The 55,879-nt window shown below is 68.6% G+C and carries 60 protein-coding genes (2 of these 60 only partly in view); 25 read left to right on the top strand and 35 right to left on the bottom strand.

Annotated elements, in window-relative coordinates:
• Positions 1-721, bottom strand: partial view of a heme o synthase gene (locus IEY84_RS15995; RefSeq protein WP_183545515.1) — the 5' portion only. The gene continues 218 nt to the left of window position 1, outside the view; the window shows 721 of its 939 coding nt (coding positions 1-721); the start codon lies at positions 719-721; its stop codon lies beyond the left edge, outside the window.
• 183 nt (positions 722-904) lie between these two features.
• Between IEY84_RS15995 and tkt the strand changes: the two genes are divergently transcribed.
• The 5 genes from tkt to IEY84_RS15970 all read left to right on the top strand — a co-directional run bounded on the left by tkt (position 905) and on the right by IEY84_RS15970 (position 7,681).
• Positions 905-3,031, top strand: a complete 2,127-nt coding sequence (gene tkt / locus IEY84_RS15990) for a transketolase (RefSeq protein ID WP_183545516.1) — start codon at positions 905-907, stop codon at positions 3,029-3,031.
• Between the two features lie 3 nt (positions 3,032-3,034).
• Positions 3,035-4,141, top strand: a complete 1,107-nt coding sequence (gene tal / locus IEY84_RS15985; protein WP_183545517.1) for a transaldolase — start codon at positions 3,035-3,037, stop codon at positions 4,139-4,141.
• Complete coding sequence (pgi, locus tag IEY84_RS15980; protein ID WP_183545518.1) at positions 4,138-5,805, top strand: glucose-6-phosphate isomerase; 1,668 nt, start codon at positions 4,138-4,140, stop codon at positions 5,803-5,805. The genes tal and pgi overlap by 4 nt, the downstream gene beginning before the upstream one ends.
• Positions 5,802-6,545 carry a 6-phosphogluconolactonase gene (gene pgl, locus IEY84_RS15975; RefSeq protein ID WP_183545519.1) on the top strand — a complete coding sequence of 248 codons (744 nt, stop codon included), beginning with the start codon at positions 5,802-5,804 and terminating at the stop codon, positions 6,543-6,545. Before pgi ends, pgl begins: the two co-directional genes overlap by 4 nt.
• 167 nt (positions 6,546-6,712) lie before the next feature.
• Positions 6,713-7,681: a type IV toxin-antitoxin system AbiEi family antitoxin domain-containing protein gene (locus tag IEY84_RS15970; RefSeq protein ID WP_183545520.1), complete on the top strand. Its 969-nt coding sequence runs from the start codon at positions 6,713-6,715 to the stop codon at positions 7,679-7,681.
• A 98-nt stretch (positions 7,682-7,779) separates the two neighbouring features.
• Here IEY84_RS15970 and IEY84_RS15965 read toward each other — a convergent pair whose 3' ends face one another.
• The 6 genes from IEY84_RS15965 to whiA all read right to left on the bottom strand — a co-directional run bounded on the left by IEY84_RS15965 (position 7,780) and on the right by whiA (position 12,788).
• The gene (locus tag IEY84_RS15965) at positions 7,780-8,139 is read right to left on the bottom strand and encodes an RNA polymerase-binding protein RbpA (RefSeq protein WP_183545521.1); all 360 of its coding nucleotides are present in this window, start codon (positions 8,137-8,139) and stop codon (positions 7,780-7,782) included.
• Positions 8,140-8,272: 133 nt separating this feature from the next.
• Positions 8,273-8,503 (bottom strand): preprotein translocase subunit SecG, encoded by a 231-nt coding sequence (secG, locus tag IEY84_RS15960; protein ID WP_008357155.1) that lies wholly within the window; start codon positions 8,501-8,503, stop codon positions 8,273-8,275.
• A 42-nt stretch (positions 8,504-8,545) separates the two neighbouring features.
• A complete protein-coding gene (gene tpiA, locus IEY84_RS15955) occupies positions 8,546-9,358 on the bottom strand; it encodes a triose-phosphate isomerase (RefSeq protein ID WP_183545522.1) in 813 nt (270 codons plus the stop codon).
• On the bottom strand, positions 9,358-10,581 hold the full coding sequence (locus tag IEY84_RS15950) for a phosphoglycerate kinase (protein ID WP_183545523.1): 1,224 nt from the start codon (positions 10,579-10,581) through the stop codon (positions 9,358-9,360). Before IEY84_RS15950 ends, tpiA begins: the two co-directional genes overlap by 1 nt.
• Positions 10,582-10,619: 38 nt before the next feature.
• Entirely contained in the window at positions 10,620-11,618 is a 999-nt protein-coding gene (gene gap, locus IEY84_RS15945; protein ID WP_183545524.1) for a type I glyceraldehyde-3-phosphate dehydrogenase, read from the bottom strand.
• Positions 11,619-11,801: 183 nt separating this feature from the next.
• Positions 11,802-12,788, bottom strand: a complete 987-nt coding sequence (gene whiA, locus IEY84_RS15940) for a DNA-binding protein WhiA (RefSeq protein WP_183545525.1) — start codon at positions 12,786-12,788, stop codon at positions 11,802-11,804.
• A gap of 299 nt (positions 12,789-13,087) precedes the next feature.
• Between whiA and IEY84_RS15935 the strand changes: the two genes are divergently transcribed.
• Positions 13,088-13,423: a hypothetical protein gene (locus IEY84_RS15935; RefSeq protein ID WP_183545526.1), complete on the top strand. Its 336-nt coding sequence runs from the start codon at positions 13,088-13,090 to the stop codon at positions 13,421-13,423.
• Here the strand turns inward: IEY84_RS15935 and IEY84_RS15930 are convergent.
• Genes IEY84_RS15930 through uvrC form a run of 3 tightly spaced genes read right to left on the bottom strand, consistent with a single transcriptional unit; the run spans position 13,420 to position 17,249 of the window.
• The gene (locus tag IEY84_RS15930) at positions 13,420-14,400 is read right to left on the bottom strand and encodes a gluconeogenesis factor YvcK family protein (protein ID WP_183545527.1); all 981 of its coding nucleotides are present in this window, start codon (positions 14,398-14,400) and stop codon (positions 13,420-13,422) included. The two genes, IEY84_RS15935 and IEY84_RS15930, sit on opposite strands and share 4 nt — an antisense overlap.
• A 2-nt stretch (positions 14,401-14,402) precedes the next feature.
• Positions 14,403-15,269 carry an RNase adapter RapZ gene (rapZ, locus tag IEY84_RS15925; RefSeq protein WP_183545528.1) on the bottom strand — a complete coding sequence of 289 codons (867 nt, stop codon included), beginning with the start codon at positions 15,267-15,269 and terminating at the stop codon, positions 14,403-14,405.
• A gap of 3 nt (positions 15,270-15,272) precedes the next feature.
• Positions 15,273-17,249, bottom strand: a complete 1,977-nt coding sequence (gene uvrC, locus IEY84_RS15920; RefSeq protein WP_183545529.1) for an excinuclease ABC subunit UvrC — start codon at positions 17,247-17,249, stop codon at positions 15,273-15,275.
• A 174-nt stretch (positions 17,250-17,423) separates the two neighbouring features.
• Between uvrC and IEY84_RS15915 the strand changes: the two genes are divergently transcribed.
• The gene (locus IEY84_RS15915) at positions 17,424-18,707 is read left to right on the top strand and encodes a tetratricopeptide repeat protein (RefSeq protein ID WP_183545530.1); all 1,284 of its coding nucleotides are present in this window, start codon (positions 17,424-17,426) and stop codon (positions 18,705-18,707) included.
• 44 nt (positions 18,708-18,751) lie between these two features.
• Here the strand turns inward: IEY84_RS15915 and IEY84_RS15910 are convergent, their stop codons facing one another.
• Both IEY84_RS15910 and uvrA read right to left on the bottom strand, forming a co-directional pair.
• Positions 18,752-19,186 carry a Rieske (2Fe-2S) protein gene (locus IEY84_RS15910; protein WP_183545531.1) on the bottom strand — a complete coding sequence of 145 codons (435 nt, stop codon included), beginning with the start codon at positions 19,184-19,186 and terminating at the stop codon, positions 18,752-18,754.
• 75 nt (positions 19,187-19,261) lie between these two features.
• Positions 19,262-22,231: an excinuclease ABC subunit UvrA gene (gene uvrA, locus IEY84_RS15905; protein ID WP_183545532.1), complete on the bottom strand. Its 2,970-nt coding sequence runs from the start codon at positions 22,229-22,231 to the stop codon at positions 19,262-19,264.
• A 149-nt stretch (positions 22,232-22,380) separates the two neighbouring features.
• Here uvrA and IEY84_RS15900 point away from each other — a divergent pair, with 149 nt between their 5' ends.
• Positions 22,381-23,064, top strand: coding sequence for an MBL fold metallo-hydrolase (locus IEY84_RS15900; protein ID WP_183545533.1), 684 nt, complete (start codon positions 22,381-22,383; stop codon positions 23,062-23,064).
• A 9-nt stretch (positions 23,065-23,073) separates the two neighbouring features.
• On the opposite strand, the gene IEY84_RS15895 is transcribed toward IEY84_RS15900, so the two are convergent.
• Positions 23,074-23,583: a hypothetical protein gene (locus tag IEY84_RS15895; protein WP_183545534.1), complete on the bottom strand. Its 510-nt coding sequence runs from the start codon at positions 23,581-23,583 to the stop codon at positions 23,074-23,076.
• A 123-nt stretch (positions 23,584-23,706) separates the two neighbouring features.
• Here IEY84_RS15895 and IEY84_RS15890 point away from each other — a divergent pair, with 123 nt between their 5' ends.
• Positions 23,707-24,120 (top strand): hypothetical protein, encoded by a 414-nt coding sequence (locus IEY84_RS15890; RefSeq protein WP_183545535.1) that lies wholly within the window; start codon positions 23,707-23,709, stop codon positions 24,118-24,120.
• A gap of 328 nt (positions 24,121-24,448) precedes the next feature.
• Positions 24,449-24,769 carry a helix-turn-helix domain-containing protein gene (locus tag IEY84_RS15885; RefSeq protein WP_183545536.1) on the top strand — a complete coding sequence of 107 codons (321 nt, stop codon included), beginning with the start codon at positions 24,449-24,451 and terminating at the stop codon, positions 24,767-24,769.
• A gap of 12 nt (positions 24,770-24,781) precedes the next feature.
• On the opposite strand, the gene IEY84_RS15880 is transcribed toward IEY84_RS15885, so the two are convergent.
• Together IEY84_RS15880 and IEY84_RS15875 are read right to left on the bottom strand one after the other, a co-directional pair.
• Positions 24,782-25,387, bottom strand: coding sequence for a ClpP family protease (locus IEY84_RS15880; RefSeq protein ID WP_183545537.1), 606 nt, complete (start codon positions 25,385-25,387; stop codon positions 24,782-24,784).
• Positions 25,384-26,016: a ClpP family protease gene (locus IEY84_RS15875; protein ID WP_183545538.1), complete on the bottom strand. Its 633-nt coding sequence runs from the start codon at positions 26,014-26,016 to the stop codon at positions 25,384-25,386. The genes IEY84_RS15880 and IEY84_RS15875 overlap by 4 nt, the downstream gene beginning before the upstream one ends.
• 124 nt (positions 26,017-26,140) lie before the next feature.
• Here IEY84_RS15875 and IEY84_RS15870 point away from each other — a divergent pair, with 124 nt between their 5' ends.
• From IEY84_RS15870 to IEY84_RS15860, 3 genes are all read left to right on the top strand, one after another.
• Positions 26,141-26,833 (top strand): hypothetical protein, encoded by a 693-nt coding sequence (locus IEY84_RS15870; RefSeq protein ID WP_183545539.1) that lies wholly within the window; start codon positions 26,141-26,143, stop codon positions 26,831-26,833.
• 72 nt (positions 26,834-26,905) lie between these two features.
• On the top strand, positions 26,906-27,856 hold the full coding sequence (locus IEY84_RS15865; RefSeq protein WP_183545540.1) for a D-2-hydroxyacid dehydrogenase family protein: 951 nt from the start codon (positions 26,906-26,908) through the stop codon (positions 27,854-27,856).
• Positions 27,849-28,559: a transporter substrate-binding domain-containing protein gene (locus tag IEY84_RS15860; protein WP_183545541.1), complete on the top strand. Its 711-nt coding sequence runs from the start codon at positions 27,849-27,851 to the stop codon at positions 28,557-28,559. Before IEY84_RS15865 ends, IEY84_RS15860 begins: the two co-directional genes overlap by 8 nt.
• On the opposite strand, the gene IEY84_RS15855 is transcribed toward IEY84_RS15860, so the two are convergent.
• The gene (locus IEY84_RS15855; RefSeq protein WP_183545542.1) at positions 28,560-29,333 is read right to left on the bottom strand and encodes a GNAT family N-acetyltransferase; all 774 of its coding nucleotides are present in this window, start codon (positions 29,331-29,333) and stop codon (positions 28,560-28,562) included. It lies immediately after the preceding gene.
• A 114-nt stretch (positions 29,334-29,447) separates the two neighbouring features.
• On the opposite strand from IEY84_RS15855, the gene IEY84_RS15850 reads away from it, so the two are divergent.
• From IEY84_RS15850 to map, 3 genes are all read left to right on the top strand, one after another.
• The gene (locus tag IEY84_RS15850) at positions 29,448-29,891 is read left to right on the top strand and encodes a YciI family protein (RefSeq protein WP_221208837.1); all 444 of its coding nucleotides are present in this window, start codon (positions 29,448-29,450) and stop codon (positions 29,889-29,891) included.
• Positions 29,888-31,138: an RNA polymerase sigma factor gene (locus IEY84_RS15845; protein WP_229788733.1), complete on the top strand. Its 1,251-nt coding sequence runs from the start codon at positions 29,888-29,890 to the stop codon at positions 31,136-31,138. The genes IEY84_RS15850 and IEY84_RS15845 overlap by 4 nt, the downstream gene beginning before the upstream one ends.
• 67 nt (positions 31,139-31,205) lie before the next feature.
• A complete protein-coding gene (gene map / locus IEY84_RS15840) occupies positions 31,206-31,973 on the top strand; it encodes a type I methionyl aminopeptidase (RefSeq protein WP_183546287.1) in 768 nt (255 codons plus the stop codon).
• Between the two features lie 287 nt (positions 31,974-32,260).
• Here map and IEY84_RS15835 read toward each other — a convergent pair whose 3' ends face one another.
• From IEY84_RS15835 to IEY84_RS15815, 5 genes are all read right to left on the bottom strand, one after another.
• The gene (locus IEY84_RS15835; RefSeq protein ID WP_183545544.1) at positions 32,261-32,545 is read right to left on the bottom strand and encodes a DUF3263 domain-containing protein; all 285 of its coding nucleotides are present in this window, start codon (positions 32,543-32,545) and stop codon (positions 32,261-32,263) included.
• 195 nt (positions 32,546-32,740) lie between these two features.
• Entirely contained in the window at positions 32,741-33,844 is a 1,104-nt protein-coding gene (locus IEY84_RS15830; protein ID WP_183545545.1) for a potassium channel family protein, read from the bottom strand.
• A 149-nt stretch (positions 33,845-33,993) separates the two neighbouring features.
• Entirely contained in the window at positions 33,994-34,854 is an 861-nt protein-coding gene (locus IEY84_RS15825) for a carbohydrate ABC transporter permease (RefSeq protein WP_183545546.1), read from the bottom strand.
• Positions 34,854-35,849: a carbohydrate ABC transporter permease gene (locus IEY84_RS15820; protein ID WP_183545547.1), complete on the bottom strand. Its 996-nt coding sequence runs from the start codon at positions 35,847-35,849 to the stop codon at positions 34,854-34,856. The genes IEY84_RS15825 and IEY84_RS15820 overlap by 1 nt, the downstream gene beginning before the upstream one ends.
• Positions 35,846-37,147: an ABC transporter substrate-binding protein gene (locus tag IEY84_RS15815; protein ID WP_183545548.1), complete on the bottom strand. Its 1,302-nt coding sequence runs from the start codon at positions 37,145-37,147 to the stop codon at positions 35,846-35,848. The genes IEY84_RS15820 and IEY84_RS15815 overlap by 4 nt, the downstream gene beginning before the upstream one ends.
• Positions 37,148-37,403: 256 nt before the next feature.
• On the opposite strand from IEY84_RS15815, the gene IEY84_RS15810 reads away from it, so the two are divergent.
• Positions 37,404-37,739, top strand: a complete 336-nt coding sequence (locus IEY84_RS15810) for a hypothetical protein (RefSeq protein ID WP_183545549.1) — start codon at positions 37,404-37,406, stop codon at positions 37,737-37,739.
• 52 nt (positions 37,740-37,791) lie between these two features.
• Here the strand turns inward: IEY84_RS15810 and IEY84_RS15805 are convergent, their stop codons facing one another.
• Positions 37,792-39,144, bottom strand: coding sequence for a cation:dicarboxylate symporter family transporter (locus IEY84_RS15805; protein ID WP_183545550.1), 1,353 nt, complete (start codon positions 39,142-39,144; stop codon positions 37,792-37,794).
• A 144-nt stretch (positions 39,145-39,288) separates the two neighbouring features.
• On the opposite strand from IEY84_RS15805, the gene IEY84_RS15800 reads away from it, so the two are divergent.
• The 4 genes from IEY84_RS15800 (at position 39,289) to IEY84_RS15785 (ending at position 42,998) form a co-directional block, all read left to right on the top strand.
• Positions 39,289-40,893, top strand: a complete 1,605-nt coding sequence (locus IEY84_RS15800; RefSeq protein ID WP_183545551.1) for a sensor histidine kinase — start codon at positions 39,289-39,291, stop codon at positions 40,891-40,893.
• The gene (locus IEY84_RS15795; RefSeq protein ID WP_183545552.1) at positions 40,890-41,582 is read left to right on the top strand and encodes a response regulator; all 693 of its coding nucleotides are present in this window, start codon (positions 40,890-40,892) and stop codon (positions 41,580-41,582) included. The genes IEY84_RS15800 and IEY84_RS15795 overlap by 4 nt, the downstream gene beginning before the upstream one ends.
• Positions 41,583-41,625: 43 nt before the next feature.
• Positions 41,626-42,369, top strand: coding sequence for a class I SAM-dependent DNA methyltransferase (locus tag IEY84_RS15790; protein ID WP_183545553.1), 744 nt, complete (start codon positions 41,626-41,628; stop codon positions 42,367-42,369).
• A gap of 86 nt (positions 42,370-42,455) precedes the next feature.
• Complete coding sequence (locus tag IEY84_RS15785; RefSeq protein WP_183545554.1) at positions 42,456-42,998, top strand: Uma2 family endonuclease; 543 nt, start codon at positions 42,456-42,458, stop codon at positions 42,996-42,998.
• A 4-nt stretch (positions 42,999-43,002) separates the two neighbouring features.
• Here the strand turns inward: IEY84_RS15785 and IEY84_RS15780 are convergent, their stop codons facing one another.
• Genes IEY84_RS15780 through IEY84_RS15760 form a run of 5 tightly spaced genes read right to left on the bottom strand, consistent with a single transcriptional unit; the run spans position 43,003 to position 46,070 of the window.
• Complete coding sequence (locus IEY84_RS15780) at positions 43,003-43,290, bottom strand: hypothetical protein (RefSeq protein WP_183545556.1); 288 nt, start codon at positions 43,288-43,290, stop codon at positions 43,003-43,005.
• A 4-nt stretch (positions 43,291-43,294) separates the two neighbouring features.
• Entirely contained in the window at positions 43,295-43,783 is a 489-nt protein-coding gene (locus IEY84_RS15775) for a hypothetical protein (protein WP_183545558.1), read from the bottom strand.
• Positions 43,780-44,070 carry a nucleotidyltransferase domain-containing protein gene (locus IEY84_RS15770; RefSeq protein WP_183545560.1) on the bottom strand — a complete coding sequence of 97 codons (291 nt, stop codon included), beginning with the start codon at positions 44,068-44,070 and terminating at the stop codon, positions 43,780-43,782. The genes IEY84_RS15775 and IEY84_RS15770 overlap by 4 nt, the downstream gene beginning before the upstream one ends.
• Position 44,071: 1 nt before the next feature.
• A complete protein-coding gene (locus IEY84_RS15765; protein WP_183545562.1) occupies positions 44,072-44,608 on the bottom strand; it encodes a GNAT family N-acetyltransferase in 537 nt (178 codons plus the stop codon).
• A 4-nt stretch (positions 44,609-44,612) separates the two neighbouring features.
• On the bottom strand, positions 44,613-46,070 hold the full coding sequence (locus tag IEY84_RS15760; protein WP_183545564.1) for a glycine hydroxymethyltransferase: 1,458 nt from the start codon (positions 46,068-46,070) through the stop codon (positions 44,613-44,615).
• 468 nt (positions 46,071-46,538) lie between these two features.
• Here IEY84_RS15760 and IEY84_RS15755 point away from each other — a divergent pair, with 468 nt between their 5' ends.
• Genes IEY84_RS15755 through IEY84_RS15740 form a run of 4 tightly spaced genes read left to right on the top strand, consistent with a single transcriptional unit; the run spans position 46,539 to position 49,974 of the window.
• A complete protein-coding gene (locus IEY84_RS15755; RefSeq protein WP_183545566.1) occupies positions 46,539-48,263 on the top strand; it encodes a nitrite/sulfite reductase in 1,725 nt (574 codons plus the stop codon).
• Positions 48,260-48,442 carry an eL43 family ribosomal protein gene (locus tag IEY84_RS15750; protein ID WP_183545568.1) on the top strand — a complete coding sequence of 61 codons (183 nt, stop codon included), beginning with the start codon at positions 48,260-48,262 and terminating at the stop codon, positions 48,440-48,442. Before IEY84_RS15755 ends, IEY84_RS15750 begins: the two co-directional genes overlap by 4 nt.
• Positions 48,439-49,182 carry a phosphoadenylyl-sulfate reductase gene (locus tag IEY84_RS15745; protein ID WP_141792939.1) on the top strand — a complete coding sequence of 248 codons (744 nt, stop codon included), beginning with the start codon at positions 48,439-48,441 and terminating at the stop codon, positions 49,180-49,182. The genes IEY84_RS15750 and IEY84_RS15745 overlap by 4 nt, the downstream gene beginning before the upstream one ends.
• Before the next feature lie 48 nt (positions 49,183-49,230).
• Positions 49,231-49,974: a sirohydrochlorin chelatase gene (locus tag IEY84_RS15740; RefSeq protein ID WP_179658395.1), complete on the top strand. Its 744-nt coding sequence runs from the start codon at positions 49,231-49,233 to the stop codon at positions 49,972-49,974.
• 87 nt (positions 49,975-50,061) lie between these two features.
• Here the strand turns inward: IEY84_RS15740 and IEY84_RS15735 are convergent, their stop codons facing one another.
• From IEY84_RS15735 to IEY84_RS15700, 8 genes are all read right to left on the bottom strand, one after another.
• Positions 50,062-50,472 carry a DUF3037 domain-containing protein gene (locus IEY84_RS15735; protein ID WP_183545570.1) on the bottom strand — a complete coding sequence of 137 codons (411 nt, stop codon included), beginning with the start codon at positions 50,470-50,472 and terminating at the stop codon, positions 50,062-50,064.
• Positions 50,472-51,254: a HipA family kinase gene (locus IEY84_RS15730; RefSeq protein WP_183545572.1), complete on the bottom strand. Its 783-nt coding sequence runs from the start codon at positions 51,252-51,254 to the stop codon at positions 50,472-50,474. The genes IEY84_RS15735 and IEY84_RS15730 overlap by 1 nt, the downstream gene beginning before the upstream one ends.
• Positions 51,251-52,093 carry a PPK2 family polyphosphate kinase gene (locus IEY84_RS15725; protein WP_183545574.1) on the bottom strand — a complete coding sequence of 281 codons (843 nt, stop codon included), beginning with the start codon at positions 52,091-52,093 and terminating at the stop codon, positions 51,251-51,253. Before IEY84_RS15725 ends, IEY84_RS15730 begins: the two co-directional genes overlap by 4 nt.
• Positions 52,094-52,206: 113 nt before the next feature.
• Positions 52,207-52,902: a GNAT family N-acetyltransferase gene (locus IEY84_RS15720; protein WP_183545576.1), complete on the bottom strand. Its 696-nt coding sequence runs from the start codon at positions 52,900-52,902 to the stop codon at positions 52,207-52,209.
• A gap of 23 nt (positions 52,903-52,925) precedes the next feature.
• Entirely contained in the window at positions 52,926-53,426 is a 501-nt protein-coding gene (locus tag IEY84_RS15715) for a phosphoribosyltransferase (protein WP_183545578.1), read from the bottom strand.
• Positions 53,423-54,160: a regulatory protein RecX gene (locus tag IEY84_RS15710; protein ID WP_183545580.1), complete on the bottom strand. Its 738-nt coding sequence runs from the start codon at positions 54,158-54,160 to the stop codon at positions 53,423-53,425. The genes IEY84_RS15715 and IEY84_RS15710 overlap by 4 nt, the downstream gene beginning before the upstream one ends.
• A 67-nt stretch (positions 54,161-54,227) precedes the next feature.
• Positions 54,228-55,286: a recombinase RecA gene (recA, locus tag IEY84_RS15705; RefSeq protein WP_183545582.1), complete on the bottom strand. Its 1,059-nt coding sequence runs from the start codon at positions 55,284-55,286 to the stop codon at positions 54,228-54,230.
• Positions 55,287-55,534: 248 nt separating this feature from the next.
• Positions 55,535-55,879, bottom strand: partial view of a DUF4396 domain-containing protein gene (locus tag IEY84_RS15700; RefSeq protein ID WP_229788731.1) — the end only. Its footprint extends 366 nt past the window's final position; 345 of the gene's 711 nt are visible here — the last part of the coding sequence; the start codon falls outside the window, past its right edge; the stop codon is at positions 55,535-55,537.

Here is a 55,879-nt window from a genome sequence, read left to right as displayed (position 1 = left end):
AGGTGGCGACCATGACCCAGGAGTACGCCACGATCTGGCCACCCACGTGGCGGGCGGAGCGGACCACCGGCAGCATCGGCACGTCGACCTGCGCGTAGTCCTCGCGGTAGCGCAGCGCCAGCGCCCAGGTGTGCGGCGGGGTCCAGAAGAAGACGACCATGAACAGGATCAGCGGCTCCCAGCTCACCGAGCCCGTGACCGCGGTCCAGCCGATCAGGGTCGGGAAGCAGCCCGCGATGCCGCCCCAGACGATGTTCTGCGTGGTGCGCCGCTTGAGCAGCATCGTGTAGACGAAGACGTAGAACGCGTTGGCGGCCAGCGAGAGACCCGCGGAGAGCCAGTTGACGAAGAACCCGAGCACGACGACCGACAGGACGGCGAGCACCGACCCGAAGATCAGTGCCGCGGCCGGAGTGACCACGTGCCGCGGCAGGGCGCGGCGCCGCGTACGCCTCATCTGCTCGTCGATGTCGCGGTCGTAGACGCAGTTGAAGACCGAGGCCGAACCGGCCGAGAAGATCCCGCCGACGACAGTGGCCGCGACCAGGCCGACGCCCGGGACACCCTGGGCGGCGAAGAACATCACCGGCACGGTGGTGAGCAGCAGCAGCTCGATCACGCGGGGCTTCGTCAAGGAGACGTACGCCGAGATGACATCGCGCATTGACGCGCGGTCGCTACGCTGGTCGAGGTCGGGGACCGGCTGTTCGACGTGCGTCACTGAGAAGATCCTTCTCGATCGGGTTGAGGCTTCACACGCGGCTCACAGCAACAGTTCGCAGCATGCGGCTCGCAGTCTAACCCGGAGCGTGAGTAGGCTCGGATTCGGCAGCCCCCACGGCCAGCCCAAGCAGTCCCACGTGGACTCTACGAATTTGGCTCTACTACCTTGAAAAGGCACCTCGTGAGCACCAAACCTGTACTCGAGTGGACCGATCTGGACAGCAAGGCCGTGGACACCGTCCGCGTCTTGGCCATGGACTCCGTGCAGAAGGTCGGCAACGGCCACCCTGGCACCGCGATGAGCCTGGCCCCGGCGGCGTACCTGCTCTTCCAGAAGGTGATGAAGCACAACCCTGCCGACACCGACTGGCTCGGCCGTGACCGGTTCGTGCTCTCCGTCGGCCACTCCAGCGTCACCCTCTACATCCAGCTCTACCTCGGCGGCTTCGGCCTCGAGCTCGGCGACCTGGAGAGCCTGCGCACCTGGGGCTCGCTGACCCCGGGTCACCCCGAGCGCGGCCACACCCGCGGCGTGGAGGTGACCACCGGCCCGCTCGGCCAGGGTGTCGCCAACGCCGTCGGCATCGCGATGGCCCAGCGCCGGCTGCGCGGCCTGCTCGACCCGGACACCCCGGTCGACCAGCCGAGCCCGTTCGACCACAAGACGTACGTCCTGGCCGGCGACGGCGACCTGCAGGAAGGCGTCAGCAGCGAGGCCAGCTCGATCGCCGGCACGCAGAAGCTCGGCAACCTGACGATGATCTACGACGCCAACCGGATCTCGATCGAGGGTGACACCAACGTCGCGTTCACCGAGGACGTCGCCGCTCGCTACCGGGCCTACGGCTGGCACGTCCAGGAGGTCGACTGGACCAACGACGGCACCGACTACACCGAGGACGTGCCGGCGCTGTTCGACGCGATCAACGCCGCCGGCGAGGTCACCGACCAGCCGTCGCTGATCGTGCTCCGGACCGTCATCGCCTGGCCTGCCCCCAACGCCCAGAACACCGAGGCCGCCCACGGCTCCGCGCTCGGCGTCGAGGAGGTCGCCGCGACCAAGGAGATCCTGGGCTTCGACCCGGCCAAGTCCTTCGACGTCGACCCCGAGGTGCTTGCTCACACCCGCAAGCTCATCGAGCGCGGCGAGCAGGCCGAAGAGGCCTGGCGTGCCGAGGAGGCCGCCTGGGCCAAGGCCAATCCGGAGGGCGCCAAGCTGCTCGAGCGGATGCAGGCCGGCGAGCTCCCCGACGGCATCGCCGACGCGCTGCCGTCCTTCGAGGCCGACGCCAAGGGCATCGCGACCCGCGCCGCCTCCGGCAAGGTGATCAACGCCCTCGCGCCCGTCCTGCCCGAGCTGTGGGGCGGCTCGGCCGACCTCGCCGGCTCCAACAACACCACCATCTCCGGTGCGCCCAGCTTCGTCCCCGAGGACCGCTCCACCCACGAGTGGAAGGGCGACCCCTACGCCGGCCGCGTGCTCCACTTCGGTATCCGCGAGCACGCCATGGGCGCGATCCTCAACGGCATCGTGGCCCACTCGCCGACCAAGGCCTTCGGTGGCACGTTCTTCCAGTTCTCCGACTACATGCGAGGCGCCGTACGCGTCGGGGCGCTGTCCAAGCTGCCGGTGATCCACGTCTGGACCCACGACTCCGTCGGTCTGGGCGAGGACGGCCCGACCCACCAGCCGGTCGAGCACCTCGCCGCGGTCCGGGCCATCCCGGGCCTCGACGTGGTCCGTCCCGCCGACGCCAACGAGACCGCCGCCGCATGGCTCGAGGTGCTCAAGCACCACGACCGCCCCTCGGCGCTCATCCTGACCCGTCAGGCGCTGCCGACCTTCCCGCGCGGGAAGGACGCCGAAACTGGCGAGCACTGGGCCGACACCAGCGGCGTCGCGAAGGGTGGCTACGTACTCCTCGACTCCCCCACCGGCACCGTCGACGTCGTGCTGCTCGGCACCGGCTCCGAGGTGCAGTACGCAGTGGCCGCCCGCGAGGAGCTGGCGAAGGAGGGCATCGGCGCCCGCGTCGTCTCGCTGCCGTGCCTGGAGTGGTTCGAGGCTCAGGAGCAGGACTACCGTGACTCGGTGATCCCGCCCAACGTCAAGGCGCGCGTCAGCGTCGAGGCCGGTGTGAAGCAGGGCTGGCGGGAGTACGTCGGCGACGCCGGCCGGATCGTCTCGCTCGAGCACTTCGGTGCCTCGGCGTCCGGCGCGCTGCTGTTCAAGGAGTACGGCTTCACTCCTGAGGCGGTCGTCACGGCCGCCAAGGAGAGCCTCGCCGCTATCAACAAGGGAGCATGAAATATGTCTGACCGTCTCAAGGCGCTGGCCGACGCCGGCGTGTCCATCTGGCTCGACGACCTCTCCCGGGAGCGGATCGAGACCGGCAACCTCGCCGACCTCGTCAAGGAGAAGTCCGTCGTCGGGGTGACCACCAACCCGACCATCTTCGCCGCCGCGATCGCCAACGGCGAGCGCTACGACGAGCAGGTCCGCTCGCTGGTTGCCGAGGGCAAGGACGTCGACGAGGTCATCTTCGGCCTCACCACCGAGGACGTACGCAACGCCTGCGACATCCTCGCGCCGGTCGCCGAGGCCACCAAGGACGACGGCCGGGTCTCGATCGAGGTCGAGCCCACCCTGGCCAACGACACCGACGCCACCATCGCCTCCGCGAAGGCGCTGTGGGCTGCCGTCGACCGCCCCAACGCGCTGATCAAGATCCCGGCGACCCTCGAGGGCCTCCCGGCGATCACCGCCGCGATCGCCGAGGGCATCTCGGTCAACGTGACCCTGATCTTCTCGGTCGAGCGCTACCGCGCGGTGATGGACGCCTACCTGACCGGTCTGGAGCAGGCCAAGGCGGCCGGCAAGGACCTGTCCACGATCCGCAGCGTGGCGTCGTTCTTCGTCTCCCGGGTCGACACCGAGATCGACAAGCGGCTCGAGGCGATCGGCACCCCCGAGGCCACTGCGCTGCTCGGGAAGGCCGCGGTCGCCAACGCGATCGCCGCCTACGCCGCGTTCGAGGAGGTCCACGCCAGCGAGCGCTGGACCGCGCTGGCCGGCGCGGGCGCCAACGCCCAGCGGCCGCTGTGGGCCTCGACCGGGGTCAAGAACCCGGCCTACCCCGACACCCTCTACGTCACCGATCTGGTCGTCGCCGACACGGTCAACACCATGCCGGAGAAGACGATGGACGCCTTCGCCGACCACGGTGAGGTTCGCGGCGACGTGGTGACCGGCAAGGGCGCCGAGGCCGCGACGGTCTTCGAGTCGCTCCGCTCGGTCGGGGTCGACCTCGACGACGTCTTCCTGGCGCTGGAGACCGAGGGCGTGGACAAGTTCAAGTCATCCTGGACGGAGCTCGTCGACACCGTCGTCGCCCAGATCGAGGCGGTCAAGAAGTGACTCGAGGCCCGGTCGACGCGACGACGACGGACGCATGGAAGGCACTCACCGAGCTGCGGGGCGGCTTCGAGCCCGACCTGCGCTCGTGGTTCGCCGATGATCCCGGCCGGGCCTCACGCTTCACCTTCGAGGCGGCCGACCTCTTCGTCGACCTCTCCAAGGACCTCATCACCGACGACCTCCTGGCCGCCCTGCTCGCTCTCGCCGAGCAGGTCGGCTTGGAGTCGCGGCGGGACGCGATGCTCGCCGGCGAGCACATCAACGTGACCGAGGACCGCGCGGTGCTCCACACCGCCCTGCGCCTTCCTGCCTCGGCCTCGCTGGTCGTCGACGGCACCGATGTCGTGCCCGCCGTCCACGAGACCCTGGCGAAGATGTACGCCTTCGCCGACCGGGTCCGCTCCGGTGAGTGGAAGGGCGTCACCGGCGAGCGGATCCGGACGGTCGTCAACATCGGCATCGGCGGCTCCGACCTCGGTCCGGTGATGGCGTACGAGGCGCTCGAGCCGTTCCGTCACCCCGAGATCGAGTGCCGGTTCATCTCCAACATCGACCCCACCGACGCCGGTCAAAAGCTGAAGGGGCTCGACCCGGCGACGACCCTGTTCGTCGTCTCGTCGAAGAGCTTCTCCACGCTGGAGACGCTGACCAACGCCCGGCTCGCGCGCACCTGGCTGCTCGATGCGCTCGGTGACGACGTCGACTCCGCCGAGGCTGTGAAGAAGCACTTCGTCGCGGTCTCCACCGCGCTCGACAAGGTGGCCGACTTCGGGATCGACCCGGAGAACGCCTTCGGCTTCTGGGACTGGGTCGGCGGCCGCTACTCCGTCGACTCCGCGATCGGCACCGCCTTGGCGATCGCCATCGGCCCGGAGCGGTTCGCCGAGTTCCTCGGTGGGTTCCACGCGATCGACGAGCACTTCGCGAAGACGCCGCTCGCGCAGAACGTGCCGGCCCTGATGGGTCTCCTGAATGTCTGGTACGTCAACTTCCTCGACGCTCAGACCCACGCCGTGCTGCCCTACTCCCAGCTGCTGCACCGGTTCCCCGCGTACCTCCAGCAGCTCACCATGGAGTCCAACGGCAAGTCCGTGCGCTGGGACGGGACCGCGGTCACGACCGACACCGGCGAGGTGTTCTGGGGCGAGCCCGGCACCAACGGGCAGCACGCGTTCTACCAGCTGATCCACCAGGGAACCAGGGTGATCCCGGCTGACTTCATCGCCTTCGCCAACCCCGCCTATCCGCTCGCGGACGCCAGTGATGGGCAGAGCATCGACGTCCACGAGCTGTTCCTCGCCAACTTCTTCGCCCAGACCCAGGCGCTGGCGTTCGGCAAGACCGACGAGCAAGTACGCGCCGAGGGCACGCCAGAACACATCGTCGACGCCCGAGTCTTCTCCGGCAACCGGCCGACCACGTCGATCATGGCGCCGGCGCTGACGCCCAGTGTGCTGGGCCAGCTGATCGCGCTCTACGAGCACATCACGTTCACCCAGGGTGTGGTGTGGGGCATCGACTCCTTCGACCAGTGGGGTGTCGAGCTCGGCAAGCAGCTCGCCGTGCAGATCAGCCCCGCCGTCTCCGGCGACATGAGCACCGCCCGCCAACAGGACACTTCCACCCAGTCCCTCATCGCCTACTACAGAGAGAAGCGTCAGTGACGACCAGCGACGGTCACCCCGAGTCACTCATCGAGGTCCACGACACCGCGGAAGCGCTCGCCTCCGCGGTCGCCGGAGAGTTCCTCAGCCGCGTCGCCGACCTGCAGGCCGCCGGCGACGTACCCACCATCGGCCTCACCGGCGGCACCATCGCCGAGGCCATCCACCGCGAGATCGCGCGGCTCGCGCCCGAGTCGGGCGTCGACTGGGGCGCAGTCGAGTTCTTCTTCGGCGACGAGCGCTACGTCGCCGCTGACTCCCCGGACCGCAACGCCGGCCAGGCCCGCGCCGCCTTCCTCACCGAGGTCGGCGTACCGGACCACCGCATCCACGAGATGCCGGCCACCGACTCCGGCCTGAGCGTCGAGGAGGCCGCAGCACAGTTCTCCGAGGACGTACGCAGCCACGCCTCCGGCGGCTTCGACATCCTCATGCTCGGCGTCGGCCCCGACGGCCACATCGCCTCCCTCTTCCCCGGCTTCCCACAGCTCGAGGCGAAGGACGCGATCGCCGTCGGCGTCACCGACTCCCCCAAGCCTCCGCCCGAGCGCATCACCTTCACCTTCGAGGCCCTACGCCGGTCCACGACCGTCTGGTTCCTGGTCAGCGGCGAAGGCAAGGCTGACGCCGTGGCGAAGGCCCACGCCGGCGCACAGATCACCGAGATCCCCGCCACCGGCGTCATCGGCACCACCGAGACCACCTGGTTCCTGGACCGCGCCGCCGCCTCCAAGCTCTGACCCCGCGCCGACTCGGCGCAAACGTCCCAGATCCTGCTGCCGAGTCGGCGCGTCAGTCCCGCTCGAACGGCCCGAGTCGGCGCGTCAGTCCCAACTTCTCCACATGGTTTTCCACAGCCTCACGGTGTGCACTGGCGCCATCTGGCGCCGAATCCGAGACTCTCGGCATGGACATGGAAGAAATGCTGTTCAGCGGACGCCTCGGTAGCACCTTCCCGTTGCCGGTGACCGAACCATTCACCTTCAAGATGGCACGTGACGCCGGGATCTCGCGCAGGCGGCTCGGCAGACTCCTCGGGTCTGGTCTCGTACGCCGCCCCATCAAGGGTGTGTACCTGGCCACCGAGGCCGGCGACTCTCTCGCGCTTCGCGCCGCAGCGTTGAGACTGGTCGCACCGCCCGACTGCATCATCGTCGACCGACATGCCGGCTGGCTCCTCGGAGCCGAGATGATCCTTGCACCCGGTGAGCACCTCAGTCTTCGACCGCTCTCACTCTTCCGCCCCGCCGGTCGTGGGCGGCTCCGTAACGACATCGCCGCCAGCGGGGAGCGGAGCGTGAAGGACAGTGAGACGGACGAGATCGGTGGGCTGCGAGTCACCACCGCGCTGCGCACCGCCTGGGACCTCGGACGCGTCCGCTGGCGTGATGAGGCCATCGCCGGAGTCTCGATGATGCATCGGCTCGGTGCGTACGATCCGAAGGAGTTCGTCGAGGGGATCAAGCAGTTCCGTGGGCAGCGATGGGTCAGCACCCTCCGTGAGATCGGTCCTATCGCTGACGGCCGGTTCGAGTCACCGCCCGAAGCAGTGCTGGCCCTGCGCTGCCATCAAGCCCGGTTCCGCATGACGCCCCAGGTCGAGGTCTTCACCGAGACCGGGGAGTTCATCGCCCGCCTCGACCTCGCGAACGAGGACCTGCTCGCCGCGGTCGAGTACGACGGGGCCGAGTGGCACTCCTCCCCTGCGCAGCAGGAGCGCGACCGGGAGCGGCGTCTGGACGTACGTGATGAGGGGTGGTTGGTCGAGGCGATCACGAAGGGCGAGCTATTCACACGCACTGGAGACGCGGACGTACGCATCCGCCGGCTGCACCATCAGGCTCTCCGGAGGCGAGGCCGAAGGTTGGCAAGCTGACGCCGGGACAGACGCGCCGACTCGCCTCCCTCGCGCGGGACAGACGCGCCGAGTCGGCGCCTCTGCGCGGGGCAGATGCGCCGACTCGGCGGATGAGTTCAGAAGATGATCTCGCCGGACTTGCGGCGAGAGCGGAGGAGAGCGATTGCCTCCTCCAGGATGTCCTCGGCCTCGGCGTCGGAGCGGCGCTCCTTCACGTAGGCGAGGTGGGTCTTGTACGGCTCGATCTTCGGCGCCGGGGGCGCGTTCTCCTCGTCCAGACCGGCGGGGAGCCCACACTTGGGGCAGTCCCACGAGTCTGGCGGCGTCGCCTCGACGGCGAAGGTGATGACCGAATGATGTGCGTTGGCGCAGAAGTAGGTGACGGCCTTCCGTGGCGCAGCTTCGCCGCGCTCCGCCTCACCCATCGGCCCAGCACCGACTCGGGAGCCCCGAATCGCGTTCCCTCCACCTGCCATGGTGCTGCGGTGTCCTCTCTCAACTTAAAGTTCGCAGCCCCGAGAGGCCACTTTGGGGGAATTGGACGGCAAAATCTCCGTCCAGCGTCGAATGAGTTTAGACGCTATCGCGCGTGCGTTGAAGGGAAATGGTTCAGTAAGCCATCAGCAGGCCGAGCGCGATCACACAGGCGAACCAGATCACTCCGATGCCGATGGTGAGTCGGTCGAGGTTGCGCTCGACGACCGAAGATCCACCCAGGGAGCTCGATACGCCGCCGCCGAACATGTCGGAGAGTCCGCCCCCGCGGCCCTTGTGAAGCAGCACGAGCAGGATCATCAGCGCGCTCGCGATGACCAGGATGATGGTGAAGAGAAGTTCCACGTTTGAATCCTATCTGGAGAGCGCCAAGAGTAGAGCACTGCCCTACAGCACCGGTAGGTCGTAGTAGCGAGAGATCGCCGCGAAGTCCTCGACCGAGAGACTCGCCCCACCCACCAGCGCACCGTCGACGTCGGCCTCCTGCATCAGTGCGGCCACGTTGTTGGGCTTCACAGAGCCGCCGTAGAGGATGCGTACGCCGCCTGCGACCTCGGCTCCGTAGAGCTTCTCCAGCCGCTCGCGGATGCCGGCGCAGACCTCCTGGGCGTCCTGCGCCGTGGCAGTCTCGCCCGTGCCGATCGCCCAGACCGGCTCGTAGGCGATCACGACCTTGCCGACCTCGGCATCGGTGAGGCCGGCCAGCGAGGCCTCGGTCTGATCGGTGCAGTGGTCCACGTGGTTGCCGGCCTGGCGGACATCGAGGCCCTCGCCGACGCAGACGATCGGGACGATGTCGTGCTTGAGCGCGATCTTGGCCTTCTGCGCGACGACCTGGTCGGTCTCGCCGTAGTGCTCGCGACGCTCGGAGTGGCCCACGATCACGTAGGAGCAACCGAGCTTGGCCAGCATCGAGGCCGAGACCTCGCCGGTGTAGGCGCCCGACTCCTCGGTAGAGACGTTCTGCGCACCGTAGGTGATCCGCATCTTGTCGCCGTCGACCAGCGTCTGCACCGAACGGATGTCGGTGAACGGCGGGAAGACCGCCACCTCGACGGCAGCGAAGTCGTGACGCTTGTCGGAGAGCGTCCAGGCGAGCTTCTGGACCAGGACCACCGCTTCTTGGTGGTTCAGGTTCATCTTCCAGTTGCCAGCAATGAGCGGGGTACGCCCGTCGCTCTTGGGCTTCTTCGCGGCCATCAGCCGAGTCCTCCGACCACGTTGGCCTCCTCGAGCACGGCGACGCCCGGGAGGGTCTTGCCCTCCAGGTATTCGAGCGAGGCACCGCCGCCAGTCGAGATGTGCCCGAACTGGTCGTCGGTGAACCCGAGCTGGCGGATCGCGGCCGCCGAGTCACCACCGCCGACGACCGAGAGGCCGTCGATCGTGGTCAGCGCCTGGGCGACCGCGCGGGTGCCCTCGGCGAAGGCAGCCTGTTCGAAGACACCCATCGGGCCGTTCCAGAACACCGTCTTGGCGCCCTCGAGCGCGGCGGCGTAGGTCTGGGCCGACTCCGGGCCGATGTCGAGCCCGAGCGTCTCGGCCGGGATGGCATTGGCCGCGACCACGCGGGCAGAGGCCTCGTCGCCGAAGGAGTCGGCGACCACGACGTCGGTCGGCAGCAGGATCTCGACACCGATCTCCTCGGCTCGCTCGAGGTAGCCGAGCACGGTGAGGATCTGGTCCTCCTCGAGCAGCGACTCGCCGACCTCGAAGCCCTGGGCCTTGAGGAAGGTGAAGACCATGCCCCCGCCGATGAGCAGCTTGTCGGCCTTGCCGAGCAGGTTGTCGATCACGCCGAGCTTGTCGGAGACCTTCGAGCCTCCGAGAACGACCACATAAGGCCGCTCGGGGGTCTCGGTGAGCCGCTTGAGCACGTCGATCTCGGTGGCCACCAGGTCACCCTGCGCGCTCGGGAGCAGCTTGGCGACGTCGTAGACCGAGGCCTGCTTGCGGTGGACCACACCGAAGCCGTCCGAGACGAAGGCGTCGGCCAGGGCGGCGAGCTGGGTGGCGAAGGTCGCCCGCTCGATGTCTTCCTTGCTGGTCTCACCGGCGTTGAATCGTACGTTCTCCAGGAGGGCGACCTGGCCGTCGCCGAGGCCGCCGACGACCGCGCTGGCGGAGTCGCCGACGGTGTCGGTCGCGAAGGCGACCTCGGCCCCGAGCAGCTCACCGAGGCGGGTCGCCACGGGAGCCAGCGAGTAGGCCGGGTCCGGCTCCCCCTTCGGCCGACCGAGGTGGGCGACCACCACGACCCGGGCGCCGGCATCCGCCAGCGTCTTGATCGTGGGCACCGAGGCACGGATGCGACCGTCGTCGGTGATCGTCGTGCCTTCCAACGGGACGTTGAGGTCGGAGCGCACGAGAACTCGCTTGCCCGCGACACCCTGCTCGATGAGCTGCGTGAGATTCAGAGACATAACGGGCTAGACCCTAACCTGTGAGACAGGTCGCTGGGTCATAGGCTCGCGCCAACATATGCCACCAGGTCACCGAGCCGGTTGGAGTAGCCCCACTCGTTGTCGTACCAGGCCGCGACCTTGACCTGGTTGCCGATCACCTTGGTCAGCGGTGCGTCGAAGATCGAGGACGCCGGGTTGGTGACGATGTCGGAGGAGACGATCGGGTCGGTCGAGTAGACGAGGTATTTCCCGTCGGCGGCCTTCTCCATGATCTCGTTGATCTCCTCGACCGACGTCTCGCGCGAGGCCTCGAAGGAGAGGTCGACGATCGAGCCGGTCGGCACCGGCACCCGCAGCGCGTAGCCGTCGAGCTTGCCCTTCAGCTCCGGCAGCACCAGGCCGATCGCCTTGGCGGCACCGGTCGAGGTCGGCACCACGTTGAGCGCGGCGGCGCGGGCGCGACGCAGATCCTTGTGGATGTTGTCCTGGAGGTTCTGGTCGGCGGTGTAGGCGTGGACGGTCGTCATCAGGCCCTTGTTGATGCCGATGCCGTCGTTGAGCGCCTTGGCCAGCGGCGCCAGGCAGTTGGTCGTGCACGACGCGTTGGAGATGACCGTGTGGTTCTCGGGGTCGTAGTCCTTCTCGTTGACGCCCATCACGATGGTGGCGTCGTCGTTCTTCGCCGGAGCGGAGATGATCACCTTCTTCGCGCCGCCGGAGTCGACGTGGGCGCGGGCCTTGGTCGCGTCGGTGAAGAAGCCGGTGGACTCGATCACGACGTCGACGCCGAGGTCGGACCAGCGGAGGTTGGCCGGGTCACGCTCTGCGTACGCCTTGATCTCCTTGCCGTCGACGACGATCGCGTCCTCGGTGGCGGAGACGTCGGCATCGAGCGGACCGAGGATGGTGTCGTACTTCAGCAGCGTCGCGAGGGTCGCGTTGTCGCTCAGGTCGTTGACCCCGACGATCTCGATGTCGAGGTCGGAGGCGCGCACCGCGCGGAAGAAGTTGCGGCCGATCCGGCCGAAGCCGTTGATACCTACTCGAACTGTCACGTGGACTCCTGGTTCGCGTCGAAAGATTGTGTGCGGGATCACCCGCTGACGCCGACACTACCCAGCACCTCTGAACTGCGGGAGACTGGGTTGGATCGTTCCAATAGACGGACGAGTAGCAAATGGCCCGAGCCCCGCGATCTCTCGAGGGGCTCGGGCCGGATACGTGGTGTGAAACTGCTTCTAGGCGTCCTCGGCGAGCATCTCCGCGGTCAGCGACGCCTCGGTGTCGGGGATGCCGAGCTCCTCGGCCCGCTTGTCGGCCATCGCGAGGAGGCGGCGGATGCGGCCGGCGATGGCGTCCTTGGTCAGCACCGGGTCGTGGAGCTGACCGAGCTCCTCGAGCGAGGCCTGCTTGTGCTCCAGACGAAGCTTGCCGGCCTGGCGCAGGTGGTCGGGGATCTCCTCGCCGAGGATCTCCAGGGCGCGCTCGACCCGGGCCCCGGCAGCGACGGCCGCACGGGCCGACCGGCGCAGGTTGGCGTCGTCGAAGTTCGCCAGCCGGTTGGCGGTGGCGCGGACCTCGCGGCGCATCCGGCGCTCTTCCCAGGCCATCAGCGACTCGTGGGCACCCAGGCGGGTCAGCAGCTGGCCGATCGCGTCGCCGTCGCGGATGACGACACGGTCCACGCCGCGTACCTCCCTCGGCTTCGCCGAGATGCCGATCCGACGGGCGACGCCGACCAGGGCGAGAGCCGACTCCGAGCCCGGGCAGGTCACCTCCATCGAAGAGGAGCGGCCCGGCTCGGTGAGCGAGCCGTGGGCCAGGAAGGCACCGCGCCAGGCGGCCACGGCGTCGCAGGCCCCGCCCGAGACGACGGCAGGCGGAAGACCCCGCACCGGCCGGCCGCGCTGGTCGAGAAGGCCGGTCTGACGCGCCAGCGCCTCACCGTCCTTGACCACGCGCACGATGTAACGGCTGCCCTTACGAAGCCCGCTCGCCTGGATGAGAGCCACCTCTGCCTCGTGACCGAAGACGTCGGCGATATCTCGCTTCAGCCTTCGGGCAGCCAGACCGGTGTCGAGCTCAGCCTCGACCACGATCCTGCCGGCCACGATGTGGATCCCCCCAGCGAACCTCAACGTCGAGGCAACCTCTGCCTTTCGGCAGCATGTCTTGGTGATCTGAGTGGAGGCCAGCTCTGCCTTCACCTGTCCCGTCATCGCCATGTCGGAGAGTCTTTCATTGTTGTCAACGACCCTCGAATCGGTTCCACGTCGGAGCACTCCGTGTGGGGCCGGAGCGAGGCTTACACAGGGCGGGACACGGCTCGCCTCGCCTTATGACGCGTTCTCGGACATAGGAGGGTGGGTATGGGCTAGCGTCCGCGGCTGTGCCGACTCCACCAGAACAGCCTCCGTCGACGATCTCCGTCCTCGGACCGGCATTTCTTCTCTTCTTCTGCTGCAGCCCCAGTCCCTTCGGGACGTTGACATCAGGGGATTTCAGGAACGCGTCGTAGCCGCTCGTGCTTCTCGTCGTAGGGATCGAGCTCGCTCGTCTCGGTGCCATCGTCTGGCTGTTCGCCCGCCTGGTCCGGCAATCCGCACCCGCCCCGACCTGGTCGAATGCCATCGCCCTTCTCGTCCTCGGCCTTCTGCAGGGAACGAACGGCATGACGAGGCTCGTGGGCGGCGCCCCGCTGCTCGAAGAACGTCAGGGGACTCCTGATTGGGGCTACCGAGTCGACGGCGCCGCCTTCGTCGTCCTCGGCCTGGTCGCCGCCGGCCTCTTCATCCGTGAGGTCATACACCTTCGGGAGCGTCGGACGGACCCGGCCGACCCAGCCGGCACCGCCTCCTAGCCCGCCCCGATCACCCGCGCGTACGCAGCAGCCAGCCGCTCCGGGTCATGGCGAGGGGTCCCGTCGCCGACGGCGACGTCGGCGACCTCGACCTGCGCACCGCACTTCTCGGCCACCCGCGACAGCTCGTCGAGACCGTCGAGAGACGAGTCGACGAGGACGGTGTGGATCCGGAGATCCGGGGCGTGCTCGAGGAGGACCTCGAGGTGCTCGGCAGGGCCGAAGCCGGTGGTCTCCCCCGGCTGCTCGCCGAGGTTGAGCACGACGACGATCTTGGCGGTGGTCGCGACCAGGGCCTCGCGCAGCGCGCGGACCATCAGGTGCGGAAGGACGGAGGTGAACCAGGAGCCGGGCCCCAGGAACACCCACTCGGCGTCACAGATCGCCTTGACGGCGTCGGGCGCAGCCGGCGGGTTGTCCGGGACCAGCTGGATCGACTCGATCCGGCCATCGGTGGTGGCGACCTCGACCTGCCCGCTGATCTCCACCCTGGCCGCCGAGTCACCCGGGACGAGCCCGCTCACCTCGGCGACGATGTCCATCGGCACCAGCGCCATCGGCAGGACCCGGCCCTTGGCGCCCAGCAGGCGACCGACCCAGTCGAGGGCCTCGACGTGGTCGCCGAGCTGCTCCCACAGGCCGACGATCAGCAGGTTGCCGAGGTTGTGGCCGCGCATCTCGCCCTCGCCCGCGAAGCGGTGCTGCAGCACCTGCGCCCAAGTGTCGTCCCAGCGGTCCGCGCCGCACAGCGCGGCGAGCGCCATCCGCAGGTCACCCGGCGGGAGCACGCCGAACTCACGTCGGAGCCGGCCGCTGGAGCCACCGTTGTCGGCGACCGTGACGATCGCGGTGAGCTGGTCGACGGTCAGGTCATCGACGAGCAGCCGCAGCGCACTCAAGGACGCATGCAGTCCGTGCCCTCCCCCCAGGGCGACGACGGCCTGGGCATCTGCCCCGGGTCGGTCGGCCCCGGCCACGCTCACTCCCGCCCGAGGTCTCGGTGGATCGCCTTCGCATCCAGGCCGGCATCTCGCAGCCGCCTGGAGATCTCCTCCGCCATCGCCACGCTGCGGTGCTTACCGCCTGTGCACCCGATTGCCACGCGCATGAACCTCTTCCCTTCGTGGAGATAGCCCTTGGTCACTCCGACGAGCACCGGAACAAACCCGCTCAGGAACTCCTCCGCGCCAGGGCGGGTGTAGACGTACTCGGCGACGTCAGGGTTGTCGCGTCCGTTGCCGCCCTTCAGCTCCGGCACCCAGTGGGGGTTGGGCAGGAAGCGCATGTCGGCCATGAAGTCCGCATCGACCGGGATCCCGTACTTGAACCCGAAGCTCACCACGGACACCTTCAGGGTCGTCCGCTCCGGGGTGCCGAAGGCCTCCGCGATCCTGGCGGTGAGCTGGTGCACGTTGAGCTGGGTCGTGTCGATGACCAGATCGGCGGCGCCACGCAGACTGGCCAGCACCACCCGCTCACGCTCGAGCGCGTCCAGCAGCCGCTCGTTGCCCCGCTGCATCGGGTGGGGCCGGCGGGCGGCCTCCTGGCGGCGGACGAGCGTGTCGTCGGCGGCGTCGAGGAACACCAGCGTCGTACGCCGCCCGGTGGCCTTCTTCGCGAGGATCTCCTCGAGCTCGGCGAAGAAGGAGCCGGAGCGTACGTCGGTCACGACCGCCACCGGCTGCTCCGGCCCGCGGGCGGCATCGACCCGCTCGACCACCTGCGAGAGCAGGCTCGGCGGCAGGTTGTCGACGACGTAGTAGCCGAGATCCTCCAGCTCCTTGGCCGCAGTGCTTCGCCCAGCACCGGTCATGCCGGTGATGACGACGACCTCCCCCTTGTGCATGACCTACTCCTCGATGATCTCGCCGGTGGTGACGTTGATGGCGCTAACCTTGCCACCCTTCGATGACTGCTCCACAGCGGTCTTGATCGCGGTCGCGGTGCCGGGGCCGATGCCGGGCACCTGGGCGATCTCCTCGACCGTCGCCGCCCGGAGCTTCTTCAGCGAGCCGAAGTGCTTCATCAGCGTCTTGCGACGCACCTCGCCGAGGCCGGGTACGTCGTCGAGCAGGCTCTCCACCATCGACTTGCTGCGCCGACCGCGGTGATGGCCGATCGCGAACCGGTGCGCCTCGTCGCGGAGCCGCTGCAGCAGGTAGAGCCCCTCCGAGCTGCGCGGCAGGATGACCGGGTCCTCCTCGCCGGGGACCCAGACCTCCTCGAGACGCTTGGCCAGACCGACGACCGGGATGTCGTTGATGCCCAGCTCGGTCAGGGCGCGCTGCGCGGCGGCCACCTGGGGCGCGCCGCCGTCGACGACGACCAGCCCAGGGGCATAGGCGAACTTGCGTGGCCTACCGGTCTCGGGGTCGACCAGCATCGGCCCGCTGGCCCCCTCGACCTGCGTCGACACGATCGACGTCGACTGCTCGTCCAGGAGCCGCTTGAACCGCCTGGTGATCACCTCGTGCATCGCCTTGACGTCGTCGGAGCCGTCCTGGCCCTTGATGATGAACCGGCGATACTCGGACTTGCGGGCCAGCCCGTCCTCGAACACCACCATGCTGGCCACGATCTCGGTGCCCTGCAGGTGGGAGATGTCGTAGCACTCGATCCGCAGCGGCACCTCGTCGAGCTCGAGCGCCTCCTGGATCTCCTCCAGCGCCCGGTTGCGGGTGGTCAGGTCGCTGGCGCGCTTGGTCTTGTGGAGCGCGAGGGCCTGTTTGGCGTTGTTGGCGACGGTCTCCTGGAGCGTCTTCTTGTCGCCACGCTGCGGGACCCGGATCCTGACCTTCGCCTTCCGTACGTCCGAGAGGAGCTCCTCGAAGGTCACGTGGTCGGGCGGCAGCGCCGGGACCAGGATCTCGCGCGGGATCGCCTCAGCGTCCTCGCCGGCGTAGAGCTGGAGCAGGAAGTGCTCGACCAGGCCGGCGGTGTCGGCGTCGTCCATCCGGTCCGCGACCCAGCCACGCTGGCCCTTGATGCGGCCACCGCGTACGTAGAAGATCTGCACGCCGACCTCGAGCGGGTCCTCAGCCAGGGCGATGACGTCGGCGTCGGCACCGTCACCGAGCACAACTGCCTGCTTCTCCAGGGCACGCTGCATCGCCGCCAGGTCGTCGCGCAGCCGCGCGGCCTTCTCGAAGTCGAGAGCCTCGGAGGCGGCGTACATCTCCTTCTCGATCCGCTTCGTGAAGGTCGTGGTGTGGCCCGCCATGAAGTCGCAGAAGTCGTCGACGATGTCGCGGTGCTCCTCGGGCGAGATGTTGCCGACGCACGGGGCGGTGCACTTGTCGATGTAGCCGAGCAGACAGGGTCGGCCGATCTGCTGGGAGCGCTTGAAGACGCCGTTGCTGCACGAGCGCATCGGGAAGACCCGCAGCAGGATGTCGACGGTCTCCCGGATCGCCCAGGCATGGCCATAGGGACCGAAGTAGCGGGTGCCCTTGCGCTTGGCGCCGCGACCGACCATGACCCGCGGGAACTCCTCGCCGACGGTGACCGCGAGCCACGGGTAGGACTTGTCGTCGCGGTACTTGACGTTGAACCGCGGATCGAACTCCTTGATCCAGGTGTATTCGAGCTGGAGCGCCTCGATGTCGTTGTTGACCGTCGTCCACTCGACACTGGCCGCGGTGGTCACCATCGTCGCGGTGCGGGGGTGGAGGCTCGGGATGGGCTGAAAGTAGTTCGCGAGCCGTTGACGCAGGTTGATCGCCTTGCCGACGTAGATCACCCGCCCCTTGGGATCGCGGAACCGGTAGACCCCGGGCTGGGTGGGGATGCTCCCAGCTTTCGGGCGATAGCTCTGCGGATCGGGCACGTCCGCCAGCCTATCGGCGAGGACCGACAGGTCGGCGGTACGCAGGTCTGCGCGGAACTGCTGACCGGCACCCGGCTGATCCTCGAGGCTCCGGAGAGCTCGCCGGTCCCTGAGTCTGGGGAAATCGAGCCCGCGTACCGTGGATTTCAAAGTCTAGTGGTCTAGTATGATTATGTGCCTTGTCGTGATCGCTATGGATATGCGCTGACCACCAGCGACGAAGCCGCCCGGAGCTACCGCCAGGGGCTCCTCGACGTGCTTCGTCTGCGAGACGGCGCCTTGTCCTCGTTCGCGGCCGCGATCGTCCTCGACCCCACCTTCGCGCTCGGACACGCCGCGCTGGCGCTGCTCGGCCACGAGATGTGCGCTCCCGTCGATATCGCCGCACGACTGCGACAAGCCCGGTTGCACGCCCGACGGGCGACGGAGCGGGAGCGGAGCCACGTCCACGCGGTCGAAGCCCACATCGGCGGCGATCCTCGACCGCTGATCGACCATCTGGCGGCATTTCCTCGCGACGCACTGCTGCTCTCGGTCGCAGTGCCGACCATCGCCTTCGCCGGCGCCACCGAGGTGCCCGAGGAGTCGTGGGCGATCGTGGAACGTGCCGCGCCTGCCTACGGCGACGACTGGTGGTTTGCCGGACTGCTCGCGTTCGTACGCCAGGAGCAGCGCCGCTTCGACGACGCGATGTCGCTCTCCTGCGCCTCGCTGGCGGTGGAGCCCGGGGCCGGCCACTCCGCCCACGCCCGCGCACATGCTCACTACGAGACCGGCGACCACGAGGCCGGCCTCGCCTGGATGTCGTCCTGGGTTCTCGGCGACGGCGCCCAGATCGACTCGCTCTCCCACTTCGTGTGGCACGCCGCGCTGCACGAGCTCTCACTGGGCGACCTGGACGCCGTACGCCGCCGCTACCTGAGCCAGCTCCAGCCCGGACGCGCGCTGGGCTGCCGGGCTCTGGTCGACTCCGGCTCGTTGCTGTTCCGCTGGGCGCTCACGCCGGGAGCCCACGACGTTCCCGACATCGCCGAGGTCGTGCGCGTCACCGGCCGCGAGACGATGACCCGCCCCGCCACCCCGTTCCTGGCCATGCACACCGCGGTGACCCACCTCGCCGGCGGCGACGCCGGTGCGCTCGACGAGCTGCGGTCATGGACGGCCGGGCACACGCACCCGACCATGGCCACCGTCGTCTCTCCGCTCGCCGAGGCTCTCGGGCTGATGGCGCGCGACGAGAACTCCGCCGCCGCCGACCGTCTCGCCGTGCTCGCCCCGTCGATCCGCCGCCTCGGCGGGTCCGACGCACAGCGCGAGATCATCGAGGAGGCGCGCATCGCCGCGCTGCTCCGCGCCGATCGCTGGGACGAGGCCCGGGTGCTGCTCGATGCCCGCCTCGATCGCCGCCGCTCCCCGCGCGACGAGCTGTGGCGGGCCCAGGCTCTCGCGCGCACCTGACCCGCTCCCCGCCGCCGCCATACGTGCGGACTCGGCGGGGAGGGTCAGCTGGGGACGATCTCGCCGTCGGCCACCTCGAAGGCGACCTCGTCCAGCGGGTCCTCGGCGGGGCCCTGCGTCGCCGAGCCGTCCTCGATCGAGAAACGACTGCCGTGGCAGGGACAGTCGATGGTGCCGTCGGTGACCTTGGTGACCGCACAACCCTGGTGAGGGCAGACCGCGGAGAAGACCTTGAAGGTGCCCTCGGTCGGCTGAGTGGCCACGAGCTTGCGGTCGGCGATGATCACTCCCCCTCCGACCGGGACCTCGCTGGTCGCGACCAGCGGGCCGCCTCCGCCCGAGCCGCTGTCGCCTGAGGACCCACCGTCGGTGCCGGTGTCGCTGTCGTCGCTGCCGCAGGCGGCCAGAAGCGGCACACCGACTGCGCTCACCGCGGTGCCGGTGACGACCTTTCGCCGGGTGATTCGAGATTCACTCATGCATTCCAGGATAGGCGCGCCGACGAGCGGGATCGCTCGCCGAGCGCGAACCCTCAGGCAAATCTCGGTCTCGGATCAGGACGCGTCGACCTTCTTGCGCGCCGCCGGCCTCTTCTTGGCCGCCGACTTCTTGGCCGCGGTCTTGGCGGCCGGGGCGGCCTTCGCCTTCACCGGCTCGGCCGGGGGCTGTTCCGCGGCCTTGCCGTCGAGGAGCGGCGCGAGGAAGCCGCCGGTGTGGCTGCCGGGTGTCGCGGCAACGGTCTCCGGCGTGCCCTCAGCGATCACGCTGCCACCGCGGTTGCCGCCTTCCGGACCCATGTCGATGATCCAGTCAGCGGTCTTGATGACGTCGAGGTTGTGCTCGATCACCAGCACGGTGTTGCCCTTGTCGACCAGCGAGGAGAGCACCCCGATGAGCTTGCGGATGTCCTCGAAGTGAAGGCCCGTGGTGGGCTCGTCGAGGACGTAGAGCGTCTTGCCGGTCGAGCGCTTCTGCAGCTCGGCGGAGAGCTTGACCCGCTGCGCCTCGCCGCCCGACAGGGTGGTCGCGGGCTGACCGAGACGCACATAGCCCAGGCCGACCTCGACCAGGGTCTTCATGTGGCGCGCGATCGCGGGCACGGCGGCGAAGAACTCGACCGCCTCCTCGATCGGCATGTCGAGCACCTCGGCGATCGACTTGCCCTTGTAGTGCACCTCGAGCGTCTCACGGTTGTAGCGCGCGCCGTGGCAGACCTCGCACGGGACGTACACGTCCGGCAGGAAGTTCATCTCGATCTTGATCGTGCCGTCACCCGAGCAGGCCTCGCAGCGGCCGCCCTTGACGTTGAACGAGAATCGGCCCTGCAGATAGCCGCGCATCTTGGCCTCCGGGGTGGAGGCGAAGAGCTTGCGGATGTGGTCGAAGACGCCGGTGTAGGTGGCCGGGTTGGACCGCGGCGTACGTCCGATCGGGGACTGGTCGACGTGGATCACCTTGTCGACGTTGTCCAGGCCGGAGATCTTGGTGTGGCGGCCCGGGACGGTGCGGGCGCGGTAGAACTCCTTGGCCAGGGCGGTGTAGAGGATGTCGTTGACCAGCGTCGACTTGCCGGAGCCGGAGACGCCGGTGACCGCGAGGAAGAGCCCCAGCGGAAAGGTGACGTCGATGTCCTTGAGGTTGTTCTCCTTGGCGCCGTGGACGGTCAGCTCGCGCCCGGCGGTGCGCGGGCGGCGTACGGCCGGGACGGCGATCTCGCGACGACCCGCCAGATACTGACCGGTCACCGACTGCTCGTTGGCGAGCAGGTCCTCGACCGTGCCGGAGTGGATCACCTGGCCGCCGTGCTCGCCCGCGCCGGGGCCGATGTCGACCACCCAGTCGGCGACCTTGATGGTGTCCTCGTCGTGCTCCACGACGATCAGGGTGTTGCCGAGCCGCTTGAGCCGCTCGAGAGTCTCGATCAGCCGGTGGTTGTCGCGCTGGTGGAGGCCGATGGACGGCTCGTCCAGCACGTAGAGGACACCGACCAGACCGGAGCCGATCTGGGTCGCCAGCCGGATCCGCTGGGCCTCACCGCCGGAGAGCGATCCAGAGGGCCGTTCCAGGGAGAGGTAGTCGAGGCCGACGTCGAGGAGGAAGCGCAGCCGCGCCTGGATCTCCTTGAGGACCTGCTCGGCGATCTGCCGCTCGCGGCCGCTCAGCTCGACCTGGTCGAGCCACTCCGCGGCCTCGTTGATCGGCATCGCGCACAGCTCGGCGATGTTGAGTCCGCCCTCACTCCGCTCGCCCAGGGTCACCGAGGTCGAGACGGGCTTGAGCCGGGTGCCCTTGCAGGTCGGGCAGGGCACCTGCCGCATGTAGCCCTCGAAGCGCTCGCGGGTGGTGTCGGACTCCGCCTCCTTGTGGCGGCGCTCGACCCAGCGGCGTACGCCCTCGAACTCGGCGTCGTAGGAACGGCGGCGGCCGTAGCGGTTGACCGAGACCACGTGCACCTTGTGTCCGTGACCGTCGAGGATCGCCTTCTGGCCCGCAGCCGGGATGTCGTCCCACGGGGTGTCCAGGTCGAAGCCGAGCTCACCTCCGAGCGCCTCCAGCAGTCGAAGGAAGTAATCGGCGACGTGGGCCTGGGACCAGGGCTGCAGGGCACCCTCGGCCAGCGTGGCTGCGGGGTTGGGGACGACCAGCTCCGGGTCGACCTCCATCCGGGTGCCGAGGCCCGTGCAGGCCGGGCAGGCCCCGAAGGGCGAGTTGAACGAGAACGAGCGCGGCTCGAGCTCGTCGGTGTCGAGCAGGTGGTCGTTGGGGCACGACATCCGCTCGGAGAACTTCATCTGCTCCCCTGTGTCGACGAAGTCGAAGACGACCAGGCCGCCGGCCAGCTCCAGAGCGGTCTCGACCGAGTCGGTCAGCCGCCGCTTGGAGGACTCCTTGACCGCGAGCCGGTCGATGACCACCTCGATGGTGTGCTTCTTCTGCTTCTCCAGCTTGGGCGGCGCGTCGAGCTGATGGATCTCACCGTCCACCCGCACCCGGGAGTAGCCCTGCTGCTGCAGCTGGCTGAACAGCTCGACGTACTCCCCCTTGCGGGCCCGGATCACCGGGCTCAGCACCTGGAAGCGGCGCCCCTCTTCCAGGGTGAGCACGTGGTCCACGATCTGCTGCGGCGTCTGCCGCTCGATCGGCGCGCCGCAGGTCGGGCAGTGGGGACGGCCGGCGCGGGCGTAGAGCAGGCGCAGGTAGTCGTAGACCTCGGTGATGGTGCCGACCGTCGAGCGCGGGTTCTTCGAGGTCGACTTCTGGTCGATCGACACCGCCGGGGAGAGCCCCTCGATGAAGTCGACGTCGGGCTTGTCCATCTGGCCGAGGAACTGTCGAGCGTACGCAGACAGCGACTCGACATAGCGACGCTGCCCCTCCGCGAAGATGGTGTCGAACGCGAGGCTCGACTTCCCGCTCCCGGACAGGCCGGTGAACACGATCATCGAGTCCCTGGGCAGGTCAAGGGAGACGTCCTTGAGGTTGTGCTCCCGGGCTCCCCGGATGATCAGCTGCTGCTCCGCCACGTTCTTTCCTCGTTCAGTGCTATCGCATCGCGCTACTGCGTCGAACAGATGTTCGCATCATACGACGCCAAGAAGACTCCGGATTGAACCCTCTCACGGAGCACCGACAATTTTGCCTGCGCCGGCACCAGACGTGCTTGCATGGGGGCATGAGCGATGTCCCTTCCACTTATACAGGCGCCGTGAAACCGGGCGGCCCGGCCGACGTGCGCGAGCTCGGCGGGCTGACCGTCACGAAGGTGGCCGTCGACACGCAGATGTCGAACAACTGCTACCTGCTGCGCTGCCGCTCCACCGGTGATCAGCTCCTGATCGATGCCGCGGCCGAGCCCGAGACACTCCTCCCCCTCATCGGGGAAGCCTTGGCCACCGTCGTCACCACCCACCAGCACTGGGACCACCATCGCGCGCTGGCCGACATCGTCGAGACCACCGGCGCCGCCGCCCTCGCCGGCGAGCCCGATGCGGCCGCGATCACGGACGCCACCGGCGTACCCATCTCTCGCACGCTCGCCCACGGCGACACCATCACCGTCGGCGACTGCACGCTCGAGGTCATCGCGCTGCGCGGCCACACGCCGGGATCGGTCGCACTCCTCTACCGCGACGCCGAGGGCACGCCTCACCTATGGACGGGTGACAGCCTCTTCCCCGGGGGTGTCGGGAACACGCAGCAGGATCCCGTACGTTTCGCGCAACTGCTCGACGATGTCGAGCAGCGGGTCTTCGCCACCCTGCCCGACGGCACCTGGTTCTACCCGGGACACGGCGACGACTCGACGCTCGGTGCTGAGCGACCGCATCTGGCCGAGTGGCGCGAGCGCGGATGGTGACCCAGGGCGCTAGCCACCGCTCCGGGCGAGCGACTGTGACTGCGGCTCCTCGCTAGCCGTAGGTGTCTCCGCCGGCGTCGGCTCCGCGGTCGGCTCGACGGGATCGGTCGGCTGGGCGCTCGGCTCCGGCTCTGAGGTATGCGTGGGCCCCACCGTCGGCGTGGAGCCGGCGGTCTCACCGGGCACGACCGGCTCACGCGGAACCCTCGGACGCGCCGGGTTCTCCACCGGGGTCGGGCTGGGCTCCGCCGGCGCGTACGTCGCACCGTCGCGGTCCTTCGTCCCGCCGCCCGGGCGGGTGGACGTGCCCGCTGACGGCCTATCGGACAGCCTCGAAGCAGGTAGAGGAGGAAGCGGGTCCACGTCGGGATAGGAGTCCTCGACGTCCTCGTACCCGTTCGCGGGGTCACGATCGGGGCGCTCGGCCTCCGCCAGACCGGCGACGAGGACGACCGCCCCGAGCCCGGTCATGACCGCGCCGGCCAGGATGCCTACGACGGCGACCTGCTTGCTCTGCAACTCGACTCCCTGTACCCGCCCCGCGCGTGGTGTGGCGCACAGCGTAGGACAGCGATGTCTCGAGCGTTACCCTCCCCGGGGCATCGTTCCCGACCTCCCGGAACCGGATATCAGTTGCTGGGCGTGTCGGAGGGGCTCGGCTCACCGGTCTCCGACTCGCTCGGCGACTCGGTGGGCTGGCTGGGCGACTCGCTCGGCTCGCTGGGCGACTGGCTGGGCTCGCTCGGTGACTGGCTCGGCTCGCTGGGCGACTCGCCCGGGTCGCTCGGCGACTCGATGGGTCCGCCCGGCTTGCCCGTCGGCCTGGGCTCCGACGGAATCTGGGTGGGTCGTGCCGGAACCGGGGACATCGAGTCCGGAGCGGATTCCTCGACCGCGCGCGGGCTCGCCGGGGCGGACCCTGCCGCCTCAGGAGTGCCTGGCGCCGAACTCCCGGGCGCGCTGGTGTACGGCTCGGTCTGCGACGGCGTCGAAGACGACTTCTCCAGCGGCGAGACCGGCGAGATCAAGCTGACTCCGGACTCATCCGTGGCGTAACTGTGTCCGGGCTCCTCTGCTCCAGCATTACCGACGATCAACCCACCGATCCCGATGCTCGTCATGGCCAGCCCTGTTGCCATTCCGGCCAAGGCGATCTGCTTGCGGTGCGACACGATTCCCCCGTGATACCAACGACTCGACAAGTTCTCTGGTCGTGCACAGTAGACCCACAAAGATCGAAACTGTGCGACCACTATCGGAGTGTCGAGCCTCGCTGGCAAGTCCTCGGCATCTATCGTTCGACCGATATAACTCCTGGTAGGAGGTCTGTTCGCCCGGCGCGAACGGCCCACTCGGCCCACCGCCGCAGCGCTACTGTGAGGACATGGGCGAATTGATCAGGTTTCCCGGCCATCCGTTGCCGGACGAGGACAAGCCGGCGCCGCTGTGGCGTGAGGCCGCAGGTCAGGTGATCCGCGAGGAGCGATCCCGTCAGGAGCGTACGCTCGCCGACGTCGCCGGCGATGCCGGCGTCTCGACGCAATACCTCTCCGAGATCGAGCGCGGCCGGAAGGAGCCCAGCTCCGAGATGCTCGAGGCCGTCGGTGGCGCCCTGGGGCTTGGTCTCGTCGACCTCACCGAGCGGGTCACCCGCACGCTGCGCACGGGCGCCCGCCCGTCCGGCCCGCTGGCTCTCGCGGCCTGAGGGCGGGTCGGCTCAGACCGAAGCGAGCTTGCGGCTCTCCAGCACCGCGTCCGCCAGTCCGTACGCCACGGCCTCCTCGGCCCCGAGGACGAGATCGCGCTCGGTGTCAGCGTGGACCTGCTCCTGGCCACGACCGGTGTGGCGCGCCAGCAGCGTGTCCATCTCGGCCCGCACCCGGCTGATCTCCTTCGCCGCGACCTGTAGATCGGTCACATCGCCCCGCTGACCACCCTGACCCGGCTGCTGGAGCACCACCCGAGCGTGCGGAAGGACCGTACGCCGCCCCGGCTCCCCCGCGGACAGCAGGACCGCCGCCGAGCCCGCCGCCTGGCCCACGCACGTCGTCGCGACCGAGGCCCGGATGAACTGCATCGTGTCGTAGATGCCGAACATCGCGGTCGGGTCCCCGCCGGGCGAGCTCAGATAGAGGTTGATCTCGGCGTCCGGAGACTCGGACTCCAGGTGCAGCAGCTGCGCGATGACGACGTTGGCGACCCCGTCGTCGATGGGCGTGCCGATGTAGATGATCCGGTCTGAGAGCAGCCGGCTGTAGATGTCGACCGCCCGCTCGCCGTTGCGGGTCTTCTCGACGACCGACGGGATCGTGTACGAGCTCATCGAGCACCCCCGTTGGCGGTGAGGCCGAAGGCGACGCTGCGCTGCTGCACCGGCGTCACCGACTGCACGTCGTTGAGCACCTCGTCCACGAACCCGTACTCGCGCGCCTCCTCCGCGGTGAACCAGCGGTCGCGCAGGGAGTCGTGGTCGATCTGCTCGACCGTCTGCCCGGTGTGAGAGGCGGTGATCCGGAGCATCTGCTCGGTCATCCGTGCCAGCCGTGCGGCCTGCACCTCGATGTCGGCCGCGGACCCACCGATCCCGGCAGACCCCTTGTGGAGCAGCACCTCGGTGTGCGGGAGCACATATCGCTTCCCCGGCGTCCCAGCGGTGAGCAGGAACTGCCCCATGCTCGCCGCCATCCCCATCCCGAGCGTGGAGACGTCGTTGGGGATCAAGTGCATCACGTCGTAGATCGCCATCCCGGCTGTCACCGAGCCGCCGGGCGAGTTGATGTAGAGGGAGATGTCGCGGTGCGGGTCCTCGGCGCTGAGCAGGAGCAGCTGCGCGCAGATCCGGTTGGCGATCGCGTCGTCCACCTCTTGGCCGAGCACGATGATCCGTTGGTTCTGGAGCCTTGCCGTCAGCTGCTCGTCGAGCGGCCCGGCGCTGATGGGTGTCTGGGTCATGCTGTCGAGCCTGCTCCAGGCGTACGCGGCATTCCAGCGAATCCGCCGTGGGCAGATCTGCTCTCAGCGGAACGCCGACAGACGTTCGCCATCACGAGCTCCTCAGGACTGCCACAATTCGGCGGTGGACTGGATCTTTCTGCTGATGCTCGCGCTGCTCGTGGTTCTGTCCTTGGCGGGAGCGATCAGGCTCGCCCGTCTGCAGGCGCTGAGGCGCCGACACCGGCGCACCGCACAGCCGAGTGCGGCCTATCGACTCTTCGCCGCCGACCACGGCTGGTCGTACTCCAGCGAGGACAACGTGTGGACGACGCAGTTCCAGCTGCTGCCGGACGCTTCGCCCAGCGCCATCCACGTGGTGCGGGGCGTCCATGCGGGCCTTCGGTTCGTGTCGTACGAGCACGTGTACACGACCTCGGAATCCGTCGATCTCGGGCCTGGGCCGAGCCTCACGGTCCGGCTGCCGCAGAGCAAGCACGTGATCGCGTTCGACCTCGAGCACCTCCACCCATGGCTGGTTCTCACCCCACGCCCGACCCAACGCCGGCAACGACAGCCGGCGCCCGTCGGCGGGATGGACGCCTTCGAGCGCAGCTACGAGATCGAGACCACCCGGCGCAGCTTCACCGAGCGCCTGCTCAGTCCCGAGGTGCGCGCTCTCCTCCTGGCCCATCCCGGGCCGCGCTATCAGCTCGACGGACCATGGCTCGTCATGGTCTGGGACGGCCGGGCCGCGATGGAGCAGGTCCCGGAGCGGATCGACTCGCTTGTGGCATTCCTCCAGGCGATTCCCACCGGAGTCATCCACGGAGGCTGATCGGTAGCGTCGCCGATTCCGGTGCCGACACTCTGCGCACATCTGCGGCCGCGGGCACGATAGGTTGCGCACGTGCGCTGCGTGATCCTCGACGACTATCAGGACGTGGCGGGGACGTACGCCGCGTGGGACTCCCTCGACGACGTCGAGGTCACCTCGGTCACCGAGCATCTCGACACCGAGGCTCTGGTCCGCGCGCTCGACGGCGCCGAGATCGTGGTGGCGATGCGGGAGCGTACGCCGTTCCCGGCAACAGTCCTGGAACGGCTGCCGGCGCTGAACCTGCTGGTCACCACCGGGATGCGCAACGCCTCGATCGACCTCGCCGCGGCGGAACGGCTCGGCGTCACCGTGTGCGGCACCCCGTCGAGCCCGCATCCACCGGTCGAGCTGACCTGGGCGCTGATCCACGCGCTGACCCGTCACATCGTCACCGAGGCGAGCGGCCACACCTGGCAGAGGACAGTCGGCAGCGACCTCCACGGCCGGACCCTGGGTCTGCTCGGGCTCGGCAAGATCGGGACCCGGGTCGCGGCGGTGGGTCAGGCCTTCGGGATGGAGGTGATCGCCTGGAGCCCTCACCTCACCGCCGAGCGTGCCGAGCCGACCGGGGTGCGCGCGGTCGACAAGGCCACCCTGTTCGAGACCAGCGACATCGTCTCGCTCCATCTCGTCCTGGCGGAGGCCACGCGGCACATCGTCGGGGACCGCGAGCTGGCCTCGATGAAGCCGACTGCGTACCTCGTCAACACCTCGCGTGCCGGACTGGTCGACACCCAGGCGCTGATCGCCCACCTCGGCTCCGACACGATCGCCGGAGCGGGCCTCGACGTCTTCGACGTCGAGCCGCTGCCCGCCGACGACGTGCTGCGCCACCTCCCGAACGTGGTGGCGACACCGCACCTCGGCTACGTCACCGAGGACAACTACCGCCGCTTCTACGGCGGCGCCGTCGACGACATCGCCGCCTGGCTGGCCGGCGACCCGATCCACACCCTCGTGCCGAAGGACCCCGATGCCTGACCCGACCCAGCACGCCGCCGATCTGGCACCGACCGGAACTCTGCGCGCCTCGATCAACCTCGGCAATCCGGTCCTCGCCCAGGGCACCCCCGAGGCGCCGAGCGGAGTCACCGTGGACATCGCCCGGGAGCTGGCCGGTCGGCTCGGCGTACCGGTTTCCTTCCAGTGCTTCGACGCCGCCCGCAAGTCCTTCGAGGCGCTGCGGACCGGGGCCGCTGACGTCGCCTTCCTCGCGATCGAGCCCGCCCGGGCCGCCGAGGTCGAGTTCACAGCGCCCTACGTCCTGATCGAGGGCGTCTACGCCGTCGCGGCCGACTCCCCCATCCGGACCGCGGAGGACGTGGACCGCCCTGGCGTTCGCGTCGGTGTGAAGGAGGGCTCGGCCTACGACCTCTTCCTGACCCGCACGCTGGAGAACGCCGAGGTCGTACGCGGCGCCGACGGGATCGACGCCTTCCGCGAGCACGGTCTCGACGTCGCTGCAGGGATCCGGCAGCCCCTCAGCCGGCACGTCGCCGCCGACGCCGGTCTGCGGCTGGTCGAGCCGCGGTTCATGCAGATCCGCCAGGCAGTAGCGGTCGCGCGGGACCACTCGCCCGCCACCGTGAGCTTCCTGCACGATCTGGTCGACGACCTGAAGGCCAGCGGCCGGATCGCCGAGTCGCTGGCCACCTCGGGTCAGGACGCGTCGGTCGCTCCCTGATCAGCGAGGGCTGCGCCGGACGTACGGCGTGGTGGTGCCGACCTTCGTCAGCCCCGAGCGCTCCAGGATCGGCCGGGAGAACTCGGTGGAGTCGCTGTGGACATAGCGCTTGCCCCGGGCGATGGCGGTGCGGGCGCGTGCGGCGGTCAGGGCGCGGTAGATGCCGCGCCCGCGCCACTTCTCCAGCGTCGCTCCGCCCCAGATGCCGGCGAATTCCGTGCTCTGAACCATGTCGATCCGGCCGGCGCTGATGATCTCGCCGTCTGCCTCGGCGACCCACATCTCGCTCTCCCCTGCCGCTATCCCACGCAGCTGGCTCTCGACCCGGGCCTCCGAGGGCGGCGAGCCGAAGATGCCGTCCTGCACGATGCTGGCGGCACGTACGTCCTGCTCGCTGGTGATGGTGCGCAGGCCGATCCCGTCCGGCAGGGGCACGTCGACGGCCAGGAGCGCGGCCTCGCCGACCATGATCGACTCCGGCTCATCAGGCGTGAAACCGTGCCGCAGCAGCGTGTCGTGCAGCCCGGGGGCGCGGTCGTGGCCGCGGGTCTTCCACTCGACCTCCTCGATCGCCGGGTCGGCGTCGAAGTGCGCGACCGCCGCGGCGACCAGCTCCTCGACGCCGGCCGCGTCGGCCCCGTCGAGGTCCTGATAGGAGATGAATCCTCGTCCGCCACCGAAGGTCGCGAGGCGCAGCGGCCCGTGCCGGGTCACCGACACCGCCCCGGAGGTCTCGGCATCGGTTCGCAGCTGTTCGTCATAGGCTTTCAGCACGGCGAGAAACCTACGCCGAAGTCGTAGGGCGAAGCATGTAGTTATCGGGCAGCCGGCTCCGTTCCCCCGGTGAATGGCGCTGACCAGCAGCGCCCGAAGTGGAAGGGTGAGGACATGCCTCGCTATCTGATGATCCTCGACTACCAGGGTGGCACCGACGAGACTCCCGGCGGGATGGCCGGGTGGAAGCCGGAGGAGGTGCAGGGCCACATGAGCTATTACGAAGCGCTCAACAAGGCCCTGACCGAGTCGGGCGAGCTGGTGCACGTCGAGGCGCTGACCCCGCCGGACCAGGCGTTCGTGGTGACCTCCGACGGCACCGACAAGACCGTCACCGACGGTCCGTTCCAGGAGTTCAAGGAGTGGGTCGCCGGCTACATGATCATCGACGCCGAGACCCAGGAGCGCGCGCTGGAGATCGCCGGCCTCTACTCCGCCGCCCCGGGGCCGGGCGGGCGGCCGATCGAGCAGCCGATCCAGGTGCGCCGGATGTACCACGGCACCGACAACTCCTCGCTCGACGACACCATCGCCTTCGGCGAGGCGAGCATCGAGTGACCGAGGCTCTGCCGGCTGACCTCCTGCGGGATCTCACCCCGCAGGTCGTCGCCGTCGTCACCCGCCGCTCCGGTGACTTCAATGCCGCCGAGGACGCCGTCCAGGAGGCGTTGATCGAGGCCGTACGCACCTGGCCGGAACGAGGCATTCCGGAGCAGCCTCGTGGCTGGCTGGTCACCACCGCGATGCGCCGCCTCGTCGACGCCAAGCGCAGCGAGTCGCGCCGACGCGACCGCGAGCGTGCCGACCACCTCGCCGAGCCCGAAGGGCAGGAGACGTCGGCGATCGACGACTCCCTGGACGTACTTTTGCTCTGCTGCCATCCCAGCCTCACCCCGGCCTCGGCGGTGGCACTGACCCTGCGTGCTGTCGGCGGGCTCACCACTCGGGAGATCGCGCACGCCTACCTCGTCCCGGAGAAGACGATGGCGCAGCGGATCTCCCGGGCGAAGGCCACGATCAAGGGCCGGTCGCTCGGGATCGACGGCACCGCCGACCTCGCCGCGCGCATCCCGGCGATGCTGAAGGTGCTCTACCTGCTCTTCAACGAGGGGTACGTCGCCACCGAAGGCGACCACCTGCAGCGGGTCGATCTGTGTGCCGAGGCGATCCGGCTGACCCGGCTCGCCCGCACTGCGCTCGCCCGGATGACGGGGAGCGACCACGGCGAGCTCGGCGGGCTCCTGGCGCTCATGCTGATGCTCGACGCCCGCCGCCCGGCCCGGGTCGACGCGCACGGCGCGGTGGTGCCGCTGGCCGACCAGGACCGGAGCCTGTGGCGGTCCGAGCGCAGCCGCGAGGGCATCGCCCTGATCGATGCGGTCATCGGCACCGGCCGGCCGGGGACCTACCAGATCCAGGCCGCCATCGCCGCGCTGCACAACCGCGCGGCCTCGGCGGAGGAGACCGACTGGCTGCAGATCACCGCGCTCTACGGATTGCTGGAGAAGGTCGCACCCGGTCCGATCGTGACGCTCAACAAGGCCGTCGCGGTGGGCTACGCCGACGGGCCGGGCCCCGCGCTCGCGCTGCTCGACGGGCTCCTGCGCGACTGTGCCGAGAACGGGGACAGCGGATTCGCCGACCATCCCCGCGTCCCCGCGGTGCGCGCTCATCTGCTCGAGCTCGCCGGCGACCTGGACGGCGCGGCCGCTGCGTACGATCTCGCCTCGGCGCGGGCCACCAACCTCGCCGAGCGTCGGTTGCTGACCTCGAAGGCGGCCGCGTTGCGCGATGCCCGCTGCTGAAGCCGAGCCCGACGTGATGGGCTCTGGAGAATTCAACTGAGAACGGTTCTCAGGATAGTCTGTGCCTGTGATCGAACTGCGCACGCCGACCCAGATCGAGCAGATGAAGCCCGCCGGCCGATTCGTGGCCGATGTCCTTACCGCACTCCGCGAGCACGCCGCCGTGGGTGTGAACCTGCTCGAGCTCGACGAGCTGGCGCACAAGATGATCAAGGATCGCGGTGCGGAGTCGTGCTACATCGACTATCACCCGAGCTTCGGCGCCAGCCCGTTCGGCAAGGTGCTCTGCACCTCGGTCAACGACGGCGTCCTGCACGGTCTGCCGTTCGACTACAAGCTCCAGGACGGCGACCTGCTCAGCGTCGACTTCGCTGCCAGCGTCGACGGCTGGGTCTCCGACTCCGCCCTCTCGGTCGTCGTCGGCACACCCCGCCAGGAGGACCTCGACCTGATCGAGACCACCACCCGGGCGCTCGAGGCCGGCATCGACGCCGCCCGCGTCGGCAACAAGATCGGCGACATCTCCCACGCGATCGCCAGCGTCGCGCGCGCGAAGGGCCTCAAGATCAACACCCAGTTCGGTGGCCACGGGGTCGGCCGCACCATGCACGGCGACCCGCACATCGCCAACGACGGCCGCCCCGGTCGTGGCTTCAAGCTGCAGCCCGGTCTGGTCATCGCGATCGAGCCGTGGTTCCTGCACACCACCGACGAGATCTTCACCGACCCCGACGGCTGGACCCTGCGCAGCGCCGACGGCTCCCGCGGCGCCCACATGGAGCACACCGTCGCGATCACCGAGGACGGCCCCCTCATCCTCACGGCCCGCGACTGACCCGACCCGATCGAAGCGTCACGCCCGTCGGCCGAAGCGTCACGTACGTCGGCCGACGTGGCAGCGCCGTGCCGTCTCGGCCGACAGGGCTGACGTCTCGGCCGACGGGGCTGACGTCTCGGCCGACGGGGCTGACGTCTCGGCAAAATAGAAGTAAGCCGCTGGCGTCTCGGGTCACCAGCGGCTTACGAGAAGAACATTAGCCGACCGATCCACGAACGTGCAAGCACCTGCAATGCAAGGGGCTGCAAATAATCCGTTCGGGCCACTCGGCCCACCCGAGTGGGCTACGGGCGCGAGGTCCTCGAGCGCTGCGTACGCCGCGAGTCGCGCTGTCGGCGCAGCCGGCGCACCAGGACGCCGTCGTAGGCGAGCGCCTCGGGCTTGTCGATCAGATCGTTGACGGCGCGGTGGTAGTCGGCAGCGCTCATGCTGAGCTGCTCGCGTACCGCCTCGTCGCGGCCGGTGCCGGCCGACCACCAGGAGCGCTCGAAGTCGAGCAGTCGCTTCTCGTTCTCGGAAAGGCCCGGCTGCTCGTCGGCAGACCCGGGGCTGTGGGGCGCCTCGGTCATACGGACATCATCCCAGGCACGGAGTACACCCCCGAAACCGCCACCCACCACCGCCTCGGACTACCCGGCATAGCCCATCTGGGCCATCTTCACAAAAGTGCAGCACAACTCTTTGATGCTCACCGAAACGTCCGCTAGTCTCTTCCATGTCAGCCGCTGGAGACCCGAGACTCCAGCGGCTGACTTCTATTTCGGCTAAGCGTCAGCCGCGTCGGCGGTGTCCTCGCCGTGCGTCCCCGGACGCGGCGCCCACGGCAGCTCCTTCGCCGCTCGGACGACGACCAGCCGGTCCCCTCGCGACAGGGTGCCGACGACCGGGTCGAAGTAGCGGAAGACCTTCTCGTCGCGTACGACCGCGATCACCTGGTCGGAGAGCTGCTGGGGCTGCTTGCCGACCTCGTTGACCAGCAGGTCGCGCTCGGCGACCTCCAAGCCGAGGCCCGAGTTGAGCAGGTCCTCCATGACAGCGCCCAGAGTCGGGGAGATGGTGGACAGGCCCATCAGCCGGCCGACCGCGTCGGCAGAGGTGATCACGGAGTCCGCCCCGGACTGCTTCATCAGGGGCGCGTTCTCACGCTCACGCGCTGCGGCGACGATCCACGCCTCCGGGTTGATCTGGCGCACCGTCAAGATCGTGAGCACGTTGGAGTCGTCACGGTTGGTGGTGATGATGACCTGCTCAGCGTCCTTGATGCCGGCCCGCATCAGCACCTCGCGCCGGGTGGCGTCGCCGGTGACGACCGCCAGCCCGTCGGAGTGCGCATCGGAGCGTGCCACCGGGTCCGGATCGACGACGACGAACTCCTCAGGCCTCAGACCACTGGTGAGCAACGTCTCGACGGCGCTGCGGCCTTTGGTGCCGTAGCCAACGACGACGATGTGCTGGGACATCTTCTTCCTCCAGCGAGCAACTCGGATGAGGTCACGGCCCTGTTTGGTGAGGACCTCGAGTGTGGTGCCGATCAGCAGCACCAGGAACGCGATGCGAGCCGGCGTGATGATGAACGCGTTGATCATCCGGGCGTGCTCCGCGACCGGAGCGATGTCGCCGTAGCCGGTCGTGCTCAGCGTCACCGTCGTGTAGTAGATCGCGTCGACGAGGTTGACCTGGCCGGTCGGGTCGTTGTTGTCGGCGTACGCATCGCGGTCGAAGTAGACCAGGAGAACGGTCCCGACCATGATCGCCAGCGCCGCCAGCAGCCGTCGCCCGAGCTGCCACCACGGCGACCGCACCGTCTCGGGAAGAGCGACCTGCTCGGTCCCGGCCCACTTGGGGGCGTACGCGGATGTCTCGGCCACGTCACAGACCCTATCCGCCGCGCTCAGCCGTCCGTTGCAGGAGTGCCTCCGACATCCGACGTGTCATCGCCCGGCCGCCCAGGCGGTACGCGAACGGGCGCCATGTCACCGACATGGCGCCCGTTGTATGGAGCTGTGCTTCTGGTCGCTCAGCCCTTCACGGACCCAGCCGTCAGCCCGCGGACGAAGTAGCGCTGCAGCGAGAAGAAGACCAGCAGCGGCACCGTCATCGTGATGAACGCACCGGCGGTGAGCAGGTGCCACTCCTGCCCACGGTCGCCGATCAGGTCACGCAGCGTGATCGTGACGACCTCGTTGTCGCCGGCGCCCAGGAAGATGAGGGCGACCAGCAGGTCGTTCCAGACCCAGAGGAACTGGAAGATCGCGAACGCGGCCAACGCGGGCACCGACATCGGCACGATCAGTCTCCAGAAGGTCTGGAAGTGAGAGGCACCGTCGATCTCGGCCGACTCGATGATCTCGCGCGGCACACCGGCCATGTAGTTGCGCAGGATGTAGACCGCCAGCGGCATCCCGAAGGCGGTGTGAGCCAGCCACACCGCCAGGAAGGTGCCGTTGAGGTCGTAGTCGCTGAACAAGCTGAGCAGCGGCACGAACGCCACCTGCAACGGCACGACCAGCAGGCCGACGATCAGCATGAACAGCACGTTGCGACCCGGGAACCGCATGAACGTGAACGCGTACGCAGCGAACGCAGCGATCATGATCGGCAGCACCGTCGCCGGGATCGAGACGACCAGCGAGTTCACGAAGGCGTTGGCCATCCCGCTCTCGAGGACCTGGCTGTAGCTGTCGAAGGTCCACTGGGACACGTTGAACGGGTCGGTGAAGACCGTCCACCAGCCGCTCGACTTCACATCGGCCTCGTCGCGGAACGAGGAGACCAGCAGACCGAGCGTCGGGATGAACCAGAGCAGGCACAGCAGGACGATGCCCACGCGGACAGCGACGCTGCCCAGGGTGACCCTGCCGAATCCTGTGGCGCTCATCAGCGGGCCTCCTGCTTCTTGAACTGGCGCATCTGGTAGATCATCACCGGGATCACCGCGATCATCAGGACCACCACGACCGCGGCCGCTCGACCAGCATCACCGAACTCGAAGAGCTCGACGAAGAAGGTGTTGGCCAGCACCGAGGTGCCGGACCGGCCACCGGTCATCACGTAGACGATGTCGAAGACCTTCAGAACCAGGATGAGGATGGTCACGAAGACCACGATCACCGTCGGCCAGATCTGCGGCACGACGACCTTGAAGAAGATCTGGATCTCGCTGGCCCCGTCGATGCGCGCAGCCTCCACCGTGTCGTCGGGTACGCCTTTGATCGCCGAGGAGAGCAGCACCATCGCGAACCCCGCCTGCAACCAGATCATGATGACGATCAGGAGCAGGTCGTTGAGGTTGTAGTCGGAGATCCGCAGCCAGGCCACCGGCTCGAACCCGAGGCTGGTCGAGATCGCCGAGAGGAGGCCGATCTGCTCGTCCCCCTGCGCGAACCTGGTCGCGTAGACGAAGCCCCAGATCGTGCTCGCCCCGACGAAGCTGATCGCCATCGGCATGAAGATGACCGACTTCGCGATCCGCTCCGGCACCGCCTTGAGCCGGTCGGCCAGCACCGCCACGAGCAGACCCACGATCACGCTCCCTGCCGGGACGATGAGGATCCACAGCAGGTTGTTGACCAGCGTGCCGATGAACTCGTCGTCCTGGAAGAGGTCGACGTAGTTCTGCACGCCCACCCAGTTGATGCTGTTGTCGTCGGCGAAGCTGTAGATCACCGTCATCAGGGCCGGGTAGACCAGGAAGACGGCGACCACCAAGATGGCCGGGCCGATGAAGACGTACGGCTTGATCCGCTTGTCCCACTTGCCTGGCAGAAGACCCACCAGGAAGTTCAGCACCCAGTAGAGCGCGACGGTGCCGCCGACCCCCAAGACGATCGCAACGAGCCCGTTGACGATCTTCAGGAATGGGTCATCGCTCATCCGCGCCAGCTCTCCTCAATCGCGTCGGCAGCCTCCTGAGCGCTCTTCTCACCTCCGACGTAGGCGTTCATCTCGCTCCAGAACGTGCCGGCGCCGACCTGAGCCGGCATCAGGTCAGATCCATCGAAACGGAAGGTGTCGGCGTCCTGCAGCAGGGTCGCGATCTCGCCGAACATCGGGTCGGCGTAGTTGGCGTTGTCGAACTCGACGCTGGGCGAGAGCCAGCCGCCGGACTTGGCCCACTCGGCACCGAAGTCGGGGGAGGCGAAGAACTCCATCAGCTCCACGACGTCGGTGTCGTTGGTGAAGGCGGTCGCCATGTCACCGGCGCCGAGCACCGGGTTGCCCTCGAAGCCACCCTCCATGCCGCCGGGCAGCGCGAAGACGCCGACGTTGCCGGCGAGGTCGGCCTGGACGTCCTTCGGGAAGAACGTGGTGATGAAGTTGGCCTGGCGGTGCAGCTGGCACCCGGGCTTGGCGTCGAACAGCGGCAGCGGGGAGTCACCGAACGGCTCGCTCAGAGTGCCGTCGGCGCCGCCGCGTACGTTCTTCGGCTTGTTGATTATGTCGCCCATGGTCTCGATCGCCTCGACGATCTTCGGGTCGTTGAAGGGGATCTCGTGGTTGGTCCACTTGTCGTAGAACTCCGGGCCCTCCTGACGCAGGACGATCTCCTCGACCCAGTCGGTGTAGACCCAGCCGGTGTCGGCGCCGGCCTCGGCGCCGAGGCACCACGGGGTCTGGCCCTTGGCGATCATCTGGTCCTCGAGCGCCCTCAGCTCGTCCCAGGTCGTGGGCGTCTTGTAACCGGACTGCTCGAAGTTCTTGGGCGTCCAGACCAGGGACTTCATCGAGACCCGGATCGGGACTCCGTAGGTCTTGTCATCGATCGTCACCGAGTCCATCAGACCCGGGATCATCGTGTCGTCGAGCGACTTGACGTCCATGAGGTCGTCGAGCGGCAGCGTGTCACCCGACTCGGTCAAGTCACCGACCAGTCCGGGCTGCGGGAAGAGCGCGATGTCCGGCGCGTCGTTTCCGTTGACCTTGGTGCGGATCTCCGTGGTGAAGTCCGTCGAGGGCGTGTACGTCACCTCGATCCCGGTCTCCTTGGTGAACGCGTCGAGCGCCGCGTTGAGCCCGACTGCCTCGCCCTCGGGGATGGCGCCGAGGATCTGGAGGCTGCCGTCTCCCTTTTCGGTCTCGCCGGCGTCGTTGCTGCCACCGCCACCCGGCACACCACATCCGGTCACGGCGAGCAGACCTGCGACTACTGCTCCGATTTGCCACTTACGCACGTGCATTGGATTGCACCCTCCATCGTCGTTTGATCCACGGAGTCGTGCCACGCAGGCCGCGTCGGGTCCACGAGGCAGCGCCTCGTTATGTGATCCCCGTAACTTTAGTGGCTACGGTCGATCGATGTCCCGGGCAAATTGTCGAACACTCACCCGAGAACGCGCAGGACCATACCGCTCTGACCCTCGGGCCGCAGGCGGACCCTCCGGCCCGGCGTGACTCCGACGCCCCACGTACGCCAGAATCAGCGACGAGATGAACTATCCCCACGCTCCCCATCAGGGGCCCCATCACGAGCACCCTCGCGATCCGCTGGCAGTTGCCGGACGGATGGCGGCGGTCATCTGCTCGATCGTCTTCTGGCTGCTCGCGGCGATCGCCCTGATCGGTGCCGTCATCGGCATCTTCCGCGCCTTCGGCGGCGACCTTTCCTGGCGGATGGTCGGGATCTGGACCGTCACCGGCATCGGCTGCTTCGCGTTCTCGTGGATCGTCGCCGCACTCGGCAGGCTCGGGCTCGACGACGAGCCGATCGGGTCGTGGCGCGTCGCGCCGTTCGAGCTGGCTCGGATCCTCTACCGCAACAGATGACACAAACCGTACGCAGCACATCTGTGTGCTGCGTACGGCCGTGGTGTCGGGGCTATGCCAGTGACTTCTCGCCCTCCGCCGCGGGCGGCGGGGCGGCGTGGTCATCGATCATCCTGGTCTCGTCGAACGGATCCTGACCGTCAAGGACCCGGTCGAGCTGAGGCCGGTCCACGGTCTTGGTCCAGTGACCGATGAGAACGGTCGCGACCGAGTTGCCCGCGAAGTTGGTCAGGGCCCGAGCCTCCGACATGAACCGGTCGATCCCCACGATCAGGCCGACCCCGTCGACCAGCTCCGGTCGATGCGACTGCAGACCACCAGCAAGCGTCGCCAGACCAGCGCCGGTGACGCCGGCGGCACCCTTCGAGGCGACCATCATGAACAGCAGCAGCCCGATCTGCTCGCCGATGCTCAGCGGGTCACCCATCGCGTCCGCGATGAAGATCGAGGCCATCGTCAGGTAGATGGCGGTGCCGTCCAGGTTGAACGAGTAGCCCGTCGGGACCACCACACCGACCGTGGCCTGCTCCACGCCTGCGTGCTCCATCTTCGCGATCAGACGCGGCAGCGCCGACTCCGAGGAGCTCGTGGAGAAGATGAGCAGGAACTCGCGGGCGAGATACTTGAAGAGCTTGAACACATTGACCCCGGTGACCAGCTTCAGGAGCGTTCCGAGCACGAGGAACACGAACAGCACGCAGGTGATGTAGAAGGCCACCATGATCACGGCCAGGCTCTTGAGCGCGTCGACGCCCGTCTCCCCGACGACGCCGGCGATGGCACCGAAAGCACCGACCGGCGCGGCCCACATGATCATCGCGAGAACCCGGAAGACGAGCTTCTGGGCCCAGACGATCACGTTCAGGATCGGCTTGCCCGACTCACCCATCCGCTGCAGCGCGAACCCGACCAGCAGCGCGACCAGCAAGGTCTGGAGCACGACTCCCGAGGTCAGCGCCGAGAACATGCTGGTCGGGATGATGCCGAGGAGGAAGTCGGTGGTGCTCCCGTGGCCTTCAGAGGCGGCCTCCTGGCCGACCTGCGACGACTCGGTGCTGATCTGGAGCCCGCTGCCCGTCTCGATCAGGTTGCCGACCACCATGCCGATGGCCAGGGCGACCGTCGACATGGTGATGAAGTACAACAGCGCCAGACCGCCGACCTTGCCGACCTTCGCGGCGCTCGCCACCGAGCCCACACCGATCACCAGGGTGCAGAAGATGACCGGCTGGATCATCATCTTGATCAGGTTCACGAACGCCGTGCCGATCGGCTTCAGCTGCACGGCGAAGCTGGGGAACAGCAGTCCGACGACGATACCCAGTCCCACCGCCACGATCACCGCGATGTAGAGATAGTGGGTCCGGTCCTTCTTCGGTGGCGCCCCGCTCGTGATCGTGCTCATCGTTTCCTCCTGGTCCGGCGTGTGTCCGGCGCCCCGGCGGGCAACCGCGGCAACTCTCCAGCAGATCGTGACGACGGTCACTGTTGTGTTCGTTGTGTTCGTGGCCGGCGTCACAATCGCGCTCAGGTGGGTGAGAATGACCAGATGTCCCGCACCCGACCGGCCCGACACCGCCTGCTGCGCGACCGCCCGGTGGCGCAACAGGTGCTGCTCCTACAGTTCGGCACGGTGCTCCTGCTCGTCGTCACCGGGATCCTGATGGCCGCCTACGACGCCCAGCGCGACTCCTACAGTCGCGCGACCCAGCGCGCCGTGGCCGTGGCCCAGACCGTGGCCGACTCCCCCACCCTCACCACCGCGCTGAGCGGCGACGAACCGACGACGAGCCTCCAACCGTGGACATCAGAGGTACGCCGCGACACCGACACCGACTTCGTCGTCGTGATGGCCCTGGACCGCACCCGCTACACCCACACCGACCCGGACCAGATCGGCGGGAAGTTCGTCGGGGACCTCGGCGGCGCACCCGAGGGGGAGGTGTTCACCCAGCAGTACACCGGCACCCTCGGCCCGTCGGTCCGCTCGGTGGTGCCGGTCGAGGACGACGGCGAGGTCGTCGCGCTCGTGTCCGTCGGCATCACGGTCAGCGACATCAACCGCGGGCTCCAGCGCGACGTCGGGATCGTGCTGGTGTGCGGTGGGCTCGTGCTGTTCGCCGGGCTGCTCGGCGCCTGGCTGCTGAGCCGGCGTTTGCACCGGTTGACCCACGGCATGGGCGAGCGCGAGCTGGCTCGGATGTACGAGTACTACTCCGCCGTCCTCCACTCGGTCCGTGAAGGCCTGCTCCTGCTAGACGGCGACGGGCGCGTGCAGCTCGTCAACGACGAGGCCCGGCGCCTGCTGGCGCTCCCCGACGACGTCGTCGGCACCCCGATCGAGGATCTCGACCTGGCCCCGGGCCTGGTCGCGGCCGCCCGTGGCCGCACCGTCGAGTCCGACGATCTCTACCTCGCCGGCGAGCGGATCCTGGTCGTCTCCTCGGCCCCGGCGCGGTGGGACGGCCGCGAGGTCGGCGCAGTGGTCACGCTGCGCGACCACACCGAGCTCCGCTCGGTGACCGGCGAGCTCGAGGTCGTACGTCGGTTCACCGAGTCGCTCCGGTCGCAGAACCACGAGGCGGCCAACCGCCTGCACACCGTGGTGTCGCTCATCGAGATGGGGCGGTCCCACGAGGCCGTCGAGTTCGCCACCGAGGAACTGCAGGTCGCCCAGCTCCTGACCGACCAGGTCGTCGGGGCCGTCGAGGATCCGGTCGTCGCCGCACTGCTGCTCGGGAAGTCGGCCGAGGCGGCCGAGCGGGGCATCGACCTGCGCATCGAGGGCGAGTGGCCGTCCGGCTCGAGCGTCGCGCCTCGCGACCTGGTGACCGTGCTGGGCAACCTGGTCGACAACGCCTTCGACGCCGTCGCGGACATGGAGCCCCGCCAGGTCGAGGTCCGTCTCACCGGCGACGACGCCACGCTCACCGTCCGCGTGGGTGACAGTGGCCCCGGTCTGGACGAGGCCGACTCGGCGCGCGTCCTCGACCGCGGGTGGACGACGAAGGCCGAGCCAGGTACCGGACGCGGCCTCGGGCTCGCGCTCGTCGCCCAGATCGCCCGACGCCACGGCGGCGCGGTCGCGGTCGGCCGCTCGCACCTCGGCGGGGCCGAGTTCACCGTCACCCTCGCGACGGAGGCGGCCGCATGAGCGTGCGGGTCCTGGTCGTCGAGGACGAGGCGCTCGCCGCCGAGGCCCATGCGGCGTACGTCGGGCGGGTCTCGGGCTTCGCCCTGGCCGGGATCGCGCGGTCGGCGCGGGAGGCGGTCCGCGCGCTCGATGCGGCGCGCGACGCCGGCGCTCCGGTCGACCTGATCCTGCTCGACATGAACCTGCCCGACGGGCACGGGCTCGGGCTGCTCAGCAGGCTGCGCGCCGCCGGGCACCTGTGCGACGCGATCGCGGTGACCGCGGCGCGAGACACGAAGGTGGTGCGGCAGGCCGTCGTACAGGGGGTCGTGCTCTATCTGCTCAAGCCGTTCACGTTCGCTACGTTCCGGGACAAGCTCGAGCAGTACGCCGACTATCGTGCCCGGCTGGACGCGGCCCCCGAGGAGGTCGTCCAGGACGAGGTCGACCAGCTCCTGGGGTCGCTGCGGCCCGCCGGAAACGCACCGCTGCCCAAGGGCATGAGCGCAGAGACGCTGCGTGCGGTGACGGCCACTCTGCGCGATGCCGACGGCGACCTGTCGGCGAGCGAGGTCGCCGCCGTGATCGGCGCCTCCCGGGTGACCGCCCGCCGCTACCTCGAGCACCTCGCCGACAAGGGCCTGGCCGCGCGCGGCGTCCGCTACGGCCCTGCCGGGGGCCGGCCCGAGGTCGGCTACTCCTGGCGATAAATCGTTCGCACGCGGAGCACTCCGGCGGGCAGAGTCGACGTCCATGACGAGCAGCGACCTGTGGACCCGCGAGACGGCCGAGCGTTACGACGACCCGGCCGACTGGGTCAACTCACCCGAGGTGACCGGGCCGGTGGCCCGCTTCCTCGCCGTGGTCGCCGACGGCGGGCCCGCGCTCGAGCTCGCCATCGGGACGGGTCGGATCGGCGTACCGCTGCGGGAGCTGGGGGTGCCGGTCACCGGCATCGAGCTCTCCCAGCCGATGGTCGACGTCCTGCGACGCAAGGTCACCGAGGAGGAGGTCCCGGTGGTCGTCGGCGACATGGCCGCCGCGGAGGCGCCCGGGGTCGGGTCGTACGCGTTGGTCTATCTGGTCTACAACACGATCGGAAACCTGCGTACGCAGGAGGAGCAGGTCGCCTGCTTCGCCAATGCCGCGCGTCATCTGACGCCGGGCGGGCGCTTCGTGGTCGAGGTGGGAGTGCCCGGGCTGCGGCGGCTTCCGCCCGGAAGCCCGGCGATCCCGTTCGACGTCTCCCCGGGGCATCTCGGGTTCGACACCTACGACCTGGTCACCCAGCAGGCGATCTCGCACCACTACACCCGCGAGGCCGACGGCCGCTACCGGTACGGGCAGCACAACTTCCGCTTCGTGTGGCCCTCCGAGCTCGACCTGATGGCCCGGCTCGCTGGGATGACGATGGAGGCGCGCTACGGCGGCTGGGACCGCTCGGAGTTCACCAGCGAGTCCACGAGCCACGTCTCGGTGTGGCGGAAGCCGGTTTAGCGCTGGACCCGTTCCCATGGATCGGCGAGACTGGAGGCGGACGACGAATCCACCTGTTCAGAATCACCACCAGAAGGGAGCATGTGTTGAGCACCGCCAGCCATTCTGACGACCTCAGCCGCGTGCCGATGTCGTGGGACGAGTATCTCGCCCTCGAGGACACCCCGGGTGAGTACTACGGAGGATCTCTCGTCACCATGGCACCGCCGGGACGCAACCACCAGCGCATCATCCACGAGCTGCACGTTCTGCTCGAGCGGAACCTCGAAGCCGGACTGGACATCACACAGGGTTGGGGATGGTCGCCCGAAGGAATTCGCGAGGAGCTCATCCTCGACCTCATGGTCCACGACAAGACCGACGACGAACGTACGCTGCGGACCACTCCGCACCTGGTCGTCGAGGTCCTCTCCAGCAACCGTCGCGACGATCTCGTCGGCAAGCTCAACCGCTACGCGCAGTGGGGTGCCCCGGCGTACTGGATCGTCGATCCTCGTGACCACGTGACCCTCACCCACCGTCTCGAGGACGGCTACTTCGTCGAGACCGGCCGCTTCACGGACGGGTCGGCGACGCTGACCTATGGCGACGTCGAGGTCCCGGTCGACATCGACGCCCTCCTCGGCTGAGGAGTCAGCCTTGAACTGACGCCGTCTGCCAGCGCCCCGCTGCGACCTTCGCCGCCTCGCCGATGAGGCCGGTCAACTCGGGCCGGTCAGGCACCGGGAACGAGGTGTAGGCACCGCGGCCACCGTCGACCGGTCGCCCGTAGGCCTTGGCCGCAAGCCGGCCGTCGGGCAGCAGACGTACGTTGAGCGTGGTGAGCCGGAACACCACATCTCGCCGGCTGTCGGTCCACTGCAGATCGTCCGGGATGGCCACGTTGATCGCGAGTGCGCTGACCTCGACATCGTCCCTCACGGGCTCAGTCTAGAGCTGGCCAGAGACCGATGTCGGTGGCGAAACGGGTAGCGATCCGCTCGGCGATGCCACCGGACGCGAGCAACTCGGCAGTCTCGTCCGCCGACGCACCGCCGCCGTCGCACAGCGCCACGAGCCGCGCCAGGCCAGGCGCGAGCGACGGGTCGATCTCGGCCCAGCGCGCTGCCGCCGCAGCGCGATCGGTGGTCCAGGTGCCGTCGTGGACGCTGACCAGCCCGGCCACGGCGAGCAGCGACTTGCGGGCGACCCGGCGGGACAGATTGCTCGCGTCGTCGCGGCTCAGAGCGGCGCGCCACCGGCGGAGCAGGCGGTCGATGTCACCGTTGAAACCGCGGGCGGCGCGGGCGTCGGCCGGGAAGTCAGGCAGCTCGGTGCTCGGGTCCGGTCCGGCGAGGTGGAGGCAGTAATGACGCAGAAAGACCCGGTTCCCGTACGCCTCGTCCGCCTCCCCCACATAGTCGTCCGGCGTCACCGCGGCGATCTCGACGCCGCGGCAGACCTCGGCGAACGCTCCGAGGCAGCTGAACCCAGCGCGGCGGCGTCGGTCGACGGGAGGCCGATCGTCAACAGGTCGACGTCGGAGGCGGGCACCCTCGCCGTGCCGTTGGCCACCGAGCCGTAGGTGTAGACCGCGACCTCGGGCCCGACCCGCCCCAGGACGTACGCCAGGACAGGCTCGTATGCGGACGGGACTCGGTCGCGGCGTGCTCCGGTGACGATCAGGCCGTCGGGGGTCACGCCCTCGTGGGGATCGGCCATCTCAGGTGAGGCGCAACGCCATTTTCGACTCGGTGCGCGGGTCGCCCTCGGGGAACGGCTGGGTCTCGCCGGTGAGCTCGAACCCGAGGCGCTCGTAGAGGCGGCGCCCGGACTCGTTGCCGTCGACGACCCACAGGGTCAGCACGGAGGCACCGTCACGACGCGCCCAGCCGGCAACCGCCTGGATCAGGCCCTCGGCGAGGCCGTGACCACGCGCCTCGGGAGCGAGCCACATGTTGATCAGGTGGTGCTCGTCGTCGTGCATGATCCCGGCGGCGAGGCCCGAGGGCTTCTCCCCGAGCCAGGCGATGTAGGCAGCACCGGAGGCCGCCCACAGCCGCCAACGCTCGTCGGGCCAGGTGACGACCTCGTCGTAGGACGCCCAGAACGCCCGCGGGGTGTCCTGGAGGGCCGCGAGGCGCACCTTCTTGAGCGCGGGCCACTCGTCCTCGACGACGACACGCACCTCCGCCGTCGGGACCACCTTCTCAGGGGCCTCGGCGCCGGGGATCGAGCTGGGTCGCTTCGGAGCAGGCACGGGATCAGGCGAGATCGAGACCGGGGTACAGCGGGAACTTCGCGAGAAGCTCCGCCGCGGCGGCCTTCGTGCTGTCGGCGACGCCGTCCTCGATGGCATAGGACGCCTTGGACGGACCGCCGGCCTTCGTGGTGCCCGGGGTGGTCTTGGAGAGCACGTCGACGATGAGCTCGGCGACGCGGTCGAACTCGTCGGCGCCGAAGCCGCGCGTGGTCAGCGCCGGGGTGCCGAGGCGGATGCCCGAGGTGTACCAGGCGCCGTTCGGGTCGGCCGGGATCGAGTTGCGGTTGGTGACCACGCCGGAGTCGAGCAGCGCCGACTCGGCCTGACGGCCGGTGAGGCCGAAGCTCGTCACGTCCAGCAGCACGAGGTGGTTGTCGGTGCCGCCGGTGACCAGCTTGGCGCCGCGCTTGAGGAAGCCCTCGGCGAGGCTCTTGGCGTTGTCGGCGACCTCCTGGGCGTAGGTCTGGAAGCTCTCCTGCTTCGCCTCGGCGAAGGCGACGGCCTTGGCGGCCATCACGTGCGAGAGCGGGCCGCCGAGGACCATCGGGCAACCGCGGTCGACGCTCGGTGCGTACTCCTCGGTGGCCAGGATGAAGCCACCGCGCGGGCCGCGCAGCGACTTGTGCGAGGTGCTCGTGACGACGTGGGCGTAGGGAACCGGGTTCTCCTCGCCCTGGAACACCTTGCCGGCCACGAGACCGGCGAAGTGGGCCATGTCGACCATCAGGGTGGCGCCGACCTCGTCGGCGATCTCGCGCATCTTGGCGAAGTTCACCCGGCGCGGGTAGGCGGAGTAGCCGGCCACGATGATCAGCGGCTGGAACTCGCGTGCCTTGGCTCGCAGCGAGTCGTAGTCGAGCAGCCCGGTCTCCGGGTCAGTGCCGTACTGGTTCTGGTGGAACATCTTGCCGGAGATGTTCGGGCGGAAGCCGTGGGTGAGGTGACCGCCGGCGTCCAGGCTCATGCCGAGCAGGCGCTGGTTGCCGAGCTCGCCGCGCAGCGTCTCCCAGTCGGCCTCGGAGAGCTCGTTCACGTTTTTAGTGTGCCCAGCCTTGGCGGCCATCTTCTCCAGCGTTGGGCCCTCGACCCGGTGGGCGAGGATGGCCCAGTACGCCGTCAGGTTGGCGTCGATGCCGGAGTGGGGCTGCACGTAGGCGTACTCGGCACCGAAGAGCTCGCGGGCGTGCTCGGCGGCGATCGACTCGACCGTGTCGACGTTCTGGCAGCCGGCGTAGAAGCGGTGACCGACGGTGCCCTCGGCGTACTTGTCGGAGAACCAGGTGCCCATCGTCATCAGCGTGGCGGGGCTCGCGTAGTTCTCGCTCGCGATCAGCTTGAGGCTGGCCCGCTGGTCGGCGAGCTCCTGCTTGGTCGCCTCGGCGATGCGGGGCTCCACGGAGGCGATGACCTCGAGGGCTTGGTTGTAGGCAGAACTCGTCAGGGCGGACAGATCGCTCATGAGGCACAGCGTAGTCAGCCGCGCGGAGGAGAGCAGCATCGTGGTCCACGAGCGGGTTGCGTACGTCTTCTATCACCGCTCGCGGGAATGACCGGCCGCCCAGAGTGGTTCACAGACTGTGACCGGATGGTGACCTCCGACACATCGGCCGCGCGAACAAGCGGGAACGTCCCACATAACGGACCGATGTCTCATATATCGGGATTCCAGATTGCGTGCAGGCCGTCCGCTACCTGAGACTCCTTGACATGGTCACTGCTGCAACACATGCGCACCTCGTGGTTCGACGCCACGTGGACTATTGCCGCATCCGCAGCTCGATCTGTTGGCGCCACTGACGCCCAGCGCTCCGCAATTTCCACTCGCGTCGAGCCGCTGGCCCGCTGCCCGACAGACATCCCGGGCGCCCGCCGCGAGCACGTCCCTGCTCCGCCGTGCGTCCACGACCGACGCAAAGGTTTCTCTGACATGAGCGACAACCGGTTTCAGGCCAAGCGCGCCACCCGAACCGAGATCCCCCGGCCCAAGAAGGGCGAGGGTCAGTGGGCTCTCGGCTACACCGAGCCGCTGAACAAGAACGAGGAGTCGAAGAAGAACGACGACCCGCTCAACGTTCGCGACCGGATCCTCTACACCTACTCCAAGCGCGGGTTCGACTCGATCGACCCCGCCGACATGCGCGGCCGCTTCCGCTGGTTCGGTCTCTACACCCAGCGCAAGCCCGGGATCGACGGCGGCAAGACGGCCATCCTCGACGAGGAAGAACTCGACGACCGCTACTTCATGATGCGCGTGCGTTCCGACGGCAAGCTCCTCTCCCCCGCGGCGGTGCGCACCCTGGGTCAGATCGGCATCGACTTCGCGCGGGACACCGCGGACATCACCGACCGCCAGAACATCCAGTACCACTGGATCGACATCGAGAACGTCCCCGAGATCTGGTCGCGCCTGGAGGAGGTCGGACTGCACTCGACCGAGGCCTGCGGTGACTCGCCGCGTCCGTTCCTGGGCTCGCCGGTCGCCGGCGTCGCCGCGGACGAGATCATCGACGGCACCTCGGCGCTGCGCGAGATCGAGTCCCGCTACCTGGGCGACCCGGCCTTCTCGAACTTCCCGCGCAAGTTCAAGACCGCGCTGACCGGCCACCCCTCGCACGACGTGGCGCCGGAGATCAACGACATCGCCTTCGTCGGCACCGTCCACCCAGAGCACGGCCCCGGCTTCGACGTCTGGGTCGGCGGCGGTCTCTCCACCAACCCGCGCCTGGCCGAGAAGCTCGGCGTGTGGGTGCCGATCGACGAGGTCGCCGACGTGTGGGCCGGTGTCGCCGGCATCTTCCGCGACTACGGCTACCGCCGGCTCCGCTCGCGTGCCCGGCTGAAGTTCCTGGTCGCCGACTGGGGCAAGGAGAAGTTCCGCGAGGTGCTCGAGAACGAGTACCTCGAGCGTCAGCTCGTCTCCAACCCCTCCCCCGAGTCGCCGCTGGGTCACCGCGACCACGTGGGCATCCACGACCAGAAGGACGGCAAGAAATACGTCGGCCTGGCCCCGATCGCCGGCCGCATCTCCGGCACCCACCTGGTCGAGCTCGCCGGCGTCATGGAGAGGTTCGCCGTCGAGGGTGCTCGGCTCACTCCGTACCAGAAGATCGTGCTCATCGGGGTCTCGCCTGAGGTCGTCGAGGAGCTGGTCACCGAGCTGGACGCCATCGGCTTCTCGGCGCGGCCCTCGAACTGGCGTCAGAACACGATGGCCTGCACCGGGATCGAGTTCTGCAAGCTCGCGATCGTCGACACCAAGGACCGGGCGCGCGACCTGATCGCCTCGCTCGAGTCGCGGTTCCCCGAGCTGGACGCTTCGATCACCGTCAACGTCAACGGCTGCCCCAACGCCTGCGCTCGTACGCAGGTGGGCGACATCGGGCTGAAGGGTCAGCTGGTCCTCGACGACGACGGCAACCAGGTCGAGGGCTTCCAGGTGCATCTGGGCGGCGCGACCGGGCTGACCGCCAACTTCGGTCGCAAGCTGCGGGCGCACAAGGTGACCTCGGCCGGGCTCGACGACTACATCTCCGCGCTGGTGGTCAACTACCTCGCCGACCGCGAGGAGGGCGAGACCTTCTCGGCCTGGACCGCGCGAGCCGACGAGGTCCTGCTGCGCGGCGAGAAGAGCTTGGACGAGGTGCCCGCATGAGTGAGCGCGCCGGCACCCCGTACCACTGCCCGTTCTGCGGCGAGACCGACCTGTGGCCGCACGAGGCGGCACACGGATCCTGGGAGTGCCGTGCCTGCCTGCGGGCCTTCCAGCTGAAGTCGCTGGGCCAGATCTCTCGGCCACAGATCTCTCGAGTCACGAAGGAGGCACAGGCATGAGTGTCAGCACTGCAGCCGCGCGGGCCAACCGCGCGGTCGACACCGAGGGCCGTACGCCCGAGGAGCTGCGCGAGATCGTCTCCCACTGGGGAGCCGAGCTCGAGCTCGCCCCCGCCGAGACGATCATCGAGTGGGCCGCCGCCACCTTCGGCGAGCGGTTCGCGATCACGTCCTCGATGGGTGACGCCGTCCTGGCTCATCTTGCCTCGAAGGTCGTGCCCGGGATCGACGTGGTCTTCCTCGACACCGGCTACCACTTCATCGAGACGATCGGCACCCGCGACGCCGTCGAGGCGACGATGCCGGTCAACCTCCTCACGATCACGCCCGTGCAGAGCGTGGCCGAGCAGGACGCCGAATACGGCAAGGACCTCTACCGGACCGACCCCGACCTGTGCTGCGCGCTGCGCAAGGTCAAGCCGCTGGCCGACTCGCTCGCCTCCTACGACGCCTGGGCCACCGGCCTGCGGCGTGCGGAGACGAAGAACCGAGTCATCGCCCCGGTCATCGGCTGGGACGCCAAGCGCCAGAAGGTCAAGGTCTCGCCGATGGCGCGATGGTCCGACGAGCAGGTCGAGCGATATATCGAGGACAACGGAGTGCTCGTGAACCCGCTCGTCTATGACGGGTATCCCTCGATCGGCTGCGCGCCGTGCACCCGCCGGGTAGCCCCCGGCGAGGACCCGCGCAGCGGGCGATGGGCCGGCACCGGCAAGACCGAGTGCGGCATCCACGCCTGACCCTCTCAACCCACAGACTTTTCACCGCAACACCGAAGGATGAAGACAATGGCAGCTCCCGCTCTGGTAGCCCTGGCTCACGGCAGCCGCGATCCGCAGTCGGCCGCGACGATCAACGCCCTGATCGCCGAGGTACGCGCCCTGCGGCCCGACCTCCGTATCGAAGCCGCCTTCCTCGACCACTCCCGGCCGCGTTTCCAGGCCGTCGTCGACAAGCTGGTCAAGGCCGGCCACGACGAGATCGTCGTCGTGCCCCTGCTCCTGACCGAGGCGTTCCACGCCCGCGTCGACGTACCCTCGGTCATCGCCGAGGCCACCGCCCGCCACTCCGGCCTGCGCATCCACACCAGCGAGATCCTCGGCCTCGAGAGCGTCTTCCTCCAGGTGCTCGACGAGCGCCTGCGGGCGTCGTTGAAGGCCGCGCGGGTGCGCGAGCTCGACGCGCTCGTCCTGGCCGCCGCCGGCTCCTCGGATTCGCTGGCCAACCAGTCGGTCGCCCGCCTGGCCCGGATCTGGGGTGCCCACCACAAGCTGCCGGTCGTGGCTGCGTACGCCTCGGCTGCTCCCCCGGCAACCGGCGAGGCCGTCCGCGCCTTCCGCGCCGAGGGCCGCCGCCACATCGCCGTCGGCATGCTCTTCCTGGCCCCCGGTCAGCTCCCCGACCGCGCCAAGGAGCTCGCCCTCGAGGCCGGCGCCGTCGCGGTCAGCGACCCGATGGGCGCCCACCCCGAGGTCGCCCGGACCATCCTGGCCCGTTACGCCGTCGGTGCCGTGGAGCTCGTCCCGGTCTGATCTGACCCGCCCGGCGCCGAGTCGGCACATCCTGACAACATTCCCCGCCGAGTCGGCTCGTCATGACGAGCCGACTCGGCGAGGTTTTCAGGTGATCTGGTGAGCGAAGACACGGTCCAGCTCGGCGGCGGCGTCGGTCGTGACGCCGCCGTGGACGGGGCCGGGCTGGAGGACCGTGCTCTTCGGGGCCTTGAGGAGGCCGAAGCGGGCGGACTCGTTGTCGGAGAGCGACCGGAGGCCGTACGCCGTGGCCCGGACGCCCGCACCGAAGCCGGCGTGGGCGGCGCCGGCGCAGATCAGGTCCACCGACTCCAAGGCGGCCCGGACGAGGGAGAGGTCGAGGCCCGGGGCGAAGGCGGCGAGGCGCTGCTCATCGAGCGCCCACCGGGCGGCGAGGAACTTCTGCTCGGGGCAGTGCAGGACGACGCCGACGTTGAGGAACTCCTCGCGCTCGGGCCGGGGTACGCAGCGGAGCACGACGTACTGGTAGGCGTCCATCACGCCTCCTGGGCGGGTTCGGCCGCGGGCAGCCACGGGCGCTCGCCGTCGAGGCGCGCCCGCAGGAACGCGACGTAGCGCTCGCGCAGCGACTCCGGGGTGTCGTAGCCGGGGACGGGCTCGAGCCACTCGTCGGGTACGTCGGCGAGCACCTTCTCCAGCACCGCGTCGTCGAGCCGCGCGGCGAGGTCGTCGTTCTGGGCGATCGCCTCGTCCGCGTAGGCCCGCAGGATGTGCTCGGAGGTGTCGTAGGGCTGCGCCGCGTAGCGGGCCGGGTCGCCGCCTCCGCCGGGCCAGACGTGGTGGAAGTAGAGCGAGGCGCCGTGGTCGATGACGTAGAGCGCGCCGTTCCACAGCAGCATGTTGGGGTTGCGCCAGGAGCGGTCGACGTTGGCGATGAGCGCGTCCAGCCACAGGATCCGCCCGGCCAGCGACGGGTCGGGCGAGTAGGCGGCGTCGTAGCCGAAGGCTCCGGCCAGGAAGTCGATGCCGAGGTTGTGCCCGGCGCTCACGTTGAGAAGGTCCTGGACCTCCTCGTCGGCCTCGTAGCGCGCTATCTCGGGGTCGAGATCGAGCACGACCTGCTCCGGCGTCGGGATGTCGAGCGCCCGGCACAGACCAGTGACGATCACCTCCGCCACCAGCACCCGCAGCCCCTGGCCTGCGCCACGGAACTTGCAGACATAGGTGCCGAGATCATCGGCCTCCACGATCCCGGGCAGGCTGCCGCCCTCCCGGAGCGGGGTGACATACCGCGTCACCCGCACCGTCTCAAGACTCACGAGATGGTGTCCTCTTCCAGTCGCTTCTTCTCCTCGGCGACGTCGAAGCGGGGCACGGGCCAGTCGAGGTCGAGCCTGTCCAGGGTCTCCAGGAGCAGCTCGCCGATGGCCAGGTTGCGATACCACTTCTTGTCGCTCGGCACGAGGTACCACGGAGCGTACTCGGTGTTGGTGCGCTCCAGCGCAATCTCGTACGCCTCCCGGTAGCTGTCCCACAGCTGGCGCTCGTCGATATCGCCGGGGCTGTACTTCCAGTGCTTCGTCGGGTCCTCGAGGCGGGCCAGGAGCCGCTTCTTCTGCTCCTTGGGCGAGATGTGAAGCATGCACTTGAGGATGACGGTGCCGTCGTCGGCCAGCCGCCTCTCGAAGTCGTTGATCGCGTCGTAGCGCCGCTCGATCTCCGCAGGCGCGGCGAGCTCGCGGACCCGACCGATCAGCACGTCCTCGTAGTGAGAGCGATCGAAGACGCCGAGATAGCCGTGCTCCGGCACCGCCTTCTCGACCCGCCACAGGAAATCCTGGGACCGCTCCTCCTCGGTCGGCGCCTTGAAGCTGGTGATCTTCACGCCCACCGGGTCGACCAGCCCGACGGTGTGCTTGAGCACGCCACCCTTCCCGGAAGTGTCCATCCCTTGCAGGACGAGCAACACTCGCTTGGGGTCGTTGCCCTCCTTGGAGGCGAACAGCTTGGTCTGCAGCTCGATCAGGGTCGGGCCGAGCTCGGCGAGCACCTGCTTGCCGGTCTCCTTGTCGGCGCCGACGCCAAGCGCGGAGTTGGTGTCGTACGTCCGCAGGTCCACCGGGCCCGCAGGCAGCCGCAGCTCGTCAAGGAGACTCATAGGACGACGATAGTGCCGAGTCGGCTCGTCATGACGCGCCGACTCGGCGCCGAATTCTGTCAGTTCGAGCCGACTCGACGCGGATCGGCGTCAGTTCGCGCCGACTCGGCGGGTCAGGTGACGACGCGCCGCAGATCGAGCGAGCAGCCGACCATCGTGGTGGTCGAGCCGTCGGGCTGGGGCTCGTCGAACCAGGTGCCCTGCTCGAAGCCGACCTTGGCGAGCATCCGCAGCGAGGCGGCGTTGCGGTGGTCGGGGGCGGCGAAGCAGGTGGTGGCGCCGGGGTAGCGGCGGGGGATGGAGCCGAGCCACACCCAGGCCATCCGCGGCCCGATCCCCCGACCCACGAAGGCCGGCTCCCCGATCGCGTAGTCGAACCCGATCGCGTCCGGGTCGGGGGTGAGCAACGCATAGTCGGGCTGCGCGCTGATCCGGTAGTCCTGGCAGAAGCCGATCGAGCGTCCGTTGACCTCGATGACCCGATGCGTCACCGCGCTCTTGCCGTCGATGCGGGGGCCGTACTTCTCGGCCACCCGGTCGGGCGTGGGGTCCCCGTCGCCTCCGTACCACTGGTGCACGTGCTCCGCGTTGAGCCACCGGACCAGGTGCGGCAGGTCGCCGCGAGTCATCGGCCGTAGCGCCACCACCGGCGTCGGGTCGGAGGAGAACTCCTTCACCTCACCGGAGAGATCCAGAGCGTACGCAGGCCGCCCGGCGATCCTCGTCGCCGCCGCTGCCCAGCTCTCCCCCGGGCGCGTGACCCCGCCGAGACGCTGGGTCCCGGTGTGGACTGCGACCGGCGTGAACATGGACCCAGGTTAACCGGGTGGGATCAGTGAGCCAGGCCGCCGCGGCGGTCGACGAGCGGCGGCAGGGAGGACCAGGGGAAGTCGATCCAGCGGTCCGTCTTCTTGTAGACGTAGTCGGCGTTGATCACGGTCCACGGCTTCTCGAAGATCACCGCCGTGCGGGCCTCGGCCACGTGGCCCTCGCAGAAGTCGTGGACGATCTCCAGAGTCTTGCCGGTGTCCGCGACGTCGTCGGCGATGAGCACCTTCATCCCGGTCAGGTCGACGGCGGCGGGCGTCGGCGGCAGCATCATCGGGACCTCGAGACGCTCGTTGACGCCTGTGTAGAACTCCACGTTGACCGCGGACAAGTTCTTCACGTCGAGCGCGTAGCCCAGGCCCATCCCGAGGGCCAGGCCACCACGTGCGATGGAGAGCACGATGTCGGGCTCGTATCCGCTGTCCACCACCTGCTGGGCGACGTCGCGTACGGCACTGCCGAACAGCTCATAGGTCAGGATCTCGCGCTCTTGCTGCTCACTCACAGATCGGATTCTGACACGACACCACCGGCGTCATGTTCATCGGCAAGCGAGAGCTCCTCGCGGACGATGGCGTAGGCCACACCGGCGCCATATCCCTTGCGGGCGAGCATCCCCACCAGCCGCCGGGTCTTCGTCTGGTCGTCGAAGCGCTCCAGCGACCGCAGCTTGCGCCGGACCATCCGCCGGCCCGCCTCGCGCTCGTCGTCAGGGTCGATCTCATCGAGCGCGTCGCGGGCCACGTCGTCATCGATGCCCTTACGACGCAGCTCCTGGGCCAGGGCACGCCGGGCAAGGCCCTTGCCAGGCTGCCTGCTGGCGATCCAGGCCCTGGCGAAGGCCTCGTCGTCGATCAGGCCGACCTCTTCGAAGCGGTCCAGCAGCCGTGTCGCCAGGGCTGCGGGGACCTCCTTCTTCTCCAGCTTGTCAGCGAGCTCCTTACGGCTGCGCGCCTGGCCGGTCAGAGCGTCGAGGAGGATCTTGCGGGCGATCGCCTCGTGGTCGGGCTCGGGGTCGTTCTTGGGGTCCGCGGGATCCGCCGGGCGAGGCTGCCTCCGACGGGAACGTGTTGGTTTCCCTGCGCCAAACTGTGAGGGGTCGCTGCTCCTTCGTCGCGACGACGGCTCAACCGACGGGAGCGACGGCTCGACCGACGGGGAGGACGGAGTCTTGCCGGCCCAGGCCTCGACGCCGAGGGTCACATCCCCCAGCCATTCGGGCGCAGGCCGTTCGTCCACCCAGGGATCCTGGGTGGACGAACGGTTGCGCTCAGACGAAGCCACGGGTCAGTCGGTGCCTGTGGACCTAGAAGTCCTCGACACCGGCGGGCTCGGCCGCGGGCGTCTCACCGTCGGCCGGAGCGTCGACCGTCGGCACGACGCCGAGCTTCTCCAGGATCCGCTTCTCCAGCTCGTTGGCCAGGTCGGGGTTGTCCTTGAGGAAGTTGCGGGAGTTCTCCTTGCCCTGGCCGAGCTGGTCACCCTCGTAGGTGTACCAAGCGCCGGCCTTGCGGACCAGGCCCGCCTCGACACCGACGTCGATCAGGCCGCCCTCGCGGGAGATGCCCTTCCCGTACATGATGTCGAACTCCGCCTGCTTGAACGGCGGGGCCACCTTGTTCTTCACGACCTTGACGCGGGTGCGGTTGCCGACCATGTCGGTGCCGTCCTTGAGCGTCTCGATCCGGCGCACGTCGAGCCGCACCGAGGAGTAGAACTTCAGCGCGCGACCACCGGTCGTGGTCTCGGGCGAACCGAACATCACGCCGATCTTCTCGCGCAGCTGGTTGATGAAGATCGCGGTCGTGCCGGAGTTGTTGAGCGCACCGGTCATCTTTCGCAGCGCCTGGCTCATCAGTCGAGCCTGCAGGCCGACGTGGCTGTCGCCCATCTCGCCCTCGATCTCGGCCCGCGGCACCAGCGCCGCGACGGAGTCGATGACGATCAGGTCGAGCGCGCCCGAGCGGATCAGCATGTCGGCGATCTCCAGCGCCTGCTCACCCGAGTCGGGCTGGGAGACCAGCAGGGCGTCGGTGTCGACGCCGAGGTTCTTCGCGTATTCCGGGTCGAGCGCGTGCTCGGCGTCGATGAAGGCCACGATGCCGCCGGCGCGCTGCGCGCTGGCGACCGAGTGGAGCGCCACCGTCGTCTTACCCGAGGACTCCGGGCCGTAGATCTCCACGACCCGCCCGCGGGGCAGACCACCCAGACCCAGCGCGACGTCGAGCGCGATCGAGCCGGTCGGGATCACCTCCAGCGGAGCCCGGGTCTCATCGCCCAGCCGCATGACCGAGCCCTTGCCGAACTGCCTCTCGATGTTGGCGAGTGCGGCGTCCAATGCCTTCTCGCGATCACCTGCCGCCATGTTCTTTCCTTCCTGAGGGGCAGACTTCTTCCCCTTGCCTGCCGCTTGTCCACGTGTCTTCGTCGTCATCAAGGCAGACGCTAGACGGGACCACCGACAGTTTTGAACGGGACCCTCTGGCACGGTGTTTCACGACCCTGTTTTTGCCTGGCCGATAGCACGAACCACGCTCCACCTATCACGACACACTAACCCGAACAAGCGTTCGATGTGAACACCTGTTCGGGCGTGTCGAGGTCGTCGAAACCTCAGTGGCCCTGCATCTCGACCTGGCCGGCCGGGGCCGGACCGTCCCCGATCTCGTCGGCGATGGCGACCGACAGGCCGCCGAGCATGAAGGCGACGATCACCGCTGCCAGGGCCCCGCTCGAGAACGAGGGCAGGTAGCGCCGGAAGCCCTCACGGACCGGCTCCGCGCCGTGATATTGGTGCGTCAGCGCATGACCCTTGCCCCGCTGGAGCAGGTAGCGATTCACAGGGAAGGCCGCCACGAAGGCGACCGAGAGGGCGATCATCATCGCGATCCAGAACACGACGTTGACCAGTCCGGCCTCCATGGCACCGGGGATGAGCGCCATGACCAGGTTGTCGAC

It is taken from the genome of Nocardioides albus (genome assembly GCF_014648255.1).
GTDB classification, from domain to species: Bacteria; Actinomycetota; Actinomycetes; order Propionibacteriales; family Nocardioidaceae; genus Nocardioides; species Nocardioides albus.
This window is presented reverse-complemented; position numbering and strand designations above follow the sequence as displayed.

Excerpts from the sequence above, each read along its gene's own strand:
- tal (WP_183545517.1), top strand. The coding sequence starts at position 3,035 with ATGTCTGACCGTCTCAAGGCGCTGGCCGACGCCGGCGTGTCCATCTGG.
- IEY84_RS15970 (WP_183545520.1), top strand. The coding sequence starts at position 6,713 with ATGGACATGGAAGAAATGCTGTTCAGCGGACGCCTCGGTAGCACCTTC.
- IEY84_RS15965 (WP_183545521.1), bottom strand. The coding sequence starts at position 8,139 with ATGGCAGGTGGAGGGAACGCGATTCGGGGCTCCCGAGTCGGTGCTGGG.
- tpiA (WP_183545522.1), bottom strand. The coding sequence starts at position 9,358 with ATGGCCGCGAAGAAGCCCAAGAGCGACGGGCGTACCCCGCTCATTGCT.
- IEY84_RS15950 (WP_183545523.1), bottom strand. The coding sequence starts at position 10,581 with ATGTCTCTGAATCTCACGCAGCTCATCGAGCAGGGTGTCGCGGGCAAG.
- whiA (WP_183545525.1), bottom strand. The coding sequence starts at position 12,788 with ATGGCGATGACGGGACAGGTGAAGGCAGAGCTGGCCTCCACTCAGATC.
- rapZ (WP_183545528.1), bottom strand. The coding sequence starts at position 15,269 with ATGCACAAGGGGGAGGTCGTCGTCATCACCGGCATGACCGGTGCTGGG.
- IEY84_RS15910 (WP_183545531.1), bottom strand. The coding sequence starts at position 19,186 with ATGAGTGAATCTCGAATCACCCGGCGAAAGGTCGTCACCGGCACCGCG.
- IEY84_RS15900 (WP_183545533.1), top strand. The coding sequence starts at position 22,381 with ATGAGCGATGTCCCTTCCACTTATACAGGCGCCGTGAAACCGGGCGGC.
- IEY84_RS15885 (WP_183545536.1), top strand. The coding sequence starts at position 24,449 with ATGGGCGAATTGATCAGGTTTCCCGGCCATCCGTTGCCGGACGAGGAC.
- IEY84_RS15880 (WP_183545537.1), bottom strand. The coding sequence starts at position 25,387 with ATGAGCTCGTACACGATCCCGTCGGTCGTCGAGAAGACCCGCAACGGC.
- IEY84_RS15875 (WP_183545538.1), bottom strand. The coding sequence starts at position 26,016 with ATGACCCAGACACCCATCAGCGCCGGGCCGCTCGACGAGCAGCTGACG.
- IEY84_RS15860 (WP_183545541.1), top strand. The coding sequence starts at position 27,849 with ATGCCTGACCCGACCCAGCACGCCGCCGATCTGGCACCGACCGGAACT.
- IEY84_RS15850 (WP_221208837.1), top strand. The coding sequence starts at position 29,448 with ATGCCTCGCTATCTGATGATCCTCGACTACCAGGGTGGCACCGACGAG.
- IEY84_RS15835 (WP_183545544.1), bottom strand. The coding sequence starts at position 32,545 with ATGACCGAGGCGCCCCACAGCCCCGGGTCTGCCGACGAGCAGCCGGGC.
- IEY84_RS15825 (WP_183545546.1), bottom strand. The coding sequence starts at position 34,854 with ATGAGCGCCACAGGATTCGGCAGGGTCACCCTGGGCAGCGTCGCTGTC.
- IEY84_RS15820 (WP_183545547.1), bottom strand. The coding sequence starts at position 35,849 with ATGAGCGATGACCCATTCCTGAAGATCGTCAACGGGCTCGTTGCGATC.
- IEY84_RS15810 (WP_183545549.1), top strand. The coding sequence starts at position 37,404 with ATGAACTATCCCCACGCTCCCCATCAGGGGCCCCATCACGAGCACCCT.
- IEY84_RS15805 (WP_183545550.1), bottom strand. The coding sequence starts at position 39,144 with ATGAGCACGATCACGAGCGGGGCGCCACCGAAGAAGGACCGGACCCAC.
- IEY84_RS15800 (WP_183545551.1), top strand. The coding sequence starts at position 39,289 with ATGTCCCGCACCCGACCGGCCCGACACCGCCTGCTGCGCGACCGCCCG.
- IEY84_RS15795 (WP_183545552.1), top strand. The coding sequence starts at position 40,890 with ATGAGCGTGCGGGTCCTGGTCGTCGAGGACGAGGCGCTCGCCGCCGAG.
- IEY84_RS15790 (WP_183545553.1), top strand. The coding sequence starts at position 41,626 with ATGACGAGCAGCGACCTGTGGACCCGCGAGACGGCCGAGCGTTACGAC.
- IEY84_RS15770 (WP_183545560.1), bottom strand. The coding sequence starts at position 44,070 with ATGGCCGATCCCCACGAGGGCGTGACCCCCGACGGCCTGATCGTCACC.
- IEY84_RS15760 (WP_183545564.1), bottom strand. The coding sequence starts at position 46,070 with ATGAGCGATCTGTCCGCCCTGACGAGTTCTGCCTACAACCAAGCCCTC.
- IEY84_RS15755 (WP_183545566.1), top strand. The coding sequence starts at position 46,539 with ATGAGCGACAACCGGTTTCAGGCCAAGCGCGCCACCCGAACCGAGATC.
- IEY84_RS15750 (WP_183545568.1), top strand. The coding sequence starts at position 48,260 with ATGAGTGAGCGCGCCGGCACCCCGTACCACTGCCCGTTCTGCGGCGAG.
- IEY84_RS15745 (WP_141792939.1), top strand. The coding sequence starts at position 48,439 with ATGAGTGTCAGCACTGCAGCCGCGCGGGCCAACCGCGCGGTCGACACC.
- IEY84_RS15740 (WP_179658395.1), top strand. The coding sequence starts at position 49,231 with ATGGCAGCTCCCGCTCTGGTAGCCCTGGCTCACGGCAGCCGCGATCCG.
- IEY84_RS15735 (WP_183545570.1), bottom strand. The coding sequence starts at position 50,472 with ATGGACGCCTACCAGTACGTCGTGCTCCGCTGCGTACCCCGGCCCGAG.
- IEY84_RS15725 (WP_183545574.1), bottom strand. The coding sequence starts at position 52,093 with ATGAGTCTCCTTGACGAGCTGCGGCTGCCTGCGGGCCCGGTGGACCTG.
- IEY84_RS15720 (WP_183545576.1), bottom strand. The coding sequence starts at position 52,902 with ATGTTCACGCCGGTCGCAGTCCACACCGGGACCCAGCGTCTCGGCGGG.
- recA (WP_183545582.1), bottom strand. The coding sequence starts at position 55,286 with ATGGCGGCAGGTGATCGCGAGAAGGCATTGGACGCCGCACTCGCCAAC.